Annotated in this window: 56 protein-coding genes and 1 tRNA gene (1 of these 57 running past the window's edge); 5 read left to right on the forward strand and 52 right to left on the reverse strand. The window is 59.4% G+C overall.

What is annotated here, in order from left to right:
- Positions 1-411, forward strand: partial view of a penicillin-binding protein 1A gene (locus NCR40_RS12220; protein WP_250509577.1) — the final stretch only. 1995 nt of this gene lie to the left of the window's left edge; 411 of the gene's 2406 nt are visible here — the last part of the coding sequence; its start codon lies beyond the left edge, outside the window; it ends in the stop codon at positions 409-411.
- 20 nt (positions 412-431) lie between these two features.
- Here the strand turns inward: NCR40_RS12220 and cyaY are convergent, their stop codons facing one another.
- Positions 432-752, reverse strand: a complete 321-nt coding sequence (cyaY, locus tag NCR40_RS12225) for an iron donor protein CyaY (protein WP_244826413.1) — start codon at positions 750-752, stop codon at positions 432-434.
- 36 nt (positions 753-788) lie between these two features.
- On the opposite strand from cyaY, the gene lptM reads away from it, so the two are divergent.
- Positions 789-1076, forward strand: a complete 288-nt coding sequence (gene lptM / locus NCR40_RS12230; protein ID WP_244826414.1) for an LPS translocon maturation chaperone LptM — start codon at positions 789-791, stop codon at positions 1074-1076.
- A 44-nt stretch (positions 1077-1120) separates the two neighbouring features.
- Positions 1121-2383 (forward strand): diaminopimelate decarboxylase, encoded by a 1263-nt coding sequence (lysA, locus tag NCR40_RS12235; protein WP_250509578.1) that lies wholly within the window; start codon positions 1121-1123, stop codon positions 2381-2383.
- Positions 2384-2430: 47 nt separating this feature from the next.
- Here the strand turns inward: lysA and msrQ are convergent, their stop codons facing one another.
- The 5 genes from msrQ to NCR40_RS12260 form a co-directional block, all read right to left on the reverse strand.
- Positions 2431-3099, reverse strand: a complete 669-nt coding sequence (gene msrQ, locus NCR40_RS12240) for a protein-methionine-sulfoxide reductase heme-binding subunit MsrQ (protein ID WP_250509579.1) — start codon at positions 3097-3099, stop codon at positions 2431-2433.
- A 3-nt stretch (positions 3100-3102) separates the two neighbouring features.
- On the reverse strand, positions 3103-4092 hold the full coding sequence (gene msrP, locus NCR40_RS12245; protein WP_250509580.1) for a protein-methionine-sulfoxide reductase catalytic subunit MsrP: 990 nt from the start codon (positions 4090-4092) through the stop codon (positions 3103-3105).
- Between the two features lie 155 nt (positions 4093-4247).
- Positions 4248-5459, reverse strand: coding sequence for a c-type cytochrome biogenesis protein CcsB (gene ccsB, locus NCR40_RS12250; RefSeq protein ID WP_250509581.1), 1212 nt, complete (start codon positions 5457-5459; stop codon positions 4248-4250).
- A 4-nt stretch (positions 5460-5463) separates the two neighbouring features.
- Positions 5464-7701 (reverse strand): cytochrome c biogenesis protein ResB, encoded by a 2238-nt coding sequence (locus tag NCR40_RS12255; protein ID WP_250509582.1) that lies wholly within the window; start codon positions 7699-7701, stop codon positions 5464-5466.
- A 202-nt stretch (positions 7702-7903) separates the two neighbouring features.
- Complete coding sequence (locus tag NCR40_RS12260) at positions 7904-8563, reverse strand: c-type cytochrome (RefSeq protein WP_250509583.1); 660 nt, start codon at positions 8561-8563, stop codon at positions 7904-7906.
- A gap of 298 nt (positions 8564-8861) precedes the next feature.
- Here NCR40_RS12260 and yihA point away from each other — a divergent pair, with 298 nt between their 5' ends.
- Together yihA and hemB are read left to right on the forward strand one after the other, a co-directional pair.
- Complete coding sequence (gene yihA / locus NCR40_RS12265) at positions 8862-9515, forward strand: ribosome biogenesis GTP-binding protein YihA/YsxC (protein ID WP_250509584.1); 654 nt, start codon at positions 8862-8864, stop codon at positions 9513-9515.
- Positions 9516-9767: 252 nt separating this feature from the next.
- Positions 9768-10766 carry a porphobilinogen synthase gene (hemB, locus tag NCR40_RS12270; protein ID WP_250509585.1) on the forward strand — a complete coding sequence of 333 codons (999 nt, stop codon included), beginning with the start codon at positions 9768-9770 and terminating at the stop codon, positions 10764-10766.
- 36 nt (positions 10767-10802) lie between these two features.
- On the opposite strand, the gene dsbD is transcribed toward hemB, so the two are convergent.
- The 46 genes from dsbD to tuf (NCR40_RS12500) all read right to left on the reverse strand — a co-directional run.
- Entirely contained in the window at positions 10803-12638 is a 1836-nt protein-coding gene (gene dsbD, locus NCR40_RS12275) for a protein-disulfide reductase DsbD (protein WP_250509586.1), read from the reverse strand.
- Entirely contained in the window at positions 12631-12963 is a 333-nt protein-coding gene (gene cutA / locus NCR40_RS12280) for a divalent-cation tolerance protein CutA (protein ID WP_250509587.1), read from the reverse strand. The genes dsbD and cutA overlap by 8 nt, the downstream gene beginning before the upstream one ends.
- Positions 12964-13112: 149 nt before the next feature.
- On the reverse strand, positions 13113-13508 hold the full coding sequence (gene rplQ, locus NCR40_RS12285) for a 50S ribosomal protein L17 (RefSeq protein ID WP_016346459.1): 396 nt from the start codon (positions 13506-13508) through the stop codon (positions 13113-13115).
- Between the two features lie 138 nt (positions 13509-13646).
- Positions 13647-14624: a DNA-directed RNA polymerase subunit alpha gene (locus NCR40_RS12290; RefSeq protein WP_244826424.1), complete on the reverse strand. Its 978-nt coding sequence runs from the start codon at positions 14622-14624 to the stop codon at positions 13647-13649.
- 146 nt (positions 14625-14770) lie between these two features.
- Complete coding sequence (rpsD, locus tag NCR40_RS12295; RefSeq protein WP_244826425.1) at positions 14771-15394, reverse strand: 30S ribosomal protein S4; 624 nt, start codon at positions 15392-15394, stop codon at positions 14771-14773.
- Positions 15395-15565: 171 nt separating this feature from the next.
- Positions 15566-15970, reverse strand: coding sequence for a 30S ribosomal protein S11 (gene rpsK / locus NCR40_RS12300; protein ID WP_006052224.1), 405 nt, complete (start codon positions 15968-15970; stop codon positions 15566-15568).
- Between the two features lie 28 nt (positions 15971-15998).
- Positions 15999-16364: a 30S ribosomal protein S13 gene (rpsM, locus tag NCR40_RS12305; RefSeq protein WP_061179113.1), complete on the reverse strand. Its 366-nt coding sequence runs from the start codon at positions 16362-16364 to the stop codon at positions 15999-16001.
- 42 nt (positions 16365-16406) lie between these two features.
- Positions 16407-16523: a 50S ribosomal protein L36 gene (gene rpmJ / locus NCR40_RS12310; RefSeq protein ID WP_004199844.1), complete on the reverse strand. Its 117-nt coding sequence runs from the start codon at positions 16521-16523 to the stop codon at positions 16407-16409.
- 20 nt (positions 16524-16543) lie between these two features.
- On the reverse strand, positions 16544-16762 hold the full coding sequence (gene infA / locus NCR40_RS12315; protein WP_004521905.1) for a translation initiation factor IF-1: 219 nt from the start codon (positions 16760-16762) through the stop codon (positions 16544-16546).
- Between the two features lie 8 nt (positions 16763-16770).
- Positions 16771-18117 carry a preprotein translocase subunit SecY gene (gene secY, locus NCR40_RS12320; protein WP_250465878.1) on the reverse strand — a complete coding sequence of 449 codons (1347 nt, stop codon included), beginning with the start codon at positions 18115-18117 and terminating at the stop codon, positions 16771-16773.
- 41 nt (positions 18118-18158) lie between these two features.
- Entirely contained in the window at positions 18159-18593 is a 435-nt protein-coding gene (gene rplO, locus NCR40_RS12325) for a 50S ribosomal protein L15 (protein WP_244826427.1), read from the reverse strand.
- A 30-nt stretch (positions 18594-18623) separates the two neighbouring features.
- On the reverse strand, positions 18624-18806 hold the full coding sequence (gene rpmD / locus NCR40_RS12330; RefSeq protein ID WP_016346466.1) for a 50S ribosomal protein L30: 183 nt from the start codon (positions 18804-18806) through the stop codon (positions 18624-18626).
- A gap of 14 nt (positions 18807-18820) precedes the next feature.
- Positions 18821-19339: a 30S ribosomal protein S5 gene (gene rpsE, locus NCR40_RS12335; protein WP_244793886.1), complete on the reverse strand. Its 519-nt coding sequence runs from the start codon at positions 19337-19339 to the stop codon at positions 18821-18823.
- 14 nt (positions 19340-19353) lie between these two features.
- Positions 19354-19719: a 50S ribosomal protein L18 gene (gene rplR, locus NCR40_RS12340; protein ID WP_035967614.1), complete on the reverse strand. Its 366-nt coding sequence runs from the start codon at positions 19717-19719 to the stop codon at positions 19354-19356.
- A gap of 12 nt (positions 19720-19731) precedes the next feature.
- A complete protein-coding gene (gene rplF, locus NCR40_RS12345) occupies positions 19732-20265 on the reverse strand; it encodes a 50S ribosomal protein L6 (protein WP_250509588.1) in 534 nt (177 codons plus the stop codon).
- Positions 20266-20284: 19 nt separating this feature from the next.
- The gene (gene rpsH / locus NCR40_RS12350; RefSeq protein WP_062638157.1) at positions 20285-20680 is read right to left on the reverse strand and encodes a 30S ribosomal protein S8; all 396 of its coding nucleotides are present in this window, start codon (positions 20678-20680) and stop codon (positions 20285-20287) included.
- A 14-nt stretch (positions 20681-20694) separates the two neighbouring features.
- On the reverse strand, positions 20695-21000 hold the full coding sequence (gene rpsN, locus NCR40_RS12355) for a 30S ribosomal protein S14 (RefSeq protein WP_244826429.1): 306 nt from the start codon (positions 20998-21000) through the stop codon (positions 20695-20697).
- A gap of 7 nt (positions 21001-21007) precedes the next feature.
- Positions 21008-21547 carry a 50S ribosomal protein L5 gene (rplE, locus tag NCR40_RS12360; RefSeq protein WP_244826430.1) on the reverse strand — a complete coding sequence of 180 codons (540 nt, stop codon included), beginning with the start codon at positions 21545-21547 and terminating at the stop codon, positions 21008-21010.
- Between the two features lie 14 nt (positions 21548-21561).
- Positions 21562-21870, reverse strand: a complete 309-nt coding sequence (rplX, locus tag NCR40_RS12365) for a 50S ribosomal protein L24 (protein WP_244826431.1) — start codon at positions 21868-21870, stop codon at positions 21562-21564.
- Between the two features lie 9 nt (positions 21871-21879).
- Complete coding sequence (gene rplN, locus NCR40_RS12370) at positions 21880-22248, reverse strand: 50S ribosomal protein L14 (RefSeq protein WP_006998478.1); 369 nt, start codon at positions 22246-22248, stop codon at positions 21880-21882.
- A gap of 299 nt (positions 22249-22547) precedes the next feature.
- On the reverse strand, positions 22548-22820 hold the full coding sequence (rpsQ, locus tag NCR40_RS12375; protein WP_008343854.1) for a 30S ribosomal protein S17: 273 nt from the start codon (positions 22818-22820) through the stop codon (positions 22548-22550).
- Positions 22817-23011 (reverse strand): 50S ribosomal protein L29, encoded by a 195-nt coding sequence (gene rpmC, locus NCR40_RS12380; protein WP_035933103.1) that lies wholly within the window; start codon positions 23009-23011, stop codon positions 22817-22819. The genes rpsQ and rpmC overlap by 4 nt, the downstream gene beginning before the upstream one ends.
- Positions 23012-23021: 10 nt before the next feature.
- A complete protein-coding gene (gene rplP / locus NCR40_RS12385; RefSeq protein ID WP_061170924.1) occupies positions 23022-23438 on the reverse strand; it encodes a 50S ribosomal protein L16 in 417 nt (138 codons plus the stop codon).
- A 2-nt stretch (positions 23439-23440) separates the two neighbouring features.
- Positions 23441-24241, reverse strand: coding sequence for a 30S ribosomal protein S3 (gene rpsC, locus NCR40_RS12390; protein WP_244826432.1), 801 nt, complete (start codon positions 24239-24241; stop codon positions 23441-23443).
- An 11-nt stretch (positions 24242-24252) separates the two neighbouring features.
- Positions 24253-24582, reverse strand: a complete 330-nt coding sequence (gene rplV, locus NCR40_RS12395) for a 50S ribosomal protein L22 (protein ID WP_011490054.1) — start codon at positions 24580-24582, stop codon at positions 24253-24255.
- Positions 24583-24594: 12 nt separating this feature from the next.
- The gene (gene rpsS, locus NCR40_RS12400) at positions 24595-24870 is read right to left on the reverse strand and encodes a 30S ribosomal protein S19 (RefSeq protein ID WP_035506764.1); all 276 of its coding nucleotides are present in this window, start codon (positions 24868-24870) and stop codon (positions 24595-24597) included.
- Positions 24871-24880: 10 nt separating this feature from the next.
- Positions 24881-25708, reverse strand: a complete 828-nt coding sequence (gene rplB / locus NCR40_RS12405; protein ID WP_250509589.1) for a 50S ribosomal protein L2 — start codon at positions 25706-25708, stop codon at positions 24881-24883.
- 2 nt (positions 25709-25710) lie between these two features.
- Positions 25711-26025 carry a 50S ribosomal protein L23 gene (gene rplW / locus NCR40_RS12410; RefSeq protein ID WP_008343846.1) on the reverse strand — a complete coding sequence of 105 codons (315 nt, stop codon included), beginning with the start codon at positions 26023-26025 and terminating at the stop codon, positions 25711-25713.
- Complete coding sequence (gene rplD / locus NCR40_RS12415; protein ID WP_244826434.1) at positions 26022-26642, reverse strand: 50S ribosomal protein L4; 621 nt, start codon at positions 26640-26642, stop codon at positions 26022-26024. Before rplD ends, rplW begins: the two co-directional genes overlap by 4 nt.
- Positions 26642-27301 carry a 50S ribosomal protein L3 gene (gene rplC / locus NCR40_RS12420; protein WP_244826435.1) on the reverse strand — a complete coding sequence of 220 codons (660 nt, stop codon included), beginning with the start codon at positions 27299-27301 and terminating at the stop codon, positions 26642-26644. The genes rplD and rplC overlap by 1 nt, the downstream gene beginning before the upstream one ends.
- 185 nt (positions 27302-27486) lie before the next feature.
- Positions 27487-27798 carry a 30S ribosomal protein S10 gene (gene rpsJ / locus NCR40_RS12425; RefSeq protein ID WP_006998489.1) on the reverse strand — a complete coding sequence of 104 codons (312 nt, stop codon included), beginning with the start codon at positions 27796-27798 and terminating at the stop codon, positions 27487-27489.
- Positions 27799-27935: 137 nt separating this feature from the next.
- A complete protein-coding gene (tuf, locus tag NCR40_RS12430) occupies positions 27936-29126 on the reverse strand; it encodes an elongation factor Tu (RefSeq protein WP_250509590.1) in 1191 nt (396 codons plus the stop codon).
- Positions 29127-29192: 66 nt separating this feature from the next.
- Entirely contained in the window at positions 29193-31295 is a 2103-nt protein-coding gene (gene fusA / locus NCR40_RS12435) for an elongation factor G (RefSeq protein WP_250509591.1), read from the reverse strand.
- Between the two features lie 129 nt (positions 31296-31424).
- Positions 31425-31895 carry a 30S ribosomal protein S7 gene (gene rpsG / locus NCR40_RS12440; RefSeq protein WP_006053291.1) on the reverse strand — a complete coding sequence of 157 codons (471 nt, stop codon included), beginning with the start codon at positions 31893-31895 and terminating at the stop codon, positions 31425-31427.
- A gap of 202 nt (positions 31896-32097) precedes the next feature.
- Positions 32098-32478, reverse strand: coding sequence for a 30S ribosomal protein S12 (gene rpsL, locus NCR40_RS12445; protein WP_006053290.1), 381 nt, complete (start codon positions 32476-32478; stop codon positions 32098-32100).
- A 220-nt stretch (positions 32479-32698) separates the two neighbouring features.
- Positions 32699-34546 carry a DNA helicase RecQ gene (recQ, locus tag NCR40_RS12450; RefSeq protein WP_250509592.1) on the reverse strand — a complete coding sequence of 616 codons (1848 nt, stop codon included), beginning with the start codon at positions 34544-34546 and terminating at the stop codon, positions 32699-32701.
- Positions 34547-34734: 188 nt separating this feature from the next.
- Positions 34735-38976: a DNA-directed RNA polymerase subunit beta' gene (rpoC, locus tag NCR40_RS12455; protein ID WP_244826438.1), complete on the reverse strand. Its 4242-nt coding sequence runs from the start codon at positions 38974-38976 to the stop codon at positions 34735-34737.
- Positions 38977-38997: 21 nt separating this feature from the next.
- A complete protein-coding gene (gene rpoB / locus NCR40_RS12460; RefSeq protein WP_244826439.1) occupies positions 38998-43104 on the reverse strand; it encodes a DNA-directed RNA polymerase subunit beta in 4107 nt (1368 codons plus the stop codon).
- Positions 43105-43472: 368 nt separating this feature from the next.
- Positions 43473-43847, reverse strand: coding sequence for a 50S ribosomal protein L7/L12 (gene rplL, locus NCR40_RS12465; RefSeq protein WP_244826440.1), 375 nt, complete (start codon positions 43845-43847; stop codon positions 43473-43475).
- Between the two features lie 83 nt (positions 43848-43930).
- Positions 43931-44428: a 50S ribosomal protein L10 gene (rplJ, locus tag NCR40_RS12470; RefSeq protein WP_250509593.1), complete on the reverse strand. Its 498-nt coding sequence runs from the start codon at positions 44426-44428 to the stop codon at positions 43931-43933.
- Positions 44429-44729: 301 nt separating this feature from the next.
- Entirely contained in the window at positions 44730-45428 is a 699-nt protein-coding gene (rplA, locus tag NCR40_RS12475; protein WP_244826442.1) for a 50S ribosomal protein L1, read from the reverse strand.
- Positions 45429-45860 (reverse strand): 50S ribosomal protein L11, encoded by a 432-nt coding sequence (rplK, locus tag NCR40_RS12480; protein WP_244826443.1) that lies wholly within the window; start codon positions 45858-45860, stop codon positions 45429-45431.
- Between the two features lie 148 nt (positions 45861-46008).
- Positions 46009-46566, reverse strand: coding sequence for a transcription termination/antitermination protein NusG (gene nusG / locus NCR40_RS12485; protein WP_244826444.1), 558 nt, complete (start codon positions 46564-46566; stop codon positions 46009-46011).
- 1 nt (position 46567) lies between these two features.
- Entirely contained in the window at positions 46568-46948 is a 381-nt protein-coding gene (gene secE, locus NCR40_RS12490) for a preprotein translocase subunit SecE (RefSeq protein WP_244826445.1), read from the reverse strand.
- 34 nt (positions 46949-46982) lie between these two features.
- Positions 46983-47058: transfer RNA gene (locus NCR40_RS12495), tRNA-Trp, on the reverse strand.
- A gap of 66 nt (positions 47059-47124) precedes the next feature.
- Positions 47125-48309 (reverse strand): elongation factor Tu (gene tuf, locus NCR40_RS12500; protein WP_243842726.1); only part of this gene is annotated, 1185 nt, incomplete at its 5' end.

A 48309-nucleotide genomic window follows, 5' to 3' on the forward strand; every position in this document is an offset into this window, starting at 1 on the left:
TTGAAGCGCACCGACCTCGCAGGCAAGACCGGCACGACGAACGATTCGCGCGATGCCTGGTTCGCCGGCTATCAGCGTTCGCTCGTGGCGATTGCGTGGATCGGCTATGACAATCCGCGCACGCTCGGCGACAAGGAAACGGGCGGCGGTCTCGCACTGCCCGTGTGGATGGATTACATGACGCGCGCGCTGAAGGGCTTGCCCGAGTACAAGCCGATGACGCCGCCCGACGTGACCTCGCTCGGTGGCGAACTGTACTTCGACGACATGACGCCGGGCCACGGCTTCATCGCGACAATCGGCGTGAGTCAGGCGTCGTCGGCCTCGGGCGTGTCGGGCGTCACGGCTCCGGCGCCCGAAGTCGGCGAGCAGGAAAAGCAGGACATCATGAATCTGTTCAAGGGACAGTGACGTTCCTTGCCGGGCGTGCCTTACTTCGCTGAAAAGCGAACGGGCTCGCCCGCCTGTTCGGTCGAATACTTCGTGAGCGTGGCGAAAAACTCGCTGTTGTCGCGTGTGTCGCGCCAGGCGCCATCCACGTATTTGTAGTGAAAACCGCCCGCCTTCGCGGCTAGCCAGATCTCGTGTTTCGGCGGCTGAAGATTGACGATCACCTTCGTGCGGTTCTCGAATTCCAGCGTGAGCACATTGCCGCTACGCTCGAATTCGATATCGGCTTCAGCCCGATCCACAGCACGTTCGATGGCCGTCAGCGCGGCCTCTGCCAAGCTCAGGTATTCCTGGTCTGTCATGCTAAACTCCATCGATTCAATGGTACAGGGACGGTCATGCGAGTCGTTTTCAGGATGAGCGCGATTGTAGCGGCTTTGAGCATGAGCGCCGCGGCAACACTCGCACTCGGCGGTTGTGGACAACGTGGTCCGCTCTATCTTCCCACTGTCCCGCCACTGCCGCAGCGTCCTAGCGACCTTCAGGATACGCCGCCTTCCGCTTCCGTCGACAAGGCAAGCGCTGCATCGGCTGCGAGCGAGACTGGCGACATTCCCGATACCTCCGGCGCGCCGCTGTCGCTTTCGCCGGACACCACTCTGAAACCGGCGCCCGCCGGGTACTGACCTAAGCCTCACGCGCACCAAGCCGCGTACATCCGAATCCACGCATGAACGATTCCGCATTCCACTACGTCGACGGCGCGTTGCACGTCGAAGGCGTCCCCGCCGCGTCGCTCGCGGAACAGTTCGGCACGCCGCTTTACGTCTATTCGCGCGATGCACTGACGCGCGCCTATCGCGCTTACGCCGATGCCTGCGCGGGCCGAAAGGCAACGGTGCACGTCGCGGTCAAAGCCAACAGCAATCTCGCGGTGCTCAACGTGTTCGAGCGTTTGGGCGCGGGCTTCGACATCGTGTCGTCGGGCGAACTGGCGCGTGTACTGGCCGCGGGCGGCAAGGCTTCCAACACGGTTTTCTCGGGCGTCGGCAAGAGCGCGGCCGAGATGCGCGAGGCGCTCGAAGCGGGCGTGAAGTGCTTCAACGTCGAGTCCATTCCCGAGTTGCACGCGCTCAACGAAGTCGCGAAGTCGCTTGGCAAGAAGGCGCCCGTGTCGCTGCGCGTGAATCCCGATGTCGACGCCAAAACGCATCCGTACATCTCCACCGGTTTGAAGTCGAACAAGTTCGGCGTGGCCTTCGGCGACGCGCGCGCGACGTATCGTGAAGCGCGTGACATGGCGAATCTCGATGTCGTGGGTATCGACTGTCATATCGGTTCGCAGATCACCGAAGTGAGCCCGTATCTCGATGCCGTCGACAAGCTGCTCGACCTCGTCGAACAGATCGAGTCCGACGGCATGAGCATTCGTCACGTGGATGTCGGCGGCGGTCTCGGCATTACGTACGATGACGAAACGCCGCCGGATATCGGCGACTTCGTGCGCACGTTGCTCGCGCATTTCGAAGAGCGCGGCCACGGTCAGCGCGAAGTGTATTTCGAGCCGGGACGCTCGCTCGTCGGCAATGCGGGCGTGCTGCTAACGCGCGTCGAGTATCTTAAGCCGGGTGAAGAGAAGAACTTCGCTATCGTCGATGCCGCGATGAACGACCTCGCGCGTCCCGCCATGTACGAGGCGTTTCATCGCATCGTGCCGGTCATGGAACGCAAGGCAAGCGCGCGTTTATACGATGTCGTCGGCCCGGTTTGCGAAAGCGGCGACTGGCTCGGACGCGATCGTGAACTGGCCGTCGAGCAAGGCGACTTGCTCGCCATTCTTTCGGCGGGAGCGTATGGCTTCGTCATGAGCTCGAACTACAACACGCGTGCGCGCGCCGCAGAAATCATGGTCGATGGCGAACGCGCGCGCGTGGTGCGCGAACGCGAAGAAGTGAAGCAGTTGTTCGCGGGCGAATCCATTTTGCCAGACTGAATCTTCATGCCGTGAGCCAAAAAAGCGATGCCGTGGCATCGCTTTTTTTATGCGCTCAACCGGCGTCGCTCGATTCGTCCTTTGAGCCACGCGATCAGCCGCCAGCCCAGCAACACGATCACGATTGCGCCGTAAATCTTCGGCAAGGCGAAATCGTGCTTGCCGGCCTTCATCCACCAGAAATGCAGGATGGCCAGAATAGCGACGAGATAGATGATCCGATGCAGCATCTGCCAGCGGCGGCCGAGCTTGCGGACCATCGCTTTCGGCGATGTCACCGCGAGCGGTATCAGCAACACGAACGCGGCGAAGCCCACGGTGATGAACGGCCGCTTGCCGATGTCCTTCAACATCGCGGCGACATCGAACCACTTATCGAACCAAATGTATGTCGTGAAGTGCAGCACGGCGAAGAAGAACGCGTAAAGGCCGATCATGCGGCGAAAGCGCACGAGCGCCGTTACGCCCGTCAGCCGGCGCACCGGCGTGATGGCGAGCGTGATGCAGACATAGACGAGTGTCCAAAGGCCGGTCGAACGCGTGATGAACTCGATCGGATTCGCGCCCAGTCCGCCCATGACGCCGAGCAACACAATGCGCGCCAGCGGATAGAGCGCCGCGATGAACACGATCACTTTTGCGGGCGCGATCCAGCGCGGCCCGGACCGCACGTTCGCGCGCGTTTGCGATCCCTTGAGTTCGGATACAGTGGGCATCGTTCAGAAGTTTTTCTTGAGGTCCATGCCCTGATAGAGCGACGCAACCTGATCGCCATATCCGTTGAACATGAGCGTCTTGCGCTTGGGCGCAAAGAAACCGTCCTCGCCAATACGCCGCTCCGTCGCCTGACTCCAGCGCGGATGATCCACGCCAGGATTCACGTTCGAATAGAAGCCGTATTCCGTCGGCGCGTATAGATTCCAGCTCGTCGGCGGCTGCTTTTCAACGAAGCGAATCTTGACCAGCGACTTCGCGCTCTTGAAGCCGTATTTCCACGGCACGACGATACGCACCGGCGCGCCGTTCTGATTCGGAAGCACTTCGCCATACAAGCCGACGGTGAGCAAGGTGAGCGGATTCATCGCTTCGTCCATGCGCAGGCCTTCGGAATACGGCCATTCGAGGATCGGCGTCGAAAGACCCGGCATCTGCGAAGGATCGGCAAGCGTGACGAACTGCACGTACTTCGCGCTGCCCGTGGGTTCCGCGCGCTTGATGAGCTCGGACAGCGAGACGCCGATCCACGGAATGACCATCGACCAGCCTTCGACGCATCGCAGGCGATACAAACGTTCTTCGAGTGGCGCGAGCTTCAGAAGCTCGTCGATGTCGTAGGTTTTCGGATTCTTGATCGCGCCTTCGACCGACACTTTCCACGGCCTCGGCCGCAACGTGCCCGCGTGTTCGGCGGGATCGCCCTTGTCGGTGCCGAACTCGTAGAAGTTGTTGTAGCTCGTGATGTCCTTGAGCGACGTCGCCTTGTCGAGCGCGATGAACTTCGGATTCGCTTTCGCCGCGAGTTTCTGGCCCTTCGCATCCGGCGATGTGAACGCCGCATTCGCGATGCCGCTCACGCCAGTCAAGCCGGTCGCCGCCAGCGCGCCGATCGAACGCAGCGCACGCCGCCGATTCTCGAACACATCGCGCGGCGTGATTTCGTGCGCGGCGATATCGTCACCGTAAAGCGCGCGATTACGTCTGATCCACATGGAGCCATACTCCCTTTGCTTGCGCGGCATTGGATACGCCGCCCATCCATTCATATACGTGCAAACAGCAAACCGGATGCCGCTATTCCATCACAAGACAAAAAAAAACCGCCAGCGCGACGCATGGCGGTTTCTCTTCTTTCGATGGCGCGAGATCAGAGCTTGCCGTAACTGTGCAGTCCCGAAAGGAACATGTTGACGCCCAGAAACGCGAAGGTCGTGACGATCAATCCCGTCAGCGCCCACCACGCCGCCGCCGCGCCGCGCAGGCCCTTCATCAACCGCATGTGCAGCCATGCCGCGTAGTTCAGCCAGACGATCAGCGCCCACGTTTCCTTCGGGTCCCAGCTCCAGTAGCCGCCCCACGCTTCGGCGGCCCACAGCGCGCCGAGAATGGTCGCGATGGTGAAGAACGCGAAACCGACCGCAATGGACTTGTACATCACGTCGTCGAGCACTTCCAGCGACGGCAGACGGTCGGCCAAAAAGCCGCGCTGCTTTGCCAGATACGCGACGGAAACCATCGCGGAAAGCGCGAAACTGCCGTAGCCGATGAAGTTCGCCGGTACGTGAATCTTCATCCACCAGCTTTGCAGCGCGGGCACGAGCGGCTGAATCTGCTGCGCGTCGCGGGCAATCGAATACCACATCAGGAAGCCGACCGCCGCGCTGATCACGAGCAGCACGAACGCGCCCATCTGACGCGTCGCGTAATGCTGTTCGTAGTAGAGATAGAACAGTGACGTGATGAGGCAAAACAGTACGAACACTTCGTACAGATTCGAGATGGGAATGTGTCCGACATCCGCGCCGATCATGTACGACTCGTACCAGCGCACCATCAGGCCCGTGAAGCCCATGAGCACCGCGACCCACGTCATGCGCGAGCCGATTGCGCCGCCCGTCTGCGAGCGCGACACGAGGCCGATCCAGTAAAAGAGCGTCGCCAGGATGAAGAGCGCGCTCATCCATAGAATCGCGGATTGGCTCGACAGGAAGTATTTGAGGAAGAAGTTGGTTTCGGCGCGCGCGAGGTCGTGCTGGTAGAGCTGGATCGAGAACAGCGACATGACCGCGATCGTCGCGATGAGCAGCCGCGCCGGTTTCCAGCGCCAGCCGAGCACGACGAAGGTCGGCACTGCGGCGACCAGCACCGCCATGTCGTACACGTCCATGAACGTGTGATAGCGGTTGAGCGAGAAGCCCGCGCCCGCGACCATCGCGATGGCGAACAGCCAGTCGATTGCGCCCAGGCGTTTGAGGAACGGACGATCGTCGAAAACGGCGACATCGGGCAGGCCCGACGACGATGATGCCGGACGTTGCGTCTTGGGCTGCGCGTGGGAGGAGGTCTGAGAAAGGTCCATGATCTTACCGTGTTGATACTTCCGAGCCGGAGGCCGCGGATGGCTCGTGTGTTTGCGTCGCCGATGCTTTCGACGGATGCTGCGCCGCCGGATCGATTGGCGTGGTCCCGAGCGCCGCCGCGACCGTCGCGCGCGTACGCTCGAATTCCTTCTCGAAATCGAGCGTGCGGCGCGCCGTGGACATTGCCATCAAAACGCTCGCACCGCCTTGCCCTGAATCTTTGAGCCAGAACCAGAGCCGGCGTTCACGCACGTAAAACATCGAGAAAATGCCGAGCACGAGCAGGAGGCTGCCAAGATACACCACTTTTTTGCCCGGTGCGCGCGTTAGCTGGAATACCGATGCTTGCACCTGTTTGAAGGTGTCGAGCTGCAAAAATACCGGCGATCCGTACAGAAAGCTGTCGGAAAGCGCGTTGATGGACGACTGAACGAAGGCGCTGTTCTTCTCGTCCACTTTTGCGGCCGGCTCGCCGTTTTGTTCGCGAGAAATCTGCCAGACGTCCCACATTGCGCCTTCCAGCATGCGCATGAGCAAACCGGCGGCCTTTTCTTGCTCGCCCTTCGGCACCGAACGATCGATGAACGCCGCGATACTTTGAAATCCGCCGCTCATTTGCGGATTCGTGGACCCGTTGCCCGATTCATCCGCGCCGGCGAAAAGATTCAGCACGCGGATCGCGCTTTCGTCCAGGTGCTTCTGCAAATCGCCGTTTTCCTGGGGCACGGAACGCTGCGCGAACCGATGCGCAGCCTCGATGCGCGTCGCGGGCGTGGCAAGCGCGGCGCGCAGATTCATCCATTCCTTCACCGTGCCTTGCTCGTCGGCAGGAATGCGCAAGTAGCGGAACGGATCGCTCGGGCTCAGGCGCATGCCGGCGAGGAACATCCGCTGACCGCTGACATCGACCGGCAACATGTAGTTGCTGTACTCGCGCGCCTGACCGTCCGTGCCGCGCACCTTGTACTGCACCGATGGGCCGATATTGCGCAGATCCGTCGGCTTCGACGTCTTTGCGCCGGAGCCGAGGCGCTCGTCGAACGCATCGCGCAAGGTTTCCTTCTTGCCGACGCCGCGTGCGTCCGGCGCACCGTTGCCGTCCGTCATGTTTTCGACGTTGATTGCGCGGAAATCGGTGAATTCGACCGTTTGGCCTTGCGCACCGGCAATCTGCTGATTCACGGGCGCAGTGCCGCCGATCGTACCGTTGAAGGGCGTGGTTTTCGCGCTGCCGCCGCTCATGGGCCAGGCGGTCATCTGCATCTTCGAGCCGCCATCCTGAAAACTCGACTGATAGATCGACACGCCGTCGTACGTGAACGGCTTGTTCACCTCGACGCGCGCCGGAATGCGCTTGCCGGTCTTGTGGTCGATTACCACGATGTCGCTCGCGAACAGCTTCGGCATGCCGGTCGAGTAGTAATCGACGATGAATTTGTCGAGTTGAATCGAGAACGGCAAGTCCTGAATAATCGAGCCGTCCTGTTGATTCAAGATTGCCGTGCCGACGTATTGACCTTCCGGAACCCACGCGTAACCGCGAAACGTCGGATTCGACACGGACAGGCGATGCTCCGCCGGAATGTCGTTGATGACCGCGTTGGTCTGAATGGGCGTCTTGTTGAAGAGCCACATCTGCAGCTTGATGGGCAGATTGCTGTCGAGCAGCCCGCCGACGCAAATGATCACGATAGCCAGATGCGCCGAGATGTAGCCGATCTTCGTGAGCGCCCCGCGCTTGCCCGCGATGAGCGTCGAGCCTGCGTCAATCTGACGCGTGACAAAGCGATAACCCATCTTTGCGGAAAGACGTTCGAGCGTGGCGGCCGTCTGCGCGCGATCCGCGCTGACCACGAATTCACCCTTGTGATGAAACGCGCGCAAGCCGCCTTCGTGAACGCGATCCTTCCAGCTCTTGAGGTCCGCGATCATTTTCGGGCCGTTGCGAATGACGCATAGCGAGACCGAAATCACGAGAAAGATCAGGATCAGCATGAACCACCACGCGCTGTACACGGTGTAGATGCTGATGCCGCGGAAGATGTCCGCCCAGAACGGGCCGAACTGATTGACGTAGTTGGGGTACGGGTCGTCTTGCGTAAGCACCGTGCCGATGATGCTTGCTATGGCCAGTACGACCAGCAAGGCGATGGCGAAGCGCATCGAACTCACGAGTTCGACAAAATGCCTGACCGCGCGACGGCTCGACTTCGACTGCAATCCCGATGTGGTGACGCTCATTCAAACTCCGACTGACAGCAAAAAAGGGTGGCGACGCGAGCGGCCTCGTCGACCGACGTCCCACCCTTTTCTTGTTTTCGCGCCGGCCTCGTTGGACCGGCTGCTTAATGTTTGCTCAGTGGCAACTTACGGGCAACGCTTGGGGCAACTCAGTATCGACGATTACCGGGTTCGATGCCGAAGAACGCATGCCCTGCCCGGATCAATGCAAACCGGCGATGTAATCCGCCACCGCTTTCATCTCCGTTTCGCTCAAACGGGAGGAGATGGCATGCATGGGCTCGCTATTGTTACGCGTGCCTTGCGCGAACGCATTCAACTGCGCCACCGTGTAATCGCCCCACTGCCACGACAGCCGCGGATATTGCACCGGGATACCCATGCCTGTAGCGCCGTGGCACGCCGCGCACGCCGGCACACCCTTGTCCGCGATGCCGCCGCGATAAATCTTCTGCCCGAGCACAACGTCGTTCTTGTCGCGCGCAAAGTTGGGCTTGGCCTTCTGCGACGCAAAGTATGCGGCGACGTTGATCATGTCCTGATCCGACAACGCGCCCGCAATGCCCGCCATGATCGGATTGTTACGCGCCGGCGCCTTGGCTCCCGGCTGCGTCTTGTAATCCTTCAACTGCTTGACGATGTATTCGGCGTGCTGGCCCGCGAGCTTGGGAAACGCCGCGCCAGCGCTGTTGCCATCCGCCGCATGACACGCCGCGCACACTTGGGTTGCAATGGCCTGACCTCGGGCCACATCCGGCTTTGCCGGTTGCGCGGGCTCAGCCGCGTTTGCTGATGCTGTTATCAATCCACCGAAAGCCGCCGCTGCCTGAATCAACATCAGAGACCTGTACAGTCGGTTCATTCGCGTACCCTGTTTTTCGTCTTGTGAGAATGTGAGGTTCTGCAAAAAACGACGGCGGCAAACCGGGAACGGCCACAACATGACCCGAACGAAAGGGCTCAAAAGACGCCCTTAAAACTGTCTCGCTCCATTGTGGGTGCGCTTGCAACCCGGGTCTTCCGTGCCCGTGCGGATCTTTAAAAAACCGTCGTATTGTACAATAACCCGCTACACGCAAAGACGCCAGTCGGGGCATGCCCAGTATTTGCCGGGTTCTCAAGGCTTCATGTTTTCGCAGCTCTCTCAGTCGACCCGCCAAATGCCATTTCTGCTCCATCAAGCTCGCTTCTTCACCACTGTCAATCACCTTCGTGATCTGCCGCCGACGCCGCAACCTGAAATCGCTTTCGGCGGCCGTTCCAACGCAGGCAAGTCCACTGCGATCAATGTGCTCTGCAATCAGAAGCGGCTCGCGTTCGCCAGCAAGACGCCCGGACGCACGCAGCACATCAACTACTTCTCCGTCGGGCCTGAAGACGAACCGACCGGCTTTCTGGTCGATCTTCCGGGTTACGGCTATGCCGAAGTGCCAGGCGCCGCAAAGGCGCACTGGCAGCAACTGCTTTCGACGTATCTGCAAAGCCGCGCTCAATTACGCGGCATGATCCTGATGATGGACTCGCGTCGTCCGCTCACCGAGCTCGACCAGATCATGATCGACTGGTTCGCGCCCACCGGTAAGCCCATTCACGCGCTGCTCACCAAATGCGACAAATTGACGCGACAGGAGATGACCAACGCCCTGCGCGCGACGAAAAAAGCATTCGGCGAGTACAAGGATGCGGGCTACCGCGGTGAATTGAGCGTGCAGCTTTTTTCAGCGCTCAAGCGCACGGGACTGGAAGAAGCGCATAAGCTTATCGAAGGCTGGCTCGCGCCTAAGCAAGCGGCTTCGGAAGACGTCGCGGAGTGAAAATTAACGCGTGCGGCATGAAAAAAACCCGCCGCATGACGGCGGGTTAACAGCCTGATCGAATAACGACAGGCACCCGCTCAGGGAGGAGAAGCGGGGAGTTCAGCGCGAAGCGCCTTACTCGATCGGTATGATATACCATTGTCTCAAAACGTTTCCGGACCGCTCCGAGCGCTTGCCCGGCAAGGCTTCGAGCATTTTCGAAGCGCGTTTTCATCCTCGTCCCCGAAGCACTTCAAACCGAGCCAAGTCATGAGTTTCTATCCCCATCATCGCCCGCGCCGCATGCGCCGCGATGACTTCTCACGCCGTCTGATGCGCGAGAACATCCTCACCACGAACGATCTGATTTATCCCGTGTTCATCGTCGAAGGCACCAACGTGCGGCATGCCGTGCCGTCGATGCCCGGCGTCGAGCGCACGTCCGTCGACTTGTTGATGAGCGTGGCCGAGCAGTGCGTCGAACTGGGCGTGCCCGTGATCTCGCTCTTTCCGGCAATCGAACCGTCGCTGAAAACACCGGATGGACGCGAGGCGATCAATCCCGAAGGTCTGATTCCGCGTGCCGTGCGCGAACTGAAGAAGAACTTCCCGACGCTCGGCGTACTCACCGATGTCGCACTCGACCCGTACACGAGTCACGGCCAGGACGGCGTGCTCGATGAAGAAGGCTACGTGAAGAACGACGAAACGACCGAGATTCTCGTCGATCAGGCGCGCACTCAGGCAGAAGCAGGCGTGGATATCGTGGCGCCGTCGGACATGATGGACGGACGCATCGGCGCCATTCGCGAGATGCTGGAAAGCGACGGCCACATCCACACGCGCATCATGGCTTACGCGGCGAAATTCGCATCGGCGTTCTATGGCCCGTTCCGCGATGCCGTCGGCTCCGCCGCGAATCTCGGCAAGGGCAACAAGATGACGTATCAAATGGACCCGGCGAACTCTGATGAAGCGATGCGCGAAGTGCGCATGGACATCGAGGAAGGCGCGGACATGGTGATGGTCAAGCCCGGCATGCCGTATCTCGACATCGTGCGGCGCGTGAAGGACGAGTTCCGCTTTCCGACGTACGCCTATCAGGTGAGCGGCGAGTACGCGATGATCAAGGCCGCCGCGCAAAACGGCTGGCTCGATCACGACAAGACGATGATGGAAGCGCTGCTCGCGTTCAAACGCGCGGGCGCGGATGGCGTCTTGACCTATTTCGCGCTGGATGCCGCGAAGATTTTGCGGGCGTCGAAATAAGTCGTTTCAGGGCGGTGCGCAATGCATCGCCCTTCGTCATCCGTTCGCCGGACTGACTTTATCGAGGCTTTTCAAAAACGTATCCGCCGATTCATAGCCGACCACGCGCGCGACCTCGTTGCCTTGCGCATCGAAGAAGATGATGCCGGGCGGGCCGAACAGCTTGAAGCGCTTGAGCAAGGTCTGATCATCGGTGTTGTTCGCGGTCACGTCCGCACGCAACAGATTGAGTTGCGCGAGACGCGCCTGAACACGGGCGTCGGAGAAAGTCAGGTTCTCCATTTCCTTGCAGGACACGCACCAGTCGGCATAAAAGTCGAGCATGGCGGGACGTGCCGCCGATTTCACCGCCGAATCCAGTTCCGTCGCTGACTTGACCGGCGCGAAGATCGGCCCCGATGCTCGTGCCGTCGCGCCTGCATTGCTGCCGCCGCGCGCGGCTAGTACGGCTAGCGGGCGCAATGCATCCGTCGATCCCGCCGCGAGACCGACCAGCAACGCCGCCGCCCAGATGGCAAACGCGGCGCCCAGGCCGCGCCCCAGCCGCTTCCAGACGTTGACCGGCGCGATCGCGCCCGACGCAAATAGGCCGAGCGATGCCGCCGCGACCAGCAGCCAAAGCGCGGCGAGCAACATTTGCGCGACGCCACCGATGACCGGCCACACGATCCACAAAGCGGCCGCAAGCAACGCGACGCCGAAAAACACCTTCACGCCGTCCATCCAGGCGCCCGCTCGCGGCAGCACCGACCCCGCGCCGAGACCGATGATCAGCAACGGCACACCAAGCCCGATACCCATGGCGAACAGCGCGGCCCCGCCGAGCACGGCGTTGCCCGTGTGCGCGACAAACGCGAGCACGGCGAAAAGCGGCGCGGTCATGCACGCGCCGACGACGAGCGCCGACAACGCGCCCATCACGGCGACCGCCGCGAACTTACCGCCGCCGCGTTTCTGAGACGCCTCGTTGACGCCGCTTTGCCAGCGCTCCGGCAACGCGATATCGACTCCCGAGATCAGCGCGATCGCGAAAACCGCGAGCAGGATGCCGAACGCGCCCAGCACCCACGGGTTTTGCAGCCACGCGCCGAGGCTTTGACCGACGAGCGCTGCGGCAATCCCAAGCGCGGTATAGACAAGCGCCATGCCGACGACGTAGGACACCGACAGCGCAAAGCCACGCGTGCGCGTGACGCGCGCGCCTTCGCCGACGATGATCGCGGAAAGAATCGGGATCATCGGATACGAGCAAGGCAACAAGCTCAACACCATGCCCGCCAGAAAGTACAAGCCGACCACAGCGAAGAAGCCGCCGCCTTCGAGCATCGACTGCGCGTAGTCGGCGCTCGTCGCGCGTTCGAACCAGGATTGGGACGACGCAGTGTTTGTCGCTGGAGACGTCGCAGAACTGGCACTCGCAGCTTGCAACGCGTCGCCCTTGACGCGATAAACGCGCTCCATCGGCGGATAGCAGATGCCCTGATCCGCGCAACCTTGCGACGTCACCGATAACTCGAACGGCCCTTTTGCCTGAGTCACCGGAATGCGGATGAGTAGTTCGCCGCGATAGGTTTCGACGTCCTTGTTGAATGTCTGGTCGAAATGAACCTTGCCGGCGGGTAGTTGCGCCGCGCCTATAATCGCCCCGCCGCTTTTGACCGCAAAGGCAAAGCGCTCGCGATACATGTAGTAACCGTCGGCGATCTTATAACGCACGTCCACTTCGCCCGGCTGTTCGGACGCACTGAACTTGAAGGCGACGGCGGGATCGAGGAAGTCGTCCGCGGCGTGCGCGGCGTTTATCGCCAAAGGCAGAAAGGCGAGCGTCGCGGCGATCAGCCAACGCAAAAAGAGACGAGGAAGATCAAACATGAAGAGGACGCTGCGTTTCTGCATTGACCCATTGTCCATATCCCGGCGATGCATCGGCCTGCCAGACAAGAATTTCGGGCGTTTCATAAGGATGCGCCGCCGCGACGAAGCGCTGCAATTCGGCGCTGCACGCAAGGCTCGTCTTGAAGAGCAACTGCACTTCCCGCGATGTCTCCAGTGCGCCCTTCCAGTGATATTGCGATTGCACTTCGCCGAGCCTCGTCACGCACGCAGCCAGGCGCGCCTCGAGCACCGCTTGCGCCAACTTGTCGGCAGCGTGTGCATCCGGAACGGTGGTCAGCATAAGGACGACAGGGACATTCACTTCGGGCTCCGGTGCGGCGCGGCACGTGAGACTTGTGGATCGGGCCTTATCGTAGCACTCCGCTCACTTCGACGACCGCAACGACTCCGAAGCCCACAATGCAAAAAGGCCAAGCTACGCTTGACCTTTTCGTTCATCACCAACCGAATTTATTCAGCTTCCTGAACTTCTTCGGTTTCTTCGACTTCCGGGCGGTCCATCAGTTGAACCAGCGCCATCGGTGCGTTGTCGCCAACACGGAAACCAAACTTCAGGATGCTGAGGTAGCCACCCGGACGGCTTGCGTAACGCGGGCCGAGGACGTCGAACAGCTTTGCGACGGAGTCACGATCGCGCAGGCGATTGAAAGCCAGACGACGATTTGCCAACGACGGCTTCTTGCCGAGCGTGATGAGGGGCTCGACGACCTTGCGCAGTTCCTTGGCTTTCGGCAGCGTCGTCTTGATGACTTCGTGCTCGATCAGCGAGTTCGACATATTACGGAGCATTGCCAGACGGTGGCTGCTCGTGCGGTTCAGTTTCCGCAAACCATGCTTATGGCGCATTTCAGTTCCTTAAACGAGTTTTGATCCAGCTCTTCTATTGCGCTCTAAAGTGGCGCACGGGCCGGTCGAAGAAAAAGCAAGACGCGGATTTTAAAGCAAAATCCGCGTCTTTGCCAGTAACGCGATTGACTCTTTCGCTTACTTGTCGAGACCAGCCGGCGGCCAGTTTTCGAGCTTCATGCCGAGCGTCAGACCGCGCGAAGCCAAGACTTCCTTGATTTCGTTCAGCGACTTGCGGCCCAGATTCGGCGTCTTCAGCAGTTCGTTTTCCGTACGCTGGATAAGATCGCCGATGTAGTAGATGTTTTCGGCCTTCAGACAGTTCGCCGAGCGAACCGTGAGTTCCAGGTCATCCACCGGGCGCAGCAGGATCGGATCGATCTGCGGCGCACGCGACGGCGCTTCCGCTGCCGCTTCCGTGCCTTCCAGCGCTGCGAAGACCGACAACTGATCGACCAGAATGCGCGCCGATTGACGGATCGCTTCCTCCGGCGAGATCACGCCGTTGGTTTCGATGTTCATCACGAGCTTGTCGAGGTCGGTACGCTGTTCGACACGCGCGCTTTCCACGGCATAGCTCACGCGGCGAACCGGCGAGAACGACGCGTCAAGCACGATACGACCGATGATCTTGGCCGATTCCTCGCCATAACGACGCACGTTGCCCGGCACGTAGCCACGGCCCTTTTCAATCTTGATCTGGACGTCGAGCTTGCCGCCCTTCGAGAGATGGGCAATCACGTGACCGGGATTGATGACCTCGCAATCATGCGCGAGTTCGATATCGCCAGCCGTGACGAGGCCTTCGCCTTCCTTGCGCAGCGTCACCGTGACTTCGTCGCGGTTATGCAGCTTGAAGACGACGCCCTTCAGGTTCAACAGCAGGTTGACCACATCCTCTTGCACACCGTCGAGCGTCGAGTATTCGTGCACTACGCCTGCAATCGTCACTTCGGTCGGCGCGTAGCCCACCATCGACGACAACAGCACGCGCCGAAGCGCGTTGCCCAAGGTGTGGCCATAGCCGCGTTCGAACGGCTCCATAACCACTTTCGCATGGCTCTCGCCAAGCGATTCAACTGCAATGATCTTGGGCTTCAACAAACTGGTTTGCATAGGTTTTCCTTTTCAATACCCTCGGCTCGTTACACCGATAAGGCTGACCGGTAACAACCTGAAAAAAACAGCCGAGGCCGCCCTCTTGCCACCGGCAATCAGGGTCCCCGGCTGCCAATCCGGTTACCGCGCGATTAACCGCGCGATTAACGCGAATACAATTCGACGATCAGGCTTTCGTTGATGTCGCCAGCGATATCGCTGCGTTCCGGCATCGACTTGAACGTTCCTTCGAACTTCTTGGCGTCGACCGACACCCAGCTCGGCATACCGCCTTGCTCGGCGAGCGACAGCGCTTCGACGATACGAGCCTGCTTGCGCGACTGCTCACGCACGGAGATGACGTCGCCCGACTTCACTTGCAGCGACGGGATATTCGCGACTTGGCCGTTCACGACGATCGACTTGTGGCTCACGAGCTGACGTGCTTCAGCGCGCGTCGAGCCGAAGCCCATGCGATAAACGACATTGTCCAGGCGCGATTCGAGCAATTGCAGCAGGTTCTCGCCCGTCGGACCCTTGCGGCGGTCGGCTTCAGCGAAGTAGCGGCGGAACTGACGCTCGAGCACGCCATAGATACGCTTCACTTTTTGCTTTTCGCGCAACTGGGTGCCGTAGTCGGACGTACGTGCGCCCGAAATGCGGCCATGTTGACCAGGCTTGCTGTCGAGCTTGCACTTGTCGGCGAGCGAGCGGCGTGCGCTCTTCAGGAACAGATCGGTGCCTTCACGGCGGGACAGCTTGGCTTTGGGACCGGTATAGCGTGCCACTTTGAATCCTTAAAAATTGATCACGCAAACTTTCGTCTGCGCTAGTTCGAACCCTATAGGCCGAACGGTGGGCTTAGTGAAATGCGCGAAGCAGATGCATAACGCACGAAGCCCGCCGACGCTTTCGCATCGACAGGAAACATGCGGTCGCGAATCAACTGATGCGCGACTTTAGATACGACGACGCTTCGGCGGACGGCAGCCGTTGTGCGGGACCGGCGTCACGTCGGAGATCGCGGTGATCTTGATGCCAAGACCATGCAGCGCGCGCACCGCCGACTCACGGCCAGGGCCGGGGCCCTTGATCCGCACTTCGAGGTTCTTCACGCCGTATTCCATTGCCACGCGGCCAGCCGATTCTGCTGCAACCTGAGCGGCGAAAGGCGTCGACTTACGCGAGCCTTTGAAACCCTGGCCGCCCGAGGTCGCCCATGCCAGCGCGTTACCTTGACGATCGGTGATCGTGATAATGGTGTTGTTGAACGACGCGTGAACGTGAACCACGCCCTCGGCGACGTTCTTCTTGACCTTCTTGCGAACGCGTTGCGCCGCGGAGTTGTTCGAAGCCTTAGCCATTACGTTTTCCTGTAACTGTCAGTTCCGCTTACTTCTTCAGCGATTGCGCTGCACGACGCGGACCCTTGCGAGTACGGGCGTTGGTGCGCGTGCGCTGGCCACGCAGGGGCAGACCCTTGCGATGACGCATGCCGCGGTAGCAACCCAAGTCCATCAGGCGCTTGATGTTCATCGTCACTTCACGGCGCAGATCGCCTTCGACGATGAACTTGCCCACTTCGTCACGCAGCTTTTCGAGGTCTGCGTCGGTGAGGTCCTTGACCTTCTTCGAAAATTCCACACCAGCAGCACTGCAAATGCCGCGGGAACGCGTGCGACCAATGCCGAAGATTGCCGTCAGGCCGATCTCGGTATGCTGGTGATTCGGGATGTTAACCCCTGCGATACGAGCCATTGTTTTTCCTCAAACAAAAAGCGCAAGCAAAAAGCGCGGCGTTCAGCCTTGACGCTGTTTGTGGCGCGGATCAGAGCTGCAAATCACGCGCACAACGCCCTTGCGCTTAATGATCTTGCAATTGCGGCAAATGCGCTTAACCGATGCCATCACTTTCATGATATTACCCTTTTTTCAAATCACTTCGCCCGGAACACGATCCGTGCACGAGACAGATCGTAAGGCGTCAATTCAACCGTAACCTTGTCGCCCGGTAGGATACGGATGTAGTGCATCCGCATCTTTCCGGATATGTGTCCCAGGACGACATGGCCATTTTCCAATTTCACCCGGAAAGTAGCGTTGGGAAGGTTTTCAATGACCTCGCCCTGCATCTGGATTACATCGTCTTTGGCCATAGTCCTAACTAGCGCATCGGGACGTTGCCGCCCTTGAAGTTTGCCTTCTTGAGCAGCGATTCATATTGTTGCGACATAACGTACGACTGCACCTGAGCCATGAAGTCCATCGTGACGACGACAATGATCAGCAGCGACGTTCCACCAAAATAAAACGGCACGTTCCAGCGCAACACCAGAAACTCAGGCAACAAGCACACAAACACGATGTAGATCGCACCGGCCAGCGTCAGACGCGTGAGGATGCGGTCGATGTACCGTGCAGTCTGATCGCCCGGACGAATACCCGGAACGAACGCACCGCTCTTCTTCAAGTTGTCGGCGGTTTCCCTGCTGTTGAACACCAACGCGGTGTAGAAGAAGCAGAAGAACACGATAGCCAACGCATACAGCAGCACGTACACAGGTTGACCGGGCTTGAGGGCTTCAGCCACGCTGTGCAACGTGTTCGCGAACCAGCCGGTACGCGTTCCCGAACTGAACCAGTTCAGGATGGTTGCCGGGAAGAGAATGATCGACGACGCGAAGATCGGCGGAATCACACCCGACATGTTCAGCTTCAGCGGCAGATGTGACGACTGTCCACCGTAAATCTTGTTACCGACCTGGCGCTTCGCATAATTCACGAGGATCTTGCGCTGACCGCGTTCGATGAACACGACCAGATACGTAACCGCCGCGATCAACGCGACGATGATGATCGCCGAGATGATGCTCATCGAACCGGTGCGAACCAGCTCGAACAGACCGCCGATTGCATTCGGAAAGCCTGCCGCGATACCACCGAAAATGATGATCGAGATGCCGTTGCCAAGACCGCGCTCCGTGATCTGCTCACCAAGCCACATCAGGAACATCGTGCCCGTCACCAGCGTGACCACCGTCGTCAGCCGGAACACCATGCCGGGATCCAGTACCAGGCCGGGCTGATTTTCCAGCGCCACCGCAATACCGAAAGCCTGGAAGGTTGCCAGAACCACCGTGAAGATCCGCGTGTACTGCGTGATCTTTCGTTGACCTGCCTGTCCTTCCTTCTTCAACGCCTCCATTTGCGGCGACACGATCGACAACAACTGCATGATGATCGAGGCCGAAATGTAGGGCATGATGCCCAACGCGAAAATCGTGAATCGTGACAGCGCGCCACCCGAAAACATGTTGAACATGCCAAGGATGCCGCCCGACTGGCTTTGGAACAACTTCGCCAGCTGATCCGGATCGATGCCGGGAACCGGAATATGCGCACCAATGCGGTAGACAACCAACGCCAGCAGCAGGAACACTGCACGCCGACGCAGATCGCCAAATTTCGCCGCGCTTCGACCGGGTTTTGCGAGACTCGGGCTGTTAGCCAAGAACCTTCTCCGATGCTAGTGCTAGTAACGGCGAAATCGCGTTACTCGGCGAACGAGCCGCCAGCGGCTTCGATTGCTGCACGGGCGCCCTTCGTTGCCGTCAGACCCTTCACCGTGACCTTGCGGGTGATCTCGCCGGTCTTGATGATCTTCGCGCTCTTGATGAGCTCGCCGACCAGACCCGCTTGCTTCAAAGCCAACAGATCGATTTCGTCGACCGGCAACTTCTCGAGATCAGCCAGGCGCACTTGACCGACGAATTCCTTCGTCAGCGAAGTGAAGCCGCGCTTCGGCAGACGACGCTGCAGAGGCATCTGACCGCCTTCGAAGCCGACTTTGTGAAAGCCGCCCGAACGCGATTTCTGACCCTTGTGGCCGCGACCTGCAGTCTTGCCGAGGCCCGAACCGATGCCACGACCGACGCGACGCTTAGCGTGCTTCGCGCCTTCTGCCGGCTTCAGGTTATTCAATTCCATGTTCAACTCCTTGGATCCTAGTCGGCGGCCTTAGCCGATGACCTTAACGAGGTATGAAACCTTGTTGATCATCCCGCGCACTGCCGGCGTGTCCTGCAGCTCGCTCACCGAGTTGAGGCGACGCAGGCCGAGGCCACGCACCGTAGCGCGGTGCGTTTCGCGGGTCCCGATCAGGCTCTTAACGAGCTGAATCTTGACAGTTTTCTCAGACATGATGACCTCGAGGCTTAGCCCAAAATATCTTCGACGGACTTGCCGCGCTTCGCCGCGATGTCGCCCGGCGTGGACTGCTTACGCAGACCGTCGAGCGTTGCACGAACGAGATTGTACGGGTTCGTCGAACCGTGGCTCTTGGCCACCACGTTCTGCACGCCCATCACGTCGAACACTGCGCGCATCGGGCCGCCTGCGATCACGCCAGTACCGTCCTTCGCCGGAGCGAGGAGGACTGCGGAAGCACCATGCTTACCGTGCACTTCGTGTTGCAACGTACCGTTCTTGAGCGGCACCTTGAACATGTTGCGGCGGGCTTGCTCCATTGCCTTTTGAACGGCGACCGGAACTTCCTTCGCTTTGCCCTTGCCCATGCCGACGCGGCCATCGCCGTCGCCAACCACGGTCAGTGCGGCGAAACCGAGAATCCGGCCGCCCTTCACGACCTTGGTCACGCGGTTGACCGAAATCATCTTTTCGCGCAGGCCGTCGTCGCGTTCGTCAGCCTGAACTTTCGCTTGCATCTTTGCCATGACGAATTCTTCCCTTAGAACTTGAGCCCGGCTTCGCGCGCGGCATCAGCCAGCGCTTTCACGCGGCCGTGGTAGCGGAAACCCGAGCGGTCAAAGGCGACGGATTCGATGCCGGCAGCCTTAGCCTTTTCGGCAATACGCTTGCCGATCAGGGTTGCAGCGTTGATATTGCCGCCCTTGCCCGACTTGTCAGCCAGTTCAGCGCGCACTTCGGCTTCCAGCGTCGAGGCGCTTGCAAGCACCTTCGTGCCGCATGCCGAGAACACTTGCGCGTAGATATGCGTATTCGTGCGATGCACGGCGAGACGCGCGACCTGCAGCTCAGCGATCTTGATACGCGTCTGACGAGCGCGGCGCAGGCGAGATTGAGTCTTATCCATGATTGCGCACCCTTACTTCTTCTTCGTTTCTTTGAGGATCACGACCTCGTCGGCATAACGCACGCCCTTGCCCTTATAGGGCTCCGGCGGACGATAGCCACGAACTTCCGCCGCGACTTGGCCGACTTTCTGCTTATCGATCCCCTTGATCACGATTTCGGTCTGCGTCGGGGTTTCAGCCTTGACGCCTTCCGGCATCTGGTGCACCACGGGGTGCGAGAAACCCAGCGACAGATTCAGCTTGTCGCCTTGCGCTTGTGCACGATAACCGACGCCAACCAGCGTCAGTCTGCGTTCGAAACCCTTGGTGACGCCATGCACCATGTTCGCCACCAGGGCGCGCATCGTGCCGGACATCGCGTTCGCTTCGCGGCTTTCGTCAGCCGGCGCGAAATTCAACGTACCGTTGTCGTTCGCCACGCTCACCAGCGGATTACCCGCTTGCGAAATCGTGCCGAGCGGACCCTTGACGGTGATGACGTCGCCCTTGACGGCCACTTCGGCGCCTTGCGGCAACGCGATCGGGCTCTTACCTACTCGAGACATGTTTCTTCTCCCTTCGGCGTTAAGCGACGTAGCAGATGACTTCGCCACCGACGCCGGTCTGGCGCGCCTTGCGGTCAGTCATCACGCCCTTCGGCGTCGAGACGATTGCAACGCCCAGGCCATTCATCACCTGAGGAATGTCGTTGCGACCGCGGTACACGCGCAGACCAGGCTTCGACACGCGCTCGAGGCGCTCGATAACCGGACGGCCAGCGTAGTACTTCAACGCGATGTTCAATTCCGACTTCGCACCTTCAGCCTTCACTGCGAAATCGTCGATATAACCTTCGTCCTTCAAAACCTGCGCAATCGCAACCTTGACTTTCGACGAGGGCATAGTCACCGAAACCTTCTCGACCATCTGCGCATTGCGGATGCGAGTCAGCATATCGGCGATAGGATCACTCATGCTCATTTATGTTTCTCCTATTACCAGCTCGCCTTGGTGAGGCCAGGGATTTCACCGCGGAATGCGATTTCGCGGATCTTGCTACGCGCGAGTCCGAACTTGCGGAACGTGCCGCGAGGACGACCCGTGATCGCGCAGCGGTTACGCTTGCGAGTGGGGTTCGAGTTACGCGGCAATTGTTGCAGCGCGAGACGGGCGATATAGCGTTCTTCGTCCGACTTGCTTGCGTCGTCGATCACAGCCTTCAGCTCAGCACGCTTCGGAGCGTACTTGGCTGCGAGGCGTGCGCGCTTCTTTTCACGTTCGATCAGTGCCAGTTTAGCCACGGTAACCTCAGTTTCTGAACGGGAACTTGAAGCCGGCGAGCAGCGCCTTTGCTTCGTCGTCACTCTTCGCGGTGGTCGTGATGCTGATGTTCAGCCCACGCAGCGCGTCGATCTTGTCGTAGTCAATTTCGGGGAAAATGATCTGCTCTTTCACACCGATGTTGTAGTTACCACGACCGTCGAATGCACGGCCCGAGACGCCACGGAAGTCGCGCACACGGGGGAGCGCAACCGTCACGAAGCGGTCCAGGAATTCGTACATCGCTTGACCCCGCAGCGTAACCATCGCGCCGATCGGGTAGCCTTGACGAATCTTGAAGCCCGCGATTGCCTTGCGCGCCTTCGTGATAACCGGCTTTTGGCCAGCGATCTTCGTCAGGTCGCCCACGGCGTTTTCGATAATCTTCTTGTCAGCGACCGCTTCGCCAAGACCCATGTTGAGGGTGATCTTGGTGATGCGCGGCACTTCCATGATGGACTTGTAGCCGAACTTTTCAACCAGTTGCGGCACAACCGTTTCTTTGTAAATTTCTTGCAGACGAGCCATTTTTTAACTCCGCGTCAGGCGTTAAGCGTGGCGCCGGTCGACTTCAAGAAGCGAACCTTCTTTCCATCTTCGACCTTGATGCCCACACGCGACGCCTTGCCATTCGCGTCGACCAATGCGACGTTCGAAATATGCAGCGGCATCGTTTTGGCCTCCACACCGCCCGTCGTACCCTTCATCGGGTTCGGCTTCACATGCTTCTTGACGAGGTTGATACCCTCGACCGTGACATGCTCTTCCGCAACGACCAGCACGGTACCGCGCTTGCCTTTGTCCTTGCCGGTAGTGACGATAACTTCGTCACCCTTGCGAATCTTGTTCATCGCGACTCCTTACAGCACTTCCGGCGCGAGCGAAACGATCTTCATGAATCGTTCGCTACGCAGTTCACGCGTCACCGGCCCGAAAATACGCGTGCCGATCGGCTCGAGCTTCGTGTTCAACAGTACGGCGGCATTGCCGTCGAACTTGATGAGCGAGCCATCCTGGCGACGCACGCCTTTGGCCGTGCGAACGACCACGGCGTTATAAATTTCGCCCTTCTTTACGCGTCCGCGCGGCGTCGCTTCCTTGACGGTCACCTTGATGATGTCGCCAATGCTAGCGTAACGACGCTTCGAACCGCCGAGCACCTTGATGCACATGACTTCACGCGCACCCGTGTTGTCGGCCACTTCAAGCCGAGTTTCGGTCTGGATCATGGTTTATCTTTCCCAACTTAATCCGGTCACACCACCATGGCGCATCCGGTCAGTCTTGGTCCCGTCAGCCAATCGGCTGCTTGGGTTAGAACAGGCAGCGAGGGCAGACGAAACCCGCCATCGCAATCCGGTGAATCTGTCGACTCAGGCTGGCGCCTGAACCGGCTTCCCCCACCAGTTTCGCCCGCGACGGGGCTCCCACAAAGAGGGAAGACCGAGATTATAACAAATAATCTCGGTCTTGCAAGCGAAACTTACTGCGACACTAGTTACTGCATCGCGGCACTACAACTACAGACTTAGATCACGCGCGCCGCTTCGACCAACTTCGATACAACCCAAGCCTTCGTCTTCGAAATCGGACGAGTTTCCTGAATTTCGACGAGATCGCCTTCGTTGTACGTATTCGCGTCATCATGCGCGTGGTACTTCTTCGAACGCACGACGTACTTGCCGTAGATCGGATGCTTCACGCGGTGCTCGACCAGAACGGTGACCGTCTTGTCCATCTTGTTGCTGACGACCTTGCCGACCAGCGTCCGCTTGAGCGAGGTTTTTACGCTATCGTTCATTTCTGGTTCGCCTTCTCAGTCAGGACGGTCCGCACACGTGCGATGTCGCGACGAACCTTCTTCAGCTGGCTCGTGTTCGTGAGCTGCTGGGTCGCGAGTTGCATGCGCAGGCCGAATTGCGCCTTCAGCAGGTCCGTCAGCTCTTTGTTGAGCGCGGCCTGGTCTTTCTGGTGAAGTTCAGATGCCTTCATCATTTACTCCTTAGGCGCCGAGCTGGCGCACGACGAAGTACGTCTTGAGCGGCAGCTTGGCTGCAGCCAGACGAAACGCTTCGCGCGCCAGTTCTTCGGTGACACCGTCCATTTCGTACAGCATCTTGCCCGGTTGAATTTCAGCGACGTAGTACTCCGGGTTACCCTTACCGTTACCCATACGTACTTCTGCCGGCTTCTGCGAAATCGGCTTGTCCGGGAAAATGCGGATCCAGATTCGGCCACCACGCTTGATGTGACGCGTCATTGCACGACGCGCGGCTTCGATTTGACGCGCGGTCAAACGGCCGCGACCGATAGCCTTCAGACCGTATTCACCGAACGACACCGCGTTGCCGCGCGTCGCCTTGCCGGTGTTACGACCTTTCTGCTCTTTGCGATACTTTCTGCGTTTCGGTTGCAGCATCGTTATTCTCCACTCTTCGCGTCACCGCCAGCGCCGCCACGACGGGGACCGCCGCGACGAGCACCTGCCGGAGCGCCTTCGCCATCGCGACGCGGACGGCGATCGCCACCCGGACGTGCGTTGCGGCGCGGACGCTTGTCTTCCGCCACTTCTTCCACCACCGGCGCTTCATTACGGCCCAGCGTGTCGCCCTTGTAGACCCACACCTTTACACCGATGATGCCGTACGTGGTTTTCGCTTCCGACGTTGCGTAGTCGATATCGGCACGCAGCGTATGGAGGGGCACGCGACCTTCGCGATACCACTCGGTACGAGCGATTTCGATACCGTTAAGACGGCCCGCACTCATGATCTTGATACCTTGCGCGCCAAGGCGCATGGCATTCTGCATCGCACGCTTCATCGCGCGACGGAACATGATCCGGCGTTCGAGTTGTTGCGTGATCGAGTCAGCGATCAGTTGAGCATCGGTTTCCGGCTTGCGAATTTCTTCTATGTTGACGTGAACCGGAACGCCCATGCGCTTCTGCAGTTCAGCCTTCAACAGTTCGATGTCTTCGCCCTTCTTGCCGATGACCACGCCCGGACGCGAGCTGTAAATCGTGATGCGCGCGTTCTTTGCCGGACGCTCGATGATGACGCGACCAACCGAAGCGTTCTTAAGCTTCTTCTTCAGGTACTCACGAACACCGATGTCTTCCTGGAGCATCGCCGCGAAGTTGCTGTTGTTCGCATACCAGCGCGAAGCCCAGTTGCGGCTGACGGCCAAACGGAAGCCAGTCGGATGAATTTTTTGTCCCATCGTATGGCTCCTTAATTCCCGACCGTCACAGTGATGTGACAGGATTGCTTCTCGATGCGGTTACCACGACCCTTAGCGCGTGCGGTAAAACGCTTCAACGAAGCAGCCTTGTCGATATAGATGCTCGTGATCTTGAGCTCATCGATATCGGCGCCTTCGTTGTGTTCCGCATTCGCGATCGCAGACAGCACGACCTTCTTGACGATACCCGCCGCCTTCTTCGGCGAGAACGTCAGAACGTTCAGCGCCTTGTCGACCGGCAAACCACGAATCTGGTCAGCCACAAGGCGCGTTTTCTGCGCCGAGATGCGGGCACCGCGATGAATTGCTTTCACTTCCATCTTGATAGCCCCTTATTTCTTGGCCTTCTTGTCGGCCGCGTGACCCTTGAACGTACGGGTCAATGCGAACTCGCCAAGCTTGTGGCCGACCATGTTTTCCGTGACATACACCGGAACGTGCTGACGGCCGTTGTGAACAGCGATCGTCAGACCGATGAAGTCCGGGAGAATCGTCGAGCGACGCGACCAGGTCTTGATCGGCTTCTTGTCGCGCGTAGCTGCAGCCGACTCAACTTTCTTCAGCAAATGAGCGTCGCAGAACGGACCTTTTTTAGCAGAACGTGTCATTGCCTACTCCTTAACGCTTGTGACGGCGCTGGACGATCATCGTCGTCGTGCGCTTGTTGCTACGGGTGCGATAACCCTTAGTCGGCGTGCCCCACGGGCTCACCGGATCGCGACCTGCAGCCGTCTTGCCTTCACCACCGCCGTGCGGGTGATCGACCGGGTTCATTGCAACGCCGCGCACCGTCGGACGGATACCACGCCAGCGGTTAGCGCCAGCCTTACCGATTTGACGGAGGCTATGCTCTTCGTTGCCCACTTCACCGATCGTCGCGCGGCACTCGACGTGCACGCGGCGAATTTCGCCCGAACGCAGACGAACCTGCGCGTAGACGCCTTCGCGCGCCAGCAGCATCGCGGACGTACCAGCCGAACGCGCGATTTGCGCACCCTTGCCCGGCAGCATTTCGATGCAGTGGATCGTGGTACCGACGGGAATGTTGCGGATCGGCAGCGTGTTGCCTGCGCGGATCGGCGCTTCCGAACCGGACATGAGCTGCGTACCAACGATCACGCCCTTCGGCGCGATGATGTAGCGACGCTCACCGTCTGCGTACAGAACCAGCGCGATGTTCGCGCTACGGTTCGGGTCGTACTCGAGACGCTCGACCTTTGCCGGAATGCCGTCCTTGTTGCGACGGAAGTCGACGATACGGTAGTGCTGCTTATGACCACCGCCCTTATGACGCGTGGTGATGCGGCCGTTGTTGTTACGGCCGGCGGTCACGGACTGCGAGTCGAGCAGTGCCGCAAACGGCTTGCCCTTATGCAGATCCTTGTTGACCACCTTGACCATCGCGCGGCGACCCGGCGAAGTCGGCTTAACTTTAACGATTGCCATGATTACTTGGCCTCCGCTTCAAAGTTGATTTCCTGGCCGGGCTTCAAGCAGACGTACGCCTTCTTCACGTCCTTGCGCTTGCCGTTGAAGCGGCCAAAGCGCTTGGCTTTACCCTTCGTGACGAGCACGTTGACGGAATTGACTTCGACCTTGAACAGCAGCTCGACAGCAGCCTTTACTTCCTGCTTCGTGGCGTCCGGGGCGACTTCGAACACGACTTGTTCGTTCTTGTCGGCCACCAGCGTCGCCTTTTCGGAGATCACCGGCGCGAGCAGAACTTGCATCAAACGATGATCGTTTTTGCGAATCTCGCTCATGACAGCAACTCCTCGATCTGAGCGACCGCAGCCTTCGTGATCAGAATCTTCTTGAAGTAGATCAGCGAGAGCGGGTCGGCGTAACGCGGCTCGACAACGGCCACGTGGGCCAGATTGCGCGACGCGAGGTACAGGTTCTCGTCGACCGTATCGGTGATGACCAACACGGAATCGAGACCCATCGCCTTGAATTTATCGGCCAACAGCTTGGTCTTCGGCGCTTCGAGCGCGAGGTCTTCGACCACCGAGATACGGCCTTCGCGAGCCAATTGCGAGAAGATCGAGCAGAGACCTGCGCGATGCATCTTCTTGTTGACCTTGTGCGAGAAGTTTTCTTCTGGCGAATTCGGGAAGATACGACCACCGCCACGCCACAAAGGGCTTGACGACATACCGGCACGAGCGCGACCCGTACCTTTCTGACGCCACGGCTTCTTGGTGGTGTGCTTGACCTGCTCACGATCCTTCTGAGCGCGGTTGCCGCTACGTGCATTGGCTTGATAAGCCACGACGACCTGGTGAATCAGGGCTTCGTTGTAATCGCGACCGAACACGACGTCCGATGCGTTCACGCCAGCAGCTTCCTGACCATTGGCATTCAGGAGCTTAAGTTCCATTATTTCGCTCCTTTCACAGCACGCGTCTTGACGGCCGGCGTCACGAATACCTTGCCGCCCTTCGCACCCGGAACCGCGCCGCGAACCAGCAGCAGATTGCGGTCGGCGTCGATGCGAGCGATTTCGAGATTCTGAACCGTGACGGTTTCGTCACCGAGGTGACCCGTCATGCGCTTACCCGGGAACACACGACCCGGATCCTGCGCCATACCGATCGAACCCGGAACGTTGTGCGAACGCGAGTTACCGTGCGAGGCACGACCTGAAGCGAAGTTGTAACGCTTGATGGTACCGGCGTAGCCCTTACCAATCGACGTACCTTGCACGTCGACCTTCTGGCCAACTTCGAAAATGTCCGTACCGATAACAGCGCCGTTCGCCAATTCGGCGGCCTTCGCGGATTCGATCTGGAATTCTTTGAGGATTTCACCAGCTTGAACGCCGGCTTTGGCGAGGTGACCCGCCAGCGGCTTCGTCACGCGCGATGCGCGGCGAGCACCGAATGCAACCTGAACGGCGGTATAACCATCCGTTTCAACGGTCTTGATCTGCGTCACGCGGTTGTCCGACACGTCCAGCACGGTGACGGGAATCGAGTCCCCTTCAGGCGTGAAGATACGGGTCATGCCAACCTTGCGACCTACGAGTCCAAGGCTCATCGTTTTCTCCATTCCCGACTGCGATTGGTCGGGGCTGATTACAAAATGTCCACTTCGTTACGAGAAACTGGGCGGACTTTTTTGCGCAAGTGCGCGAAAAGCCTTGGAGTATAACAAGGCTTTCCGTTTCCTGCAAGCAATCAAAGACTTAGCTTCACCCGAAAACCCGGCGAAGCTTTAGAGGCTTACTGCAGCTTGATTTCGACGTCGACGCCAGCCGGCAGGTCGAGCTTCATCAGCGCGTCGACCGTCTTGTCAGTCGGATCGACGATGTCCATCAGGCGCTGATGCGTACGGATTTCGAGCTGATCGCGCGACGTCTTGTTGACGTGCGGCGAACGCAGAATGTCAAAGCGCTGAATGCGCGTCGGCAGCGGCACTGGGCCACGGACGATTGCACCAGTCCGTTTCGCCGTATCGACGATTTCGGCTGCCGATTGATCGATCAGGCGATAGTCGAATGCTTTCAGACGGATACGGATTTTTTGGTTCTGCATGACAATTCCTTAAAAGAGCGAGGCGATGTTGCACCGCCGATTTGGCAAAAGAGCGAGAGACCGGGCATTCGCTTGGGGCGAACACCCGGCCTCGGTCACGTTACTTCAGTACTGCAACGACAGGGGAGCCCGCGATTTTACTCGATAATCTTGGCAACCACACCTGCGCCGACGGTACGACCGCCTTCGCGGATAGCGAAGCGCAGACCTTCTTCCATGGCGATCGGTGCAATCAGCTTCACCGTGATCGACACGTTGTCGCCCGGCATCACCATTTCCTTGTCCTTCGGCAGCTCGATCGAGCCCGTCACGTCCGTCGTACGGAAGTAGAACTGCGGACGGTAGTTGTTGAAGAACGGCGTGTGGCGGCCGCCTTCGTCCTTGCTCAACACGTACACTTCAGCCGTGAAGTGCGTGTGCGGCGTGATCGAACCCGGCTTGGCCAGAACCTGGCCACGCTCCACGTCTTCACGCTTCGTGCCGCGCAGCAGGATACCGACGTTGTCGCCCGCTTGACCTTGGTCCAGCAGCTTGCGGAACATTTCCACGCCCGTGCAAGTCGTCTTCACCGTCGGCTTGATACCGACGATTTCGATTTCCTCGCCAACCTTCACCACGCCGCGCTCCACGCGACCCGTCACCACCGTGCCGCGACCCGAGATCGAGAACACGTCTTCCACCGGCATCAGGAAGGCGCCGTCCACTGCGCGCTCCGGCGTCGGGATGTACGTGTCCAGCGCGTCGGCCAGGTTCATGATCGCCACTTCGCCCAGCTCGCCCGTGTCGCCTTCCAGCGCCAGCTTGGCCGAACCCTTGATGATCGGCGTGTCGTCGCCCGGGAAGTCGTACTTCGACAGAAGCTCGCTCACTTCCATTTCGACGAGTTCGAGCAGCTCGGCGTCGTCCACCATGTCGCACTTGTTCAGGAACACGATGATGTAAGGCACGCCGACCTGACGCGCCAACAGGATGTGCTCACGCGTTTGCGGCATCGGGCCGTCAGCGGCCGAGCACACCAGGATTGCGCCGTCCATCTGCGCTGCGCCCGTGATCATGTTCTTCACATAATCAGCGTGGCCCGGGCAATCGACGTGTGCGTAGTGGCGATTAGCCGTTTCGTACTCGACGTGCGCGGTGTTGATGGTGATACCGCGTGCCTTTTCTTCCGGCGCTGCATCGATCTGGTCGTATGCCTTCGCTTCGCCGCCGAACTTCTTGGTCAGCACCGTCGTGATCGCTGCCGTCAGCGTGGTCTTGCCGTGGTCAACGTGACCGATCGTGCCCACGTTCACGTGCGGCTTGGTCCGCTCGAATTTACCTTTTGCCATGATTACCTTCTTTCAGAGATTGTTTATCGGTTAAAAGCTTGTGGCTCGCCGAATGACTTGCAGGGCTTACTTGCCCTTGGCGTTGATGATCGCTTCGGCAACGTTACGCGGAGCTTCAGCATAGTGCTTGAATTCCATCGTGTACGTAGCACGGCCTTGCGACAGCGAGCGCAGCGAGGTCGAGTAGCCGAACATTTCCGACAGCGGTACTTCGGCGCGAACGATCTTGCCGCCGCCGATCATGTCTTCCATGCCCTGGACGATACCGCGACGGCCCGACAAGTCGCCCATCACGTTGCCCATGTAATCTTCCGGCGTTTCGACTTCCACGGCCATCATCGGTTCGAGGATGACCGGGCTTGCCTTGCGCATTGCTTCCTTGAAGGCCATCGAACCGGCCATGCGGAACGCGTTTTCGTTCGAGTCGACGTCGTGGTACGAACCGAACGTCAGGTGAACCTTCACGTCGACGACCGGGAAGCCAGCCAGCACGCCCGACTTCAGCGTTTCCTGGATACCCTTGTCCACCGCCGGGATGTATTCGCGCGGAATCACACCGCCCTTGATCTCGTCCAGGAACTCGTAGCCCTTGCCCTGTTCGTTCGGCTCGAGCGTGATGACCGCGTGACCATACTGGCCGCGACCACCCGACTGCTTGACGAACTTGCCGTCGACATCGGCAGCCGTCGCGCGGATCGTTTCGCGGTACGCAACCTGCGGCTTGCCGACAGTTGCTTCAACGCCGAATTCACGCTTCATCCGGTCGACCAAAATTTCGAGGTGGAGCTCGCCCATACCGGAAATGATGGTCTGGCCCGACTCTTCGTCCGTTTGAACGCGGAACGACGGATCTTCCTGAGCCAGACGGTTCAGCGCCAGACCCATCTTTTCCTGGTCGGGCTTCGTCTTCGGCTCAACTGCCTGCGAAATCACCGGCTCCGGGAAAATCATGCGTTCGAGAACGATCGGGCTCTGCGGGTCGCACAGCGTGTCGCCCGTGGTCGCTTCCTTCAGGCCCACGGCTGCCGCGATGTCGCCTGCGCGCACTTCCTTGATTTCTTCGCGCTGGTTCGCGTGCATCTGCAGAATACGACCCAGACGTTCCTTTTTGTCCTTGGTCGCGTTCAGCACGGTGTCACCCGAATTGACCACACCCGAATACACACGGAAGAAGATCAGCTGACCGACGAACGGGTCGGTCATGATCTTGAATGCCAGCGACGAGAATTTTTCGTCGTCGGCAGCACGGCGCTCGCCCTTCTCACCGTTTTCGAGTTCACCCGTAACCGGCGGAATGTCGACCGGCGACGGCAGGAAGTCGATCACGGCGTCGAGCATGCGCTGCACGCCCTTGTTCTTGAACGCGGTGCCGCACAGCATCGGCTGAATTTCGCACGCGATGGTCCGGTCGCGGATCGCCTTGACGATTTCCGCTTCGGTCAGCTCTTCGCCGCCGAGGTACTTTTCCATCAGTTCTTCGCTGGCTTCGGCAGCCGACTCGATCATCTTCTCGCGCCACTCGTTGCACGTGTCGACGAGTTCAGCCGGGATGTCGACGTAGTCGAACTTCGTGCCCTGGGACGCTTCGTCCCAAATGATCGCCTTCATCTTGAGAAGGTCGACCACGCCCTTGAAGTTTTCTTCCGAGCCGATCGGCACGACGACGGGAACCGGGTTCGCCTTCAGACGCGTCTTCAGTTGCTCGTAGACCTTGAAGAAGTTTGCGCCAGTGCGGTCCATCTTGTTGACGAACGCGAGACGGGGAACCTTGTACTTGTTAGCCTGACGCCACACGGTTTCCGACTGCGGCTGCACGCCGCCCACTGCACAGTAGACCATGCACGCGCCGTCGAGGACGCGCATCGAGCGCTCCACTTCGATCGTGAAGTCGACGTGCCCCGGGGTGTCGATGATGTTGATGCGGTGCTCGGGATAGTTGCCGCCCATGCCCTTCCAGAAGGCCGTGGTAGCAGCCGACGTGATGGTGATGCCGCGCTCCTGCTCCTGCTCCATCCAGTCCATCGTTGCAGCGCCGTCGTGAACTTCGCCGATCTTGTGGTTCACGCCCGTGTAAAACAGGATGCGCTCGGTCGTCGTCGTTTTGCCGGCGTCGATGTGAGCGCTAATACCGATGTTGCGGTAGCGCTCGATAGGTGTCTTGCGAGCCACTTTGGATCCTTTTTTGGTCGACCCGCCGACTCGATCTATAACGAGCCGGCAGCGTCCTAACACAAACGGGCGAGGCGCCTGGAGTAGCGCACCCGCCCTTATTTTTCCGTTTGCCCTACGAGCGGGAGCTTAGAAACGGAAATGCGAGAATGCCTTGTTGGCCTCTGCCATGCGGTGAACTTCGTCGCGCTTCTTCATCGCGCCGCCACGGCCTTCTGCCGCTTCGGAGAGTTCGCCCGCAAGACGCAGGGCCATCGACTTTTCGCTGCGCTTCTTCGCGGCTTCACGCAACCAACGCATCGCCAATGCCATACGACGCGAGGGACGCACTTCGACCGGAACCTGGTAGTTGGCACCACCAACGCGACGGCTCTTCACTTCGACCACCGGCTTCACGTTGTTGAGCGCAACCGTGAACACTTCCAGCGGGTCCTTGCCACCCTTGGTCTGGATCTGTTCAAAAGCGCCGTACACGATACGCTCGGCAACCGACTTCTTGCCTGAGAGCATCAGCACGTTCATGAACTTGGCTACATCTACGTTGCCGAACTTCGGGTCCGGCAACACTTCCCGCTTGGGGACTTCGCGACGACGCGGCATGATTCTTCCTTTACTTTTTCAGTTGGAGCCGACTCCGAACGAGTCTTTAAGCTCCGCGGCCACCAACAAACCCGATCCATCTTTTCGACAAAACCAGCTTGGCCGGGTGACCACTTACTCGATAGCACTGGCATCCAGTACCACCGCCTAAACCGCCTTACGGCGACCTCAAACAACTTGCAGATGACTGCAGACCGGCGACTTACTTGCCAGCCTTCGCGCGCTTCGCACCGTACTTCGAGCGAGCTTGCTTACGATCCTTGACGCCCTGGGTATCCAGCGAGCCGCGAACCATGTGGTAACGCACACCAGGCAAGTCCTTGACACGACCGCCGCGAATCAGCACGACCGAGTGTTCTTGCAGGTTGTGGCCTTCACCACCGATGTACGAAATAACTTCGAAACCGTTCGTCAGGCGAACCTTCGCAACCTTACGAAGTGCCGAGTTCGGCTTCTTAGGCGTCGTGGTGTACACGCGAGTGCACACGCCACGACGCTGGGGGCAGTCCTGCAGGGCCGGCGACTTGCTCTTCGTCGTTTCCGACGTGCGGCCTTTGCGAACCAATTGATTGATGGTTGGCATCGTTTATTCCTGAAAATGATCAAATTCGGCGCGATTCTCGACGGGCAAAGCGTCGGGAAATGCGCGTCTAACGTTCTCGAAGAAGCTCGATCCCTTGTCGTACGCGGCGCTAAGCCGGTTCCGAAAACGGACCAAGAACGAGAACCTAGCATGATATGCTGAAAATCCCAATTGGGTCAACACGTTGCGCGCATTTCGGAGTACCGCGCAAAGCGTTGGCTTATTCGGTCGTCACGACATCCAGCAACTCGTCGCCGAAACGCTCCAGCTTGCGCGCGCCGATGCCCGGGATATGACGCAGATCATCCACCGTATCGGGATCGCTTCGAGCTATTTCGGCAAGCGTGGCGTCATGAAAAATGACGTAGGCCGGCACGCCGTCGCTCTTGGCGGTTTCTGCGCGCCAAATGCGCAGACGCTCCCAGCGAGACTTCTGCCGTTGCGACATGCCCGTGGTCGGATCGGCGCGTTCCCGCGTGCGTCCCGACGATTGCCGGCTACGCACCGGCTTCACGTATTTGCGCAGCGTGACGTGCTCCTCGCCTTTCAGCACGGGCTTGCTCGCATCGGTGAGAACGAGCGCGCCGAAGCCGTCGTGGTCAATCGCCAAATAGCCAAAAGCGACGAGCTGCCGAAACACCGCGCGCCACTCCGGCTCGGAAAGCGCGGCGCCGACGCCGAACGTCGATAAATTTTCGTGTCCGCGCTGTAGGACCTTTTCGCTGCGCGACCCGCGCAGAATGTCGATCAGATGTCCCGCGCCGAAATGGAAGCCGCTCGCTTTGCGCGCGCGGAAGACGCAGGACAGCGCCATTTGCGCTTCGCGCGTGGCATCGAACGACGCGGGCGGTTCCAGGCATGTATCGCAGTTGCCGCACGGTTGGCTCGTCTCGCCGAAATAAGCCAGCAGCCGCACCCGCCGGCAGGCAGCCGTTTCGCACAAGCCAAGAAGCGCATCGAGCTTGCCGGTCTGTACGCGTTTGTGGGCGTCGTCGGCTTCGGATTCGTCGATCATCTTGCGCTGCTGCACGACATCGCCGAGTCCGTAAGCCATCCATGCGTTCGCCGGCATGCCGTCACGACCCGCGCGTCCGGTTTCCTGATAGTAGCCCTCGACGCTCTTTGGCAAGTCCAGATGCGCGACGAAGCGCACATCCGGTTTATCGATACCCATGCCGAACGCAATCGTCGCGCACATCACGACGCCTTCCTCGCGCTGAAACATCTCCTGATGCTTCTGCCGCGTCTCGAATTCCATGCCCGCGTGATACGGCAGCGCGCGCACGCCCTGACCCTTCAGCCACTCGGCGGTCTCTTCCACCTTGCGACGCGACAGACAATAAACGACGCCTGCGTCCGTCGTGCCGTCCGTATTCGTATGCTCGGCGCGGATGAAATCGAGTAACTGCAAGCGTGCGTTGTCTTTCTCGACAATCCGGTAACGGATATTCGGCCGATCGAAACTCGATACGAAGATACGCGCGTCGTCGAGCGCCAGCCGATGCACGATCTCGTCGCGCGTGATGGCGTCCGCGGTCGCCGTGAGCGCGATGCGCGGCACCGAAGGGAACCGTTCGTGCAGCACGGAAAGCTGGATGTACTCCGGGCGAAAATCGTGTCCCCATTGCGACACGCAATGCGCTTCGTCGATGGCAAAAAGACCCACGCGCGCGCTTTCGAGCAATTCTAGAAAGCGCGGCGTCATGAGACGTTCGGGCGCCACATACAAAAGGTCGATGGTGCCGTTGCGCAGCGCGCGCTCCGTGGCGGCGGCCTCCGCGCCGGAGAGCGTCGAGTTCAAGTACGCCGCGCGCACGCCAAGCTCGGTGAGCGCCGCGACCTGATCCTGCATCAACGCAATCAACGGCGACACGACGATTCCCGCGCCGAAGCCCGACTCCTTGCGCACGAGCGACGGAATTTGATAGCAAAGCGATTTGCCGCCGCCCGTCGGCATGAGCACGAGCGAGTCGCCACCGTTGGCGACGTGTTCGACGATATCCGCCTGCTGTCCGCGAAAAGCCGGATAGCCGAAAACTTCCTTGAGGATCTGCAGCGGACGGGACATGGACGGGAGACGCTCACTACAACATGGAGATACCGAATTCTAACAACGCATGCTCGCCTGCCGAGGCGCTCGTTGCAGCGTTAGCTAATCGGCAGAGTGGAAATCGTCGAAAACGAACCAGTGAAAAAAAACCGCCCGGCTAAAAGCCGAGCGGTTCGATGTTGCAACCGACAATCCAGCGAGAGAACTTACTCGTTGGTATGCGGCGCCTGCTCCGTTGCCGGGGTTTCCGGCGTACCGAAATCGAATGCCTCTTCGGCAGCGATCTGGTCGAAGCGTTCGCGATCCGACATTTCCTTGCTCTTGCGCGCCTTGTGGAACGCGAGACCCGTACCAGCCGGAATCAGACGGCCGACGATCACGTTTTCCTTCAGGCCACGCAGATCATCACGCTTGCCCATGATCGCCGCTTCGGTCAGCACGCGGGTCGTTTCCTGGAACGACGCCGCCGAGATGAACGAATCGGTCGACAGAGAAGCCTTCGTGATACCGAGCAGCACGTTTTCGTACGTGGCCGGACGCTTGTCGTCCGCGGTCATGCGGTCGTTCTCATCGAGCATGTCTGACCGCTCGACTTGTTCGCCCGGGATGAAGCGCGTGTCGCCGTTGTCCGTGATCTGGACCCGACGCAGCATCTGACGCACGATCACTTCAATGTGCTTGTCGTTGATCTTCACGCCTTGCAGACGGTACACGTCCTGCACTTCGTCCACGATGTAACGCGACAGCGCCTCGATACCCTGCAAACGCAGGATATCGTGCGGATCAGCAGGACCGTCGACGATCATTTCGCCCTTGTTGACGACCTGACCATCGTGCACCAGCACCTGCTTTTCCTTCGCGATCAGGAACTCGTGCTGATTGCCTTCGAGGTCCGTGATGACGAGACGCTGCTTGCCCTTCGTGTCCTTACCGAACGACGTCGTGCCCGTGACTTCCGCCAGAATGCCGGCGTCCTTCGGCGAGCGCGCTTCGAACAGTTCGGCCACGCGCGGCAGACCACCGGTAATGTCACGCGTCTTCTGCGCTTCAACCGGGATACGTGCCAGCACTTCACCAACCTGCACTTGCTGACCATCCTTTACGGTGATCAGTGCGCCGACCTGGAAGCCGATCTGCACCGAATGCTCGGTGTTCGGGATCTTCACTTCCTCGCCGTTCGCGTCGAGCAGCTTCACCTGCGGACGCACGCTCTTCGAAGCCTGCGAACCACGGCGCTTCACGTCGATTACGACGAGCGTCGAAAGACCCGTGACGTCGTCGATCTGCTTCGCGACCGTCACGCCTTCCTCGACGTTTTCGAACTTCACCGTACCGCCCCACTCGGTGATGATCGGACGCGTCAGCGGATCCCATTGAGCCAGTTGCGAACCGGCCTTGATCTGCGCGCCGTCGAGTTGCAACAATGTGGCGCCGTACGGGATCTTGTGACGTTCACGCTCGCGACCGAGGTCGTCCGCGATGATCGCCTCGCCCGAACGCGAGATGACGACTTGCTCGCCCTTCGCGTTGGTGACGTAACGCATCGTGGCCGTGAAGCGCACCGTACCGTTCGACTTCGCTTCGACCGTCGAAGCAACCGCCGCACGCGATGCCGCGCCACCGATGTGGAACGTACGCATCGTAAGCTGCGTGCCTGGTTCACCGATCGACTGCGCCGCGATCACACCAACCGCTTCGCCGACGTTCACGCGCGAACCACGACCCAGGTCGCGGCCATAGCACGAAGCGCACAGGCCATAACGCGTTTCGCAGGTCAACGGCGTGCGCACGCGCACTTCGTCAATACCGAGGCGTTCAATTTCCTCGACCGCGTCTTCATCGAGCAGATCGCCCGATGCGTACAGCGTTTCCTGCGTTTCCGGATTGACGACGTCCGCCACCGCGACGCGACCGAGAATACGGTCACGCAGCGCTTCGACGACTTCACCGCCTTCGACCAACGCCTTCATCGCCACGCCGTTCGACGTGCCGCAATCTTCTTCGACGACGACCAGATCCTGCGTCACGTCGACGAGACGGCGCGTCAGGTAACCCGAGTTCGCCGTCTTCAACGCCGTATCCGCCAGACCCTTACGTGCACCGTGCGTCGAGATGAAGTACTGCAGCACGTTCAGGCCTTCGCGGAAGTTCGCGGTGATCGGCGTCTCGATGATCGAGCCGTCCGGCTTCGCCATCAGGCCGCGCATACCGGCGAGCTGACGAATTTGCACCGCGGAACCGCGCGCGCCCGAGTCGGCCATCATGTAGATGGAGTTGAACGATTCCTGACGCGTTTCCTTGCCGTCACGATCCGTCACCGGCTCTGTTGCAAGCTGTTCCATCATCGCCTTGCCGACCGCTTCCGACGTTGCCGACCAGATGTCGACCACGTTGTTGTAGCGTTCTTGCGCGGTGACGAGACCCGACATGTACTGACGGTCGTATTCCTTCACCTTCTTCGCGGCGTCACCGACGATCGTCTCTTTCTGCGGCGGCACGAGCATGTCGTCCACGCAGATCGAGATGCCGGCGCGCGTTGCAAGACGGAAACCCATTTGCATCAGCTGGTCGGCGAAGATCACCGTTTCGCGCAGACCGCACTTGCGGAACGCCGTGTTGATCAGACGCGAAATTTCCTTCTTCTTCAACGGCTTGTTCAGCACGGTGAAGGGCAGCCCCGGCGGCAGAATTTCCGACAGGATCGAGCGGCCGACCGTCGTTGCGAACAACGAGATCTTCGGCACGAACTTCGGCGCGCCTTCGCTCTGGTCTTCGTTGTGGACCATTTCCGTGATCCGCACGTTGACGCGCGATGCCAGCTCGACTTCCTTGTTCTCGTACGCGCGAATCACTTCCGACACGCCCGTGAACGTCATGCCTTCGCCCTTGCCATTCACCGCTTCACGCGATGCATAGTAAAGACCCAGCACGATATCCTGCGACGGCACAATCGACGGGTCGCCGTTGGCCGGGAACAGAACGTTGTTCGACGCGAGCATCAGCGTACGCGCTTCCATCTGCGCTTCCAGCGACAGCGGCACGTGAACGGCCATCTGGTCACCGTCGAAGTCGGCGTTGAACGCCGCGCAAACGAGCGGGTGCAGCTGAATTGCCTTACCTTCGATCAGCACCGGCTCGAAAGCCTGAATGCCGAGTCGGTGAAGCGTAGGCGCGCGGTTCAGCATGACCGGATGTTCGCGAATGACTTCTTCGAGAATGTCCCACACCACGGGCGTCTGGTTCTCGACTTCCTTCTTCGCGGCCTTGATGGTCGTAGCTACGCCCATGACTTCCAGCTTGTTGAAGATGAAAGGCTTGAACAGTTCGAGCGCCATCAGCTTCGGCAGACCGCACTGATGCAGCTTCAACGTCGGGCCGACCACGATCACCGAACGGCCCGAATAGTCGACGCGCTTACCGAGCAAGTTCTGACGGAAACGACCGCCTTTACCCTTGATCATGTCGGCGAGCGACTTCAGCGGACGCTTGTTCGCACCCGTCATTGCCTTACCGCGACGACCGTTGTCGAGCAGCGAATCGACGGCTTCCTGCAGCATCCGCTTTTCGTTGCGGACGATGATTTCAGGCGCCTTCAGTTCGAGCAGACGCTTCAACCGGTTGTTACGGTTGATCACGCGGCGATAAAGGTCGTTCAGGTCCGACGTCGCGAAACGGCCGCCATCCAGCGGCACGAGCGGACGCAGTTCCGGCGGCAGCACCGGCAGCACTTCGAGCACCATCCAGTCAGGCTTGATGCCCGAACGCTGGAAAGCCTCGAGCACTTTAAGGCGCTTTGCGTACTTCTTGATCTTCGCTTCCGAACCCGTGTTCTTGAGTTCGGTGCGCAACATCTCGACCTGTTCGTCGATGTTGATTGAACGCAGCAGTTCGCGCACGCCTTCCGCGCCCATCTCGGCGCGGAATTCGTCACCGTACTCTTCGACCTTGTTGTAGTAATCCTCTTCGGTCATGATCTGCCGCGCTTTCAGCGGCGTCATGCCCGGATCGATCACCACGTATGCCTCGAAGTACAGCACGCGTTCGATGTCACGCAGCGTCATGTCGAGCACCATGCCCAGACGCGACGGCAGCGACTTCAAGAACCAGATGTGCGCAACCGGCGAGGCCAGTTCGATATGGCCCATGCGTTCGCGACGCACCTTGGCGAGCGTCACTTCGACGCCGCACTTTTCGCAGATCACACCGCGGTGCTTCAGACGCTTGTACTTGCCGCAAAGGCATTCGTAGTCCTTGATCGGACCAAAAATCTTCGCGCAGAACAGACCGTCCCGCTCCGGCTTGAAGGTACGGTAGTTGATGGTCTCCGGCTTCTTCACTTCGCCGAATGACCACGAACGGATCTTGTCGGGCGAAGCCAGACCGATCTTGATCGCGTCGAATACTTCTTCTTGCTGGACTTGCTTGAATAGATCGAGCAGAGCTTTCATTGCTTTCTCTCCGTAGTCCGATTAGTTGCGGTCGAGATCGATATCGATACCGAGCGAGCGGATTTCCTTCACCAACACGTTGAAGGATTCCGGCATGCCGGCGTCGATCACGTGATCGCCCTTGACCAGGTTCTCATAAACCTTGGTCCGGCCTGTCACGTCGTCCGACTTGACCGTCAGCATTTCCTGCAGCACGTACGACGCGCCGTACGCTTCGAGCGCCCACACTTCCATTTCACCGAAACGCTGGCCACCGAACTGCGCCTTACCACCCAGCGGCTGCTGCGTGACGAGCGAGTACGGGCCGGTCGAACGCGCGTGCATCTTGTCGTCGACCAAGTGATGCAGTTTCAGGTAGTGCATGTAGCCAACCGTGACCGTACGCTCGAACGGTTCGCCCGTTCGGCCGTCGTGCAGCGTGACCTGATTCTTCGAAGGCGTCATGCCGAGGTTCTTCGCGATGTCATCCGGATAAGCCAGATTCAGCGCGCGCGACATTTCGTCTTCCGTTGCGCCGTCGAACACCGGCGTTGCGAACGGCACACCTTCGCGCAGGTTCTTTGCCAGTTCGACGATCTCGTCGTCGGAGAAGCTTTCCAGCTCTTCCTTGCGGCCCGACTCGTTGTAGATCTGGGTCAGGAACTGACGCAGTTCTTCGATCTTCGCCTGACGCTGCAGCATTTCGCCGATACGCCAGCCAAGACCCTTCGCGGCCCAGCCCAGATGCACTTCGAGAATCTGACCCACGTTCATCCGCGACGGCACGCCGAGCGGATTCAGCACGACGTCGGCCGGACGGCCATCGGCCATGTACGGCATGTCTTCGATCGGAACGATCTTCGACACGACACCCTTGTTACCGTGACGACCCGCCATCTTGTCGCCAGGCTGCAGACGACGCTTGACCGCGAGATACACCTTGACCATCTTCAGCACGCCCGGCGGCAATTCGTCGCCCTGCGTGAGCTTTTTGCGCTTTTCCTCGAACGCGAGGTCGAACTGGTGACGCTTCTGTTCGATCGAGTCCTTGATGGCTTCGAGCTGCGCCGCTGCTTCTTCGTCCGCGAGGCGGATATCGAACCAGTGGTAGTGATCGAGGTCTTCGAGGTACGGAAGATCGATCGCCGTGCCCTTCGCCAGCTTCTTCGGACCGCCGTTCGCGACCTTGCCGTTCAGCATACGTGCGAGACGCGAGAAGGCGTCGCCTTCCACGATACGCAACTGGTCGTTCAAGTCGAGGCGATAGCGCTTCAGTTCGTCGTCGATGATCTGTTGCGCGCGCTTGTCACGCGTGATGCCTTCGCGCGTGAACACTTGCACGTCGATCACCGTCCCGCTCATGCCCGAGGGCACGCGCAGCGACGTGTCCTTCACGTCCGACGCTTTCTCACCGAAGATCGCGCGCAGCAGCTTTTCTTCCGGCGTCAGCTGGGTTTCGCCCTTCGGCGTGACCTTGCCGACCAGCACGTCGCCCGCTTCGACTTCTGCGCCGATGTACACGATGCCCGACTCATCCAGACGGCCAAGCTGCACTTCCGCAAGGTTCGAGATGTCGCGCGTGATTTCTTCCGGTCCGAGCTTCGTGTCGCGAGCCACGACGTTCAGTTCTTCGATGTGGATCGACGTATAACGATCGTCCGCCACGACTTTTTCCGAGATCAGGATCGAGTCTTCGAAGTTGTAGCCGTTCCACGGCATGAACGCGACCAGCATGTTCTGACCGAGCGCGAGCTCACCCAGATCCGTGGATGCGCCGTCGGCCAGCACGTCGCCGCGCGCAACCTTGTCGCCCACCTTGACGATCGGACGCTGGTTGATGTTCGTGTTCTGATTCGAACGCGTGTACTTGATGAGGTTGTAGATGTCCACGCCGACATCGCCGGCGACGGCTTCATCGTCGTTCACGCGAATCACGATACGGCCGGCATCGACGTAATCCACGACACCGCCGCGGAATGCCTGCACCGTCGTACCCGAGTCGACCGCGACCGTGCGCTCGATACCCGTACCGACCACGGCCTTTTCAGGACGCAGACACGGCACTGCCTGACGCTGCATGTTCGAACCCATCAACGCGCGGTTCGCGTCGTCGTGTTCGAGGAACGGAATCAGCGATGCCGCCACCGACACGATCTGCGACGGCGCCACGTCCATGTACTGGATGCGGTCCGGCGTGACCATCAGCGTTTCGCCTGCTTCACGCGACGAAACCAGTTCGTCGGTCAGCGTGCCGTCTTCGCCCACGGCAGCATTCGCCTGCGCGATCACGTAACGGCCTTCTTCGATCGCCGACAGATAGTCGATCTGATCAGTCACCTTGCTATCCACGACCTTGCGATACGGCGTTTCGAGGAAGCCGTATTCGTTCAGGTGCGCGTAAAGAGCCAGCGAATTGATCAGGCCGATGTTCGGACCTTCCGGCGTTTCGATCGGGCACACGCGGCCATAGTGGGTCGGGTGCACGTCGCGAACTTCGAAGCCAGCGCGCTCACGCGTCAAACCGCCCGGGCCAAGTGCCGAAACACGGCGCTTGTGAGTGATTTCCGACAGCGGGTTGGTCTGGTCCATAAACTGCGACAACTGCGACGAACCGAAGAACTCGCGAATTGCCGACGAAATCGGCTTCGAGTTGATCAGGTCGTGCGGCATCAGGTTTTCGCTTTCGGCTTGACCGAGGCGTTCCTTCACCGCGCGCTCGACACGCACGAGACCCGCGCGGAACTGGTTCTCCGCCAGTTCGCCGACGCAACGCACGCGACGATTGCCCAAGTGGTCGATGTCGTCCACTTCGCCCTTGCCGTTACGCAGCTCGACGAGAATCTTGATGGTCGCGAGGATGTCGTCGTCTTGCAACGTCATCGGGCCGATGATTTCATCACGGCCAACGCGGCGATTGAACTTCATGCGGCCGACCTTCGAAAGGTCATACGCGTCTTCGCTGTAGAACAGACGGTTGAACAACGCCTCGACTGCTTCCTCGGTCGGCGGTTCGCCCGGACGCATCATGCGGTAGATCGCGATACGCGCGGCCATCTTGTCGGCGGTTTCATCGATACGCAGCGTCGACGAGATATACGGGCCTTGGTCCAGATCGTTCGTGTAGAGCGTCTGGATTTCCTTGACCTTCGCCTCGCGCAGCTTTTCGAGCACCGTCTCGGTGATTTCCTCGTTGGCGTTCGCGATCACTTCGCCCGTTTCCGGATCGATCACGTTCTTCGCCAGCACGCGGCCGAGCAAATAGTCCTCGGGCACCGAGATGAACTTCGTCTTGGCGTTTTCGAGGTCGCGAATGTGCTTCGCGTTGATCCGCTTGTCCTTGGTAACGATGACATTGCCATCGCGGTCCTGGATGTCGAAGCGCGCGACTTCACCGCGCAGACGCTCCGGCACGAATTCCATTTGCGCGCCTTCGCCCATCAGCGCGAAGTTGTCGAACACGAAGAAGTTCGCGAGGATCTGCTCGGGCGTCATGCCGATAGCCTTGAGCAGAATCGTGACCGGCATCTTGCGGCGACGGTCGACGCGGAAGTACAGCACGTCCTTCGGGTCGAACTCGAAGTCGAGCCACGAACCGCGGTAAGGGATGATACGAGCCGAGAACAACAGCTTGCCGGAGCTATGCGTCTTGCCCTTGTCGTGTTCGAAGAACACGCCAGGCGAACGGTGAAGCTGCGACACGATCACGCGCTCGGTACCGTTGATGACGAACGAACCCGTCGGCGTCATGAGCGGAATTTCGCCCATGTACACTTCCTGTTCCTTCACTTCCTTGACCACCGGCTTGCTCGGCGATTCCTTGTCGAGCAAAACCAGACGCACCTTCGCGCGCAAGGCGGAGCAGTACGTCAGGCCGCGCTGCTGACATTCCTTGATGTTGAACGCGGGCGGCGACAGCATGTAGCTGACGAACTCGAGACGCGCAAACCCGTTGTGCGAAACGATCGGAAAAACAGAGGTAAATGCAGCTTGCAGGCCTTCCGCCTTGCGCTGCGTGGAGGACGTATCCGCTTGCAGAAACGTCTGGAATGATTCAAGCTGGGTCGCCAGCAAAAAGGGAACTTGGTGAACGATGGGGCGTTTCGCGAAACTCTTGCGAATACGCTTCTTCTCGGTGAAGGAATATTGCATACGATCTCCGAATCACGGCGGGCGTTGGCGAGGCGGGATACCTCGACGTCACGGCCCGGTGTTCACCGACTGAGATTCGCGCGAATGTCCGGGGAGGACGCGCGAATCTAGAAGCTTGGTGGTTGGCCGCTACCAACCGCTGGCTGACGGCAGCGGATGCCTGTGTTTCCCGCTACCCGACCAAACTTGCCTTCTGCAGTCGCTTCAGAAGACAAAGAGAACTGCCGGAAATTCATGCTGATCCGACTGTTCTCTTTGGCCTCTGCGAGGACATTTATGCCTGATTACACGCATAAAAACTCTGCCCTCACAAAGCACAAAAAGGCCGGCGGTGGAAAACCGCCAGCCTCAACACAGCGCAATGAAACTTACTTGATTTCAGCTTTCGCGCCTGCGTCTTCCAACTTCTTCTTTGCTTCGTCAGCAGCAGCCTTCGGCACCGCTTCCTTGATGGGCTTCGGTGCACCGTCGACCAGGTCCTTCGCTTCCTTCAGGCCAAGACCCGTCAGTTCACGAACAGCCTTAATCACGGAAACCTTGTTCGCGCCGACTTCGAGCAGGTTCACGGTGAACTCGGTTTGCTCTTCAACAGCAGCAGCAGCGCCGCCGCCTGCGGGGCCAGCGACTGCAACAGCAGCTGCCGACACGCCAAACTTCTCTTCGAACGCCTTGACCAGCTCGTTCAGTTCGAGAACCGACATCGAGCCAACGGCTTCGAGGATGTCTTCTTTTGCGATTGCCATTTGAAATACTCCTAGATTGAATTCGGATCGAGCTAGCGATCTAGCTAATACCTAACTGAGCGACTGGCGCCCAAGCGTGTGCGTTATGCAGCTTCGCCTTGTTTCTTTTCTGCCAGCGCGGCCAAAGCGCGCGCAAAGCCGGAAACAGGTGCTTGCATGACGAACAACAACTTGGAGAGCAGTTCTTCGCGGCTCGGGATGTTGGCCAGCGCTTGCACGCCTGCCTTGTCCATCACCTTGCCTTCGTAGGAACCAGCCTTGATGATCAACTTGTCATTGCTCTTGCCGAAGTCATTGACGACCTTGGCAGCGGCAATGGCATCTTCCGAGATGCCGTAGATCAGAGGACCGGTCATCTGCTCAGCCAGCGAAGCGAACGGGGTACCTTCGACGGCGCGACGCGCCAACGTGTTCTTCAACACGCGCAGATACACCTGTTGCTCACGCGCTTTCGCGCGCAGCTTGGTCAGATCGCCAACCGTGATCCCACGATACTCAGCGAGCACCATCGTCTGAGCCTTCGCGACTTGCGCGGCGACTTCAGAGACGACTGCCTGCTTACTTTCTTTGTTCAGTGGCACGGTTAAACCTCCAGATTCGATGCACTCGGGTTACCAACCCTCATGCACCACGTTCGACAACGGCGTCCGACTGTTAGGAGTATCTCGATCGATTGGTGTTCGCATCACAGCGCACGACAACCGACTTCAACCACTGCAAAACCGTTTCGGGTTCGCCATCTGCGTTGGCTTGAATTAAGGCAGTGCCCAACCGCGACGCCACCACCAACGGTCTTTGACAACCGGTTGCTCGTTTTAGACTGCAACCTCGCAACCGCCCAAAGCCCTTTACAGCGCGGTCTCAAGACCGCGCCCAAATTCTTTACTGCTGCGCGAGCGTGGCTTGATCCACGCGTACGCCGACACCCATCGTGCTCGACAGAGCGATCTTGCGCAGGTACACGCCCTTACTCGTGGCCGGCTTGGCCTTTTGCAGCGCGTCGACCAGTGCTGCCAGGTTTTGACGCAGCGAAGCAGGTTCGAACGATGCACGACCGATCGTGCCATGAATAATACCGGCCTTGTCGACGCGGAACTGAACTTGACCAGCCTTCGCGTTACGCACAGCTTGCGCGACGTCCGGCGTGACAGTACCGACCTTCGGATTCGGCATCAGGCCGCGGGGGCCGAGGATCTGGCCCAACGTACCGACAACGCGCATCGTGTCCGGCGAGGCGATCACGACGTCGAAATTCAGGTTACCAGCCTTGACTTGCTCGGCCAGGTCTTCCATACCCACGATGTCTGCGCCCGCTGCACGTGCTTGCTCGGCCTTTTCGCCTTGCGCGAACACAGCAACACGAACCGACTTGCCCGTGCCTGCCGGCAGAACGACCGAACCGCGAACCACTTGGTCCGACTTCTTCGCGTCGATGCCGAGTTGGACTGCGACGTCGATCGACTCGTCGAACTTGGCGCTTGCGCATTCCTTCACGAGAGCCAATGCGTCGTCGATCGGGTACAGCTTCTGGCGATCAACCTTGCTTGCGAATGCCTGAAGGCGCTTAGAAAGCTTAGCCATTTACACGCCCTCCACAGTGATGCCCATCGAACGGGCGCTGCCGGCGATCGTGCGCACGGCGGCGTCAAGATCAGCTGCCGTAAGATCCGGCATCTTGGTTTTCGCGATTTCTTCCGCTTGAGCGCGGGTGATGTTGCCGACCTTATCGGTGTGCGGCTTTGCCGAACCCTTGTCGACTTTGGCTGCCTTCTTGATCAGAACGGTAGCGGGCGGCGTCTTCATGATGAACGTGAAGCTCTTGTCCGCGAATGCCGTGATTACGACCGGCACCGGCAGACCCGGCTCCATGCCCTGAGTCTGCGCGTTAAACGCCTTGCAAAACTCCATGATGTTCAGGCCACGCTGGCCCAGTGCCGGACCGACCGGCGGCGACGGGTTGGCTTTACCTGCAGGAATCTGCAGTTTGATAAAGCCGATGATTTTCTTTGCCATTTTGAAAACCTCTGCTGAACGCCGAAACGTTCGATGAGTGATAGCGCGCGTTCAACAACGATGCCTACTGACGCTCCTCAACAGCCATTACGCGGGCTGTAAGCGCAAAATCGCGCGAGAACCCAAAGGCCTCACGCGATGAAACTTTTTAAACCTTTTCGACCTGACCGAACTCGAGTTCGACCGGCGTCGAGCGCCCAAAAATCGTGACAGACACACGGACTCGGGACTTTTCGTAGTTCACTTCTTCGACGTTGCCGTTGAAGTCGGTGAAAGGACCTTCCTTCACTCGAACCATCTCGCCAACTTCGAACAACGTCTTGGGCCGCGGCTTTTCGACGCCTTCCTGCATCTGCGACATGATCTTTTCGACTTCACGCGGCGAGATGGGACTCGGACGATTGCGCGCTCCACCAACAAAGCCGGTGACCTTCGCAGTGTTCTTCACCAGGTGCCAGGTTTCGTCCGTCATCTCCATTTCCACCAGGACATAGCCAGGGAAGAAACGACGCTCAGTAACCGACTTGTGACCGCCCTTGACCTCAACCACCTCTTCGGTCGGGACGAGAATTTGACCGAACTGATCTTGCATACCTGCTCGGTCGATACGCTCCTGAAGCGCACGTTGCACGCTCTTCTCCATTCCGGAGTAGGCGTGCACCACATACCAACGTTTTCCGCTCGGGGATGCCGGAGTATCGCTCATATCATTTCCAACCCAGAATCGCCGAGAAAATCACCCATTCGATCGACTTATCGCTAAGCCAAAGGAAGATGGCCATGATTAGAACAAACGCGAAGACCACGAGGGTCGTTTGCGTTGCTTCCTTGCGGGTGGGCCAGACAACCTTGCGGACTTCCTTATAGGAGTCTTTCGCGAAGGCGATGAAGCCCTTGCCCGGCGTCGAGAGGAGGCCGACTGCGACACCCGCGATGACACCAACAGCCAGCGCTGCGCCGCGGACGTACCACTCTTGGCCTGACAGCCAGAAGAAACCCACGAACCCGGCCAAGACCAACAATACGCCCGCCACCAACATCAACTTGTCGCCGGAAGTATTTACAGTTTCGACGGAAGGATTCGCCATAACACCTTAAGCAGCGCCACTTGGCGCAATAATTTGGCAGGGGCAGAGGGAATCGAACCCCCAACCTTCGGTTTTGGAGACCGACGCTCTGCCAGTTGAGCTATACCCCTAAACCATTTGGGGTCGACGGTTTCGCCGACCCCGAAAACTACAGACTACCGAGAGATTTCTGGCTCTTACTCGATAATCTTGGCAACCACACCTGCGCCGACGGTACGACCGCCTTCGCGGATAGCGAAGCGCAGACCTTCTTCCATGGCGATCGGTGCAATCAGCTTCACCGTGATCGACACGTTGTCGCCCGGCATCACCATTTCCTTGTCCTTCGGCAGCTCGATCGAGCCCGTCACGTCCGTCGTACGGAAGTAGAACTGCGGACGGTAGTTGTTGAAGAACGGCGTGTGGCGGCCGCCTTCGTCCTTGCTCAACACGTACACTTCTGCCGTGAAGTGCGTGTGCGGCGTGATCGAACCCGGCTTGGCCAGAACCTGACCACGCTCCACGTCTTCACGCTTCGTGCCGCGCAGCAGGATACCGACGTTGTCGCCCGCTTGACCTTGGTCCAGCAACTTGCGGAACATTTCCACGCCCGTGCAAGTCGTCTTCACCGTCGGCTTGATACCGACAATTTCGATTTCCTCGCCAACCTTCACCACGCCGCGCTCCACGCGACCCGTCACCACCGTGCCGCGACCCGAGATCGAGAACACATCTTCCACCGGCATCAGGAAGGCGCCGTCCACTGCGCGCTCCGGCGTCGGGATGTACGTGTCCAGCGCGTCGGCCAGGTTCATGATCGCCACTTCGCCCAGCTCGCCCGTGTCGCCTTCCAGCGCCAGCTTGGCCGAACCCTTGATGATCGGCGTGTCGTCGCCCGGGAAGTCGTACTTCGACAGAAGCTCGCGCACTTCCATTTCGACGAGTTCGAGCAGCTCGGCGTCGTCCACCATGTCGCACTTGTTCAGGAACACGATGATGTAAGGCACGCCGACCTGACGCGCCAACAGGATGTGCTCACGCGTTTGCGGCATCGGGCCGTCAGCGGCCGAGCACACCAGGATTGCGCCGTCCATCTGCGCCGCGCCCGTGATCATGTTCTTCACATAGTCAGCGTGGCCCGGGCAATCGACGTGTGCGTAGTGGCGGTTAGCCGTTTCGTACTCGACGTGCGCGGTGTTGATGGTGATACCACGTGCCTTTTCTTCCGGCGCCGCATCGATCTGGTCGTATGCCTTCGCTTCACCGCCGAACTTCTTGGTCAGCACCGTCGTAATCGCTGCCGTCAGCGTGGTCTTGCCGTGGTCAACGTGACCGATCGTGCCCACGTTCACGTGCGGCTTGGTCCGCTCGAATTTACCTTT

Origin of the sequence: Caballeronia sp. GACF4, from assembly GCF_023631025.1 — a bacterium.
Lineage (GTDB): Bacteria > Pseudomonadota > Gammaproteobacteria > Burkholderiales > Burkholderiaceae > Caballeronia.

Bases quoted from the DNA above. Each gene is read 5' to 3' on its own strand.
- cyaY (WP_244826413.1), bottom strand. From the start codon at position 752: ATGACAGACCAGGAATACCTGAGCTTGGCAGAGGCCGCGCTGACGGCC.
- lptM (WP_244826414.1), top strand. From the start codon at position 789: ATGCGAGTCGTTTTCAGGATGAGCGCGATTGTAGCGGCTTTGAGCATG.
- lysA (WP_250509578.1), top strand. From the start codon at position 1,121: ATGAACGATTCCGCATTCCACTACGTCGACGGCGCGTTGCACGTCGAA.
- msrQ (WP_250509579.1), bottom strand. From the start codon at position 3,099: ATGCCCACTGTATCCGAACTCAAGGGATCGCAAACGCGCGCGAACGTG.
- msrP (WP_250509580.1), bottom strand. From the start codon at position 4,092: ATGTGGATCAGACGTAATCGCGCGCTTTACGGTGACGATATCGCCGCG.
- ccsB (WP_250509581.1), bottom strand. From the start codon at position 5,459: ATGGACCTTTCTCAGACCTCCTCCCACGCGCAGCCCAAGACGCAACGT.
- NCR40_RS12255 (WP_250509582.1), bottom strand. From the start codon at position 7,701: ATGAGCGTCACCACATCGGGATTGCAGTCGAAGTCGAGCCGTCGCGCG.
- NCR40_RS12260 (WP_250509583.1), bottom strand. From the start codon at position 8,563: ATGAACCGACTGTACAGGTCTCTGATGTTGATTCAGGCAGCGGCGGCT.
- yihA (WP_250509584.1), top strand. From the start codon at position 8,862: ATGCCATTTCTGCTCCATCAAGCTCGCTTCTTCACCACTGTCAATCAC.
- hemB (WP_250509585.1), top strand. From the start codon at position 9,768: ATGAGTTTCTATCCCCATCATCGCCCGCGCCGCATGCGCCGCGATGAC.
- dsbD (WP_250509586.1), bottom strand. From the start codon at position 12,638: ATGTTTGATCTTCCTCGTCTCTTTTTGCGTTGGCTGATCGCCGCGACG.
- rplQ (WP_016346459.1), bottom strand. From the start codon at position 13,508: ATGCGCCATAAGCATGGTTTGCGGAAACTGAACCGCACGAGCAGCCAC.
- NCR40_RS12290 (WP_244826424.1), bottom strand. From the start codon at position 14,624: ATGCAAACCAGTTTGTTGAAGCCCAAGATCATTGCAGTTGAATCGCTT.
- rpsK (WP_006052224.1), bottom strand. From the start codon at position 15,970: ATGGCTAAGGCTTCGAACAACTCCGCGGCGCAACGCGTTCGCAAGAAG.
- rpsM (WP_061179113.1), bottom strand. From the start codon at position 16,364: ATGGCTCGTATCGCAGGGGTTAACATCCCGAATCACCAGCATACCGAG.
- rpmJ (WP_004199844.1), bottom strand. From the start codon at position 16,523: ATGAAAGTGATGGCATCGGTTAAGCGCATTTGCCGCAATTGCAAGATC.
- infA (WP_004521905.1), bottom strand. From the start codon at position 16,762: ATGGCCAAAGACGATGTAATCCAGATGCAGGGCGAGGTCATTGAAAAC.
- rplO (WP_244826427.1), bottom strand. From the start codon at position 18,593: ATGGAATTGAATAACCTGAAGCCGGCAGAAGGCGCGAAGCACGCTAAG.
- rpmD (WP_016346466.1), bottom strand. From the start codon at position 18,806: ATGTCTGAGAAAACTGTCAAGATTCAGCTCGTTAAGAGCCTGATCGGG.
- rpsE (WP_244793886.1), bottom strand. From the start codon at position 19,339: ATGGCAAAGATGCAAGCGAAAGTTCAGGCTGACGAACGCGACGACGGC.
- rplR (WP_035967614.1), bottom strand. From the start codon at position 19,719: ATGGATAAGACTCAATCTCGCCTGCGCCGCGCTCGTCAGACGCGTATC.
- rplF (WP_250509588.1), bottom strand. From the start codon at position 20,265: ATGTCTCGAGTAGGTAAGAGCCCGATCGCGTTGCCGCAAGGCGCCGAA.
- rpsH (WP_062638157.1), bottom strand. From the start codon at position 20,680: ATGAGCATGAGTGATCCTATCGCCGATATGCTGACTCGCATCCGCAAT.
- rplE (WP_244826430.1), bottom strand. From the start codon at position 21,547: ATGGCTCGTCTGCAAGAAATTTACAAAGAAACGGTTGTGCCGCAACTG.
- rplX (WP_244826431.1), bottom strand. From the start codon at position 21,870: ATGAACAAGATTCGCAAGGGTGACGAAGTTATCGTCACTACCGGCAAG.
- rplN (WP_006998478.1), bottom strand. From the start codon at position 22,248: ATGATCCAGACCGAAACTCGGCTTGAAGTGGCCGACAACACGGGTGCG.
- rpsQ (WP_008343854.1), bottom strand. From the start codon at position 22,820: ATGAACGATAGCGTAAAAACCTCGCTCAAGCGGACGCTGGTCGGCAAG.
- rpmC (WP_035933103.1), bottom strand. From the start codon at position 23,011: ATGAAGGCATCTGAACTTCACCAGAAAGACCAGGCCGCGCTCAACAAA.
- rplP (WP_061170924.1), bottom strand. From the start codon at position 23,438: ATGCTGCAACCGAAACGCAGAAAGTATCGCAAAGAGCAGAAAGGTCGT.
- rpsC (WP_244826432.1), bottom strand. From the start codon at position 24,241: ATGGGACAAAAAATTCATCCGACTGGCTTCCGTTTGGCCGTCAGCCGC.
- rplV (WP_011490054.1), bottom strand. From the start codon at position 24,582: ATGGAAGTGAAAGCAATTCATCGCGGTGCCCGCATCTCGGCGCAGAAA.
- rpsS (WP_035506764.1), bottom strand. From the start codon at position 24,870: ATGACACGTTCTGCTAAAAAAGGTCCGTTCTGCGACGCTCATTTGCTG.
- rplB (WP_250509589.1), bottom strand. From the start codon at position 25,708: ATGGCAATCGTTAAAGTTAAGCCGACTTCGCCGGGTCGCCGCGCGATG.
- rplW (WP_008343846.1), bottom strand. From the start codon at position 26,025: ATGAGCGAGATTCGCAAAAACGATCATCGTTTGATGCAAGTTCTGCTC.
- rplD (WP_244826434.1), bottom strand. From the start codon at position 26,642: ATGGAACTTAAGCTCCTGAATGCCAATGGTCAGGAAGCTGCTGGCGTG.
- rplC (WP_244826435.1), bottom strand. From the start codon at position 27,301: ATGAGCCTTGGACTCGTAGGTCGCAAGGTTGGCATGACCCGTATCTTC.
- rpsJ (WP_006998489.1), bottom strand. From the start codon at position 27,798: ATGCAGAACCAAAAAATCCGTATCCGTCTGAAAGCATTCGACTATCGC.
- tuf (WP_250509590.1), bottom strand. From the start codon at position 29,126: ATGGCAAAAGGTAAATTCGAGCGGACCAAGCCGCACGTGAACGTGGGC.
- rpsG (WP_006053291.1), bottom strand. From the start codon at position 31,895: ATGCCGCGTCGTCGCGAAGTCCCCAAGCGGGAAGTGTTGCCGGACCCG.
- rpsL (WP_006053290.1), bottom strand. From the start codon at position 32,478: ATGCCAACCATCAATCAATTGGTTCGCAAAGGCCGCACGTCGGAAACG.
- recQ (WP_250509592.1), bottom strand. From the start codon at position 34,546: ATGTCCCGTCCGCTGCAGATCCTCAAGGAAGTTTTCGGCTATCCGGCT.
- rpoC (WP_244826438.1), bottom strand. From the start codon at position 38,976: ATGAAAGCTCTGCTCGATCTATTCAAGCAAGTCCAGCAAGAAGAAGTA.
- rpoB (WP_244826439.1), bottom strand. From the start codon at position 43,104: ATGCAATATTCCTTCACCGAGAAGAAGCGTATTCGCAAGAGTTTCGCG.
- rplL (WP_244826440.1), bottom strand. From the start codon at position 43,847: ATGGCAATCGCAAAAGAAGACATCCTCGAAGCCGTTGGCTCGATGTCG.
- rplA (WP_244826442.1), bottom strand. From the start codon at position 45,428: ATGGCTAAGCTTTCTAAGCGCCTTCAGGCATTCGCAAGCAAGGTTGAT.
- rplK (WP_244826443.1), bottom strand. From the start codon at position 45,860: ATGGCAAAGAAAATCATCGGCTTTATCAAACTGCAGATTCCTGCAGGT.
- nusG (WP_244826444.1), bottom strand. From the start codon at position 46,566: ATGAGCGATACTCCGGCATCCCCGAGCGGAAAACGTTGGTATGTGGTG.
- secE (WP_244826445.1), bottom strand. From the start codon at position 46,948: ATGGCGAATCCTTCCGTCGAAACTGTAAATACTTCCGGCGACAAGTTG.